At 41.9% G+C, this 54,801-nt stretch carries 67 protein-coding genes and 4 tRNA genes (1 of these 71 only partly in view); 20 read left to right on the forward strand and 51 right to left on the reverse strand.

What is annotated here, in order from left to right; genetic code table 11:
- Positions 1-401: 401 nt before the first annotated feature.
- From FTU22_RS02970 to FTU22_RS02980, 3 genes are read right to left on the reverse strand one after another with little or no spacing between them, the layout of a single operon-like run.
- Positions 402-1,478 (reverse strand): DUF6670 family protein, encoded by a 1,077-nt coding sequence (locus FTU22_RS02970; RefSeq protein ID WP_180092950.1) that lies wholly within the window; start codon positions 1,476-1,478, stop codon positions 402-404.
- Between the two features lie 36 nt (positions 1,479-1,514).
- Entirely contained in the window at positions 1,515-2,339 is an 825-nt protein-coding gene (pssA, locus tag FTU22_RS02975; RefSeq protein ID WP_078192422.1) for a CDP-diacylglycerol--serine O-phosphatidyltransferase, read from the reverse strand.
- Positions 2,340-2,380: 41 nt separating this feature from the next.
- Positions 2,381-3,238: a 23S rRNA (adenine(2030)-N(6))-methyltransferase RlmJ gene (locus FTU22_RS02980; RefSeq protein ID WP_078189232.1), complete on the reverse strand. Its 858-nt coding sequence runs from the start codon at positions 3,236-3,238 to the stop codon at positions 2,381-2,383.
- A 114-nt stretch (positions 3,239-3,352) separates the two neighbouring features.
- On the opposite strand from FTU22_RS02980, the gene FTU22_RS02985 reads away from it, so the two are divergent.
- Positions 3,353-3,955: a 2OG-Fe(II) oxygenase gene (locus FTU22_RS02985; protein WP_111885952.1), complete on the forward strand. Its 603-nt coding sequence runs from the start codon at positions 3,353-3,355 to the stop codon at positions 3,953-3,955.
- A 71-nt stretch (positions 3,956-4,026) separates the two neighbouring features.
- On the forward strand, positions 4,027-4,554 hold the full coding sequence (locus tag FTU22_RS02990; RefSeq protein ID WP_180035684.1) for a hypothetical protein: 528 nt from the start codon (positions 4,027-4,029) through the stop codon (positions 4,552-4,554).
- 49 nt (positions 4,555-4,603) lie between these two features.
- Here the strand turns inward: FTU22_RS02990 and FTU22_RS02995 are convergent, their stop codons facing one another.
- The 5 genes from FTU22_RS02995 to FTU22_RS03015 form a co-directional block, all read right to left on the reverse strand.
- Positions 4,604-4,861: a DUF2789 family protein gene (locus FTU22_RS02995; protein WP_078189234.1), complete on the reverse strand. Its 258-nt coding sequence runs from the start codon at positions 4,859-4,861 to the stop codon at positions 4,604-4,606.
- A gap of 105 nt (positions 4,862-4,966) precedes the next feature.
- Positions 4,967-5,227 carry a DUF2789 family protein gene (locus FTU22_RS03000; RefSeq protein ID WP_078192425.1) on the reverse strand — a complete coding sequence of 87 codons (261 nt, stop codon included), beginning with the start codon at positions 5,225-5,227 and terminating at the stop codon, positions 4,967-4,969.
- Positions 5,228-5,415: 188 nt separating this feature from the next.
- Positions 5,416-6,402, reverse strand: a complete 987-nt coding sequence (locus tag FTU22_RS03005; RefSeq protein ID WP_078192426.1) for a malate dehydrogenase — start codon at positions 6,400-6,402, stop codon at positions 5,416-5,418.
- 170 nt (positions 6,403-6,572) lie between these two features.
- Positions 6,573-7,229, reverse strand: a complete 657-nt coding sequence (locus FTU22_RS03010; protein ID WP_180092952.1) for a ribonuclease I — start codon at positions 7,227-7,229, stop codon at positions 6,573-6,575.
- A 49-nt stretch (positions 7,230-7,278) separates the two neighbouring features.
- Positions 7,279-9,255, reverse strand: coding sequence for a lytic transglycosylase domain-containing protein (locus FTU22_RS03015; protein WP_180092954.1), 1,977 nt, complete (start codon positions 9,253-9,255; stop codon positions 7,279-7,281).
- Positions 9,256-9,562: 307 nt separating this feature from the next.
- Here FTU22_RS03015 and miaB point away from each other — a divergent pair, with 307 nt between their 5' ends.
- From miaB to FTU22_RS03035, 4 genes are all read left to right on the forward strand, one after another.
- Positions 9,563-11,020, forward strand: coding sequence for a tRNA (N6-isopentenyl adenosine(37)-C2)-methylthiotransferase MiaB (gene miaB, locus FTU22_RS03020; protein WP_180092956.1), 1,458 nt, complete (start codon positions 9,563-9,565; stop codon positions 11,018-11,020).
- Positions 11,021-11,058: 38 nt separating this feature from the next.
- Positions 11,059-12,150 carry a PhoH family protein gene (locus tag FTU22_RS03025; protein WP_111885944.1) on the forward strand — a complete coding sequence of 364 codons (1,092 nt, stop codon included), beginning with the start codon at positions 11,059-11,061 and terminating at the stop codon, positions 12,148-12,150.
- 9 nt (positions 12,151-12,159) lie between these two features.
- On the forward strand, positions 12,160-12,642 hold the full coding sequence (gene ybeY, locus FTU22_RS03030) for an rRNA maturation RNase YbeY (RefSeq protein WP_078192431.1): 483 nt from the start codon (positions 12,160-12,162) through the stop codon (positions 12,640-12,642).
- Between the two features lie 63 nt (positions 12,643-12,705).
- Positions 12,706-12,996 (forward strand): antibiotic biosynthesis monooxygenase, encoded by a 291-nt coding sequence (locus FTU22_RS03035; RefSeq protein ID WP_180092958.1) that lies wholly within the window; start codon positions 12,706-12,708, stop codon positions 12,994-12,996.
- 3 nt (positions 12,997-12,999) lie between these two features.
- Here the strand turns inward: FTU22_RS03035 and FTU22_RS03040 are convergent, their stop codons facing one another.
- Positions 13,000-13,857 (reverse strand): energy transducer TonB, encoded by an 858-nt coding sequence (locus tag FTU22_RS03040; protein ID WP_218955001.1) that lies wholly within the window; start codon positions 13,855-13,857, stop codon positions 13,000-13,002.
- Between the two features lie 258 nt (positions 13,858-14,115).
- Between FTU22_RS03040 and FTU22_RS03045 the strand changes: the two genes are divergently transcribed.
- From FTU22_RS03045 to FTU22_RS03060, 4 genes are all read left to right on the forward strand, one after another.
- A complete protein-coding gene (locus tag FTU22_RS03045; protein WP_111885941.1) occupies positions 14,116-14,799 on the forward strand; it encodes a hypothetical protein in 684 nt (227 codons plus the stop codon).
- Positions 14,800-14,957: 158 nt separating this feature from the next.
- A complete protein-coding gene (locus tag FTU22_RS03050) occupies positions 14,958-15,671 on the forward strand; it encodes a DUF3108 domain-containing protein (protein WP_180010540.1) in 714 nt (237 codons plus the stop codon).
- A gap of 90 nt (positions 15,672-15,761) precedes the next feature.
- Positions 15,762-16,337 (forward strand): xanthine phosphoribosyltransferase, encoded by a 576-nt coding sequence (locus FTU22_RS03055; protein WP_078189246.1) that lies wholly within the window; start codon positions 15,762-15,764, stop codon positions 16,335-16,337.
- 269 nt (positions 16,338-16,606) lie between these two features.
- On the forward strand, positions 16,607-17,005 hold the full coding sequence (locus tag FTU22_RS03060) for a hypothetical protein (RefSeq protein WP_180093188.1): 399 nt from the start codon (positions 16,607-16,609) through the stop codon (positions 17,003-17,005).
- 611 nt (positions 17,006-17,616) lie between these two features.
- On the opposite strand, the gene wrbA is transcribed toward FTU22_RS03060, so the two are convergent.
- Positions 17,617-18,210, reverse strand: a complete 594-nt coding sequence (gene wrbA / locus FTU22_RS03065; RefSeq protein ID WP_180059183.1) for an NAD(P)H:quinone oxidoreductase — start codon at positions 18,208-18,210, stop codon at positions 17,617-17,619.
- A gap of 112 nt (positions 18,211-18,322) precedes the next feature.
- Between wrbA and FTU22_RS03070 the strand changes: the two genes are divergently transcribed.
- A complete protein-coding gene (locus tag FTU22_RS03070; protein ID WP_180092962.1) occupies positions 18,323-19,570 on the forward strand; it encodes a YihY family inner membrane protein in 1,248 nt (415 codons plus the stop codon).
- A 53-nt stretch (positions 19,571-19,623) separates the two neighbouring features.
- Here FTU22_RS03070 and FTU22_RS03075 read toward each other — a convergent pair whose 3' ends face one another.
- Positions 19,624-20,511, reverse strand: coding sequence for a DMT family transporter (locus tag FTU22_RS03075; protein WP_180059199.1), 888 nt, complete (start codon positions 20,509-20,511; stop codon positions 19,624-19,626).
- A gap of 145 nt (positions 20,512-20,656) precedes the next feature.
- On the opposite strand from FTU22_RS03075, the gene FTU22_RS03080 reads away from it, so the two are divergent.
- Both FTU22_RS03080 and FTU22_RS03085 read left to right on the forward strand, forming a co-directional pair.
- Positions 20,657-21,472: a helix-turn-helix domain-containing protein gene (locus tag FTU22_RS03080; protein WP_180092964.1), complete on the forward strand. Its 816-nt coding sequence runs from the start codon at positions 20,657-20,659 to the stop codon at positions 21,470-21,472.
- Between the two features lie 96 nt (positions 21,473-21,568).
- On the forward strand, positions 21,569-22,339 hold the full coding sequence (locus FTU22_RS03085; RefSeq protein WP_180055993.1) for a tetratricopeptide repeat protein: 771 nt from the start codon (positions 21,569-21,571) through the stop codon (positions 22,337-22,339).
- A 54-nt stretch (positions 22,340-22,393) separates the two neighbouring features.
- Here FTU22_RS03085 and FTU22_RS03090 read toward each other — a convergent pair whose 3' ends face one another.
- Together FTU22_RS03090 and FTU22_RS03095 are read right to left on the reverse strand one after the other, a co-directional pair.
- Entirely contained in the window at positions 22,394-23,035 is a 642-nt protein-coding gene (locus FTU22_RS03090) for a fumarylacetoacetate hydrolase family protein (RefSeq protein WP_180055992.1), read from the reverse strand.
- Between the two features lie 32 nt (positions 23,036-23,067).
- A complete protein-coding gene (locus FTU22_RS03095) occupies positions 23,068-23,565 on the reverse strand; it encodes a YcxB family protein (protein WP_111885932.1) in 498 nt (165 codons plus the stop codon).
- A gap of 184 nt (positions 23,566-23,749) precedes the next feature.
- Between FTU22_RS03095 and FTU22_RS03100 the strand changes: the two genes are divergently transcribed.
- Positions 23,750-25,033 (forward strand): SRPBCC family protein, encoded by a 1,284-nt coding sequence (locus tag FTU22_RS03100; RefSeq protein WP_373886239.1) that lies wholly within the window; start codon positions 23,750-23,752, stop codon positions 25,031-25,033.
- Positions 25,034-25,126: 93 nt separating this feature from the next.
- On the opposite strand, the gene FTU22_RS03105 is transcribed toward FTU22_RS03100, so the two are convergent.
- The 4 genes from FTU22_RS03105 to FTU22_RS03120 form a co-directional block, all read right to left on the reverse strand.
- A tRNA-Arg gene (locus FTU22_RS03105) sits at positions 25,127-25,203 on the reverse strand.
- 457 nt (positions 25,204-25,660) lie between these two features.
- Positions 25,661-25,737: transfer RNA gene (locus FTU22_RS03110), tRNA-Arg, on the reverse strand.
- Between the two features lie 49 nt (positions 25,738-25,786).
- A tRNA-Arg gene (locus tag FTU22_RS03115) sits at positions 25,787-25,863 on the reverse strand.
- A 15-nt stretch (positions 25,864-25,878) separates the two neighbouring features.
- A tRNA-Ser gene (locus tag FTU22_RS03120) sits at positions 25,879-25,968 on the reverse strand.
- Positions 25,969-26,234: 266 nt separating this feature from the next.
- On the opposite strand from FTU22_RS03120, the gene rnr reads away from it, so the two are divergent.
- The 5 genes from rnr (at position 26,235) to FTU22_RS03145 (ending at position 32,504) form a co-directional block, all read left to right on the forward strand.
- Complete coding sequence (gene rnr / locus FTU22_RS03125) at positions 26,235-28,655, forward strand: ribonuclease R (RefSeq protein WP_180093189.1); 2,421 nt, start codon at positions 26,235-26,237, stop codon at positions 28,653-28,655.
- 160 nt (positions 28,656-28,815) lie between these two features.
- The gene (locus FTU22_RS03130) at positions 28,816-30,855 is read left to right on the forward strand and encodes a M3 family metallopeptidase (RefSeq protein WP_180092966.1); all 2,040 of its coding nucleotides are present in this window, start codon (positions 28,816-28,818) and stop codon (positions 30,853-30,855) included.
- Between the two features lie 40 nt (positions 30,856-30,895).
- Complete coding sequence (locus FTU22_RS03135; protein ID WP_171256675.1) at positions 30,896-31,105, forward strand: YheV family putative zinc ribbon protein; 210 nt, start codon at positions 30,896-30,898, stop codon at positions 31,103-31,105.
- A gap of 16 nt (positions 31,106-31,121) precedes the next feature.
- Positions 31,122-31,559 (forward strand): hypothetical protein, encoded by a 438-nt coding sequence (locus FTU22_RS03140; RefSeq protein ID WP_180092968.1) that lies wholly within the window; start codon positions 31,122-31,124, stop codon positions 31,557-31,559.
- A 66-nt stretch (positions 31,560-31,625) separates the two neighbouring features.
- Positions 31,626-32,504, forward strand: a complete 879-nt coding sequence (locus tag FTU22_RS03145) for a DMT family transporter (protein ID WP_180092970.1) — start codon at positions 31,626-31,628, stop codon at positions 32,502-32,504.
- Positions 32,505-32,592: 88 nt separating this feature from the next.
- Here the strand turns inward: FTU22_RS03145 and FTU22_RS03150 are convergent, their stop codons facing one another.
- The 5 genes from FTU22_RS03150 to FTU22_RS03170 all read right to left on the reverse strand — a co-directional run bounded on the left by FTU22_RS03150 (position 32,593) and on the right by FTU22_RS03170 (position 37,838).
- The gene (locus tag FTU22_RS03150) at positions 32,593-34,794 is read right to left on the reverse strand and encodes a TRAP transporter large permease subunit (RefSeq protein WP_180092972.1); all 2,202 of its coding nucleotides are present in this window, start codon (positions 34,792-34,794) and stop codon (positions 32,593-32,595) included.
- A gap of 191 nt (positions 34,795-34,985) precedes the next feature.
- A complete protein-coding gene (gene rrtA, locus FTU22_RS03155) occupies positions 34,986-35,558 on the reverse strand; it encodes a rhombosortase (RefSeq protein WP_180092974.1) in 573 nt (190 codons plus the stop codon).
- 41 nt (positions 35,559-35,599) lie between these two features.
- Positions 35,600-36,682, reverse strand: a complete 1,083-nt coding sequence (locus tag FTU22_RS03160) for a hypothetical protein (RefSeq protein WP_180092976.1) — start codon at positions 36,680-36,682, stop codon at positions 35,600-35,602.
- 519 nt (positions 36,683-37,201) lie between these two features.
- Positions 37,202-37,588: a hypothetical protein gene (locus FTU22_RS03165; RefSeq protein WP_111885419.1), complete on the reverse strand. Its 387-nt coding sequence runs from the start codon at positions 37,586-37,588 to the stop codon at positions 37,202-37,204.
- Positions 37,581-37,838, reverse strand: coding sequence for a succinate dehydrogenase assembly factor 2 (locus FTU22_RS03170; RefSeq protein WP_078189264.1), 258 nt, complete (start codon positions 37,836-37,838; stop codon positions 37,581-37,583). The genes FTU22_RS03165 and FTU22_RS03170 overlap by 8 nt, the downstream gene beginning before the upstream one ends.
- A 181-nt stretch (positions 37,839-38,019) precedes the next feature.
- Here FTU22_RS03170 and FTU22_RS03175 point away from each other — a divergent pair, with 181 nt between their 5' ends.
- Positions 38,020-39,192 (forward strand): acyl-CoA dehydrogenase family protein, encoded by a 1,173-nt coding sequence (locus FTU22_RS03175; RefSeq protein ID WP_180092978.1) that lies wholly within the window; start codon positions 38,020-38,022, stop codon positions 39,190-39,192.
- A 44-nt stretch (positions 39,193-39,236) separates the two neighbouring features.
- On the opposite strand, the gene FTU22_RS03180 is transcribed toward FTU22_RS03175, so the two are convergent.
- The 29 genes from FTU22_RS03180 to rplC form a co-directional block, all read right to left on the reverse strand.
- A complete protein-coding gene (locus FTU22_RS03180) occupies positions 39,237-40,034 on the reverse strand; it encodes an alpha/beta fold hydrolase (RefSeq protein WP_373886238.1) in 798 nt (265 codons plus the stop codon).
- A gap of 133 nt (positions 40,035-40,167) precedes the next feature.
- Positions 40,168-41,658: an NAD(P)/FAD-dependent oxidoreductase gene (locus FTU22_RS03185; protein ID WP_180092980.1), complete on the reverse strand. Its 1,491-nt coding sequence runs from the start codon at positions 41,656-41,658 to the stop codon at positions 40,168-40,170.
- A 216-nt stretch (positions 41,659-41,874) separates the two neighbouring features.
- The gene (rplQ, locus tag FTU22_RS03190; protein WP_005012953.1) at positions 41,875-42,240 is read right to left on the reverse strand and encodes a 50S ribosomal protein L17; all 366 of its coding nucleotides are present in this window, start codon (positions 42,238-42,240) and stop codon (positions 41,875-41,877) included.
- A gap of 18 nt (positions 42,241-42,258) precedes the next feature.
- Entirely contained in the window at positions 42,259-43,266 is a 1,008-nt protein-coding gene (locus tag FTU22_RS03195; protein WP_004650465.1) for a DNA-directed RNA polymerase subunit alpha, read from the reverse strand.
- Between the two features lie 17 nt (positions 43,267-43,283).
- Positions 43,284-43,910 carry a 30S ribosomal protein S4 gene (gene rpsD, locus FTU22_RS03200; protein WP_078192454.1) on the reverse strand — a complete coding sequence of 209 codons (627 nt, stop codon included), beginning with the start codon at positions 43,908-43,910 and terminating at the stop codon, positions 43,284-43,286.
- 12 nt (positions 43,911-43,922) lie between these two features.
- On the reverse strand, positions 43,923-44,309 hold the full coding sequence (rpsK, locus tag FTU22_RS03205; RefSeq protein ID WP_001040166.1) for a 30S ribosomal protein S11: 387 nt from the start codon (positions 44,307-44,309) through the stop codon (positions 43,923-43,925).
- Positions 44,310-44,328: 19 nt separating this feature from the next.
- Entirely contained in the window at positions 44,329-44,685 is a 357-nt protein-coding gene (gene rpsM / locus FTU22_RS03210) for a 30S ribosomal protein S13 (protein ID WP_078189269.1), read from the reverse strand.
- Between the two features lie 107 nt (positions 44,686-44,792).
- Positions 44,793-44,909, reverse strand: coding sequence for a 50S ribosomal protein L36 (rpmJ, locus tag FTU22_RS03215; RefSeq protein ID WP_000867907.1), 117 nt, complete (start codon positions 44,907-44,909; stop codon positions 44,793-44,795).
- Between the two features lie 20 nt (positions 44,910-44,929).
- Positions 44,930-46,249 carry a preprotein translocase subunit SecY gene (secY, locus tag FTU22_RS03220; RefSeq protein ID WP_171263746.1) on the reverse strand — a complete coding sequence of 440 codons (1,320 nt, stop codon included), beginning with the start codon at positions 46,247-46,249 and terminating at the stop codon, positions 44,930-44,932.
- A 45-nt stretch (positions 46,250-46,294) separates the two neighbouring features.
- Complete coding sequence (gene rplO, locus FTU22_RS03225) at positions 46,295-46,735, reverse strand: 50S ribosomal protein L15 (protein WP_078189271.1); 441 nt, start codon at positions 46,733-46,735, stop codon at positions 46,295-46,297.
- A gap of 3 nt (positions 46,736-46,738) precedes the next feature.
- The gene (rpmD, locus tag FTU22_RS03230) at positions 46,739-46,915 is read right to left on the reverse strand and encodes a 50S ribosomal protein L30 (RefSeq protein ID WP_005012961.1); all 177 of its coding nucleotides are present in this window, start codon (positions 46,913-46,915) and stop codon (positions 46,739-46,741) included.
- A 6-nt stretch (positions 46,916-46,921) separates the two neighbouring features.
- Positions 46,922-47,419, reverse strand: a complete 498-nt coding sequence (rpsE, locus tag FTU22_RS03235) for a 30S ribosomal protein S5 (RefSeq protein ID WP_067762902.1) — start codon at positions 47,417-47,419, stop codon at positions 46,922-46,924.
- A 2-nt stretch (positions 47,420-47,421) separates the two neighbouring features.
- The gene (gene rplR, locus FTU22_RS03240) at positions 47,422-47,772 is read right to left on the reverse strand and encodes a 50S ribosomal protein L18 (RefSeq protein WP_067762903.1); all 351 of its coding nucleotides are present in this window, start codon (positions 47,770-47,772) and stop codon (positions 47,422-47,424) included.
- Positions 47,773-47,786: 14 nt separating this feature from the next.
- A complete protein-coding gene (gene rplF, locus FTU22_RS03245; RefSeq protein WP_180092982.1) occupies positions 47,787-48,320 on the reverse strand; it encodes a 50S ribosomal protein L6 in 534 nt (177 codons plus the stop codon).
- A gap of 13 nt (positions 48,321-48,333) precedes the next feature.
- Positions 48,334-48,729, reverse strand: a complete 396-nt coding sequence (gene rpsH, locus FTU22_RS03250) for a 30S ribosomal protein S8 (protein ID WP_078189273.1) — start codon at positions 48,727-48,729, stop codon at positions 48,334-48,336.
- Positions 48,730-48,741: 12 nt separating this feature from the next.
- A complete protein-coding gene (gene rpsN, locus FTU22_RS03255; protein WP_067762906.1) occupies positions 48,742-49,047 on the reverse strand; it encodes a 30S ribosomal protein S14 in 306 nt (101 codons plus the stop codon).
- A 9-nt stretch (positions 49,048-49,056) separates the two neighbouring features.
- On the reverse strand, positions 49,057-49,593 hold the full coding sequence (rplE, locus tag FTU22_RS03260) for a 50S ribosomal protein L5 (protein ID WP_067762907.1): 537 nt from the start codon (positions 49,591-49,593) through the stop codon (positions 49,057-49,059).
- A gap of 15 nt (positions 49,594-49,608) precedes the next feature.
- Positions 49,609-49,926 carry a 50S ribosomal protein L24 gene (gene rplX / locus FTU22_RS03265; protein ID WP_078189274.1) on the reverse strand — a complete coding sequence of 106 codons (318 nt, stop codon included), beginning with the start codon at positions 49,924-49,926 and terminating at the stop codon, positions 49,609-49,611.
- A 9-nt stretch (positions 49,927-49,935) separates the two neighbouring features.
- On the reverse strand, positions 49,936-50,304 hold the full coding sequence (rplN, locus tag FTU22_RS03270) for a 50S ribosomal protein L14 (protein WP_005012978.1): 369 nt from the start codon (positions 50,302-50,304) through the stop codon (positions 49,936-49,938).
- A gap of 89 nt (positions 50,305-50,393) precedes the next feature.
- The gene (gene rpsQ / locus FTU22_RS03275; RefSeq protein WP_078192456.1) at positions 50,394-50,651 is read right to left on the reverse strand and encodes a 30S ribosomal protein S17; all 258 of its coding nucleotides are present in this window, start codon (positions 50,649-50,651) and stop codon (positions 50,394-50,396) included.
- A complete protein-coding gene (gene rpmC / locus FTU22_RS03280; protein WP_005012982.1) occupies positions 50,648-50,845 on the reverse strand; it encodes a 50S ribosomal protein L29 in 198 nt (65 codons plus the stop codon). Before rpmC ends, rpsQ begins: the two co-directional genes overlap by 4 nt.
- Positions 50,845-51,258 (reverse strand): 50S ribosomal protein L16, encoded by a 414-nt coding sequence (gene rplP / locus FTU22_RS03285; protein WP_068909575.1) that lies wholly within the window; start codon positions 51,256-51,258, stop codon positions 50,845-50,847. The genes rpmC and rplP overlap by 1 nt, the downstream gene beginning before the upstream one ends.
- Before the next feature lie 3 nt (positions 51,259-51,261).
- Complete coding sequence (rpsC, locus tag FTU22_RS03290; protein WP_078189277.1) at positions 51,262-52,014, reverse strand: 30S ribosomal protein S3; 753 nt, start codon at positions 52,012-52,014, stop codon at positions 51,262-51,264.
- Position 52,015: 1 nt separating this feature from the next.
- Positions 52,016-52,345, reverse strand: coding sequence for a 50S ribosomal protein L22 (gene rplV / locus FTU22_RS03295; protein ID WP_035265103.1), 330 nt, complete (start codon positions 52,343-52,345; stop codon positions 52,016-52,018).
- A gap of 11 nt (positions 52,346-52,356) precedes the next feature.
- Positions 52,357-52,632, reverse strand: coding sequence for a 30S ribosomal protein S19 (rpsS, locus tag FTU22_RS03300; RefSeq protein WP_004281508.1), 276 nt, complete (start codon positions 52,630-52,632; stop codon positions 52,357-52,359).
- Between the two features lie 19 nt (positions 52,633-52,651).
- Positions 52,652-53,476, reverse strand: coding sequence for a 50S ribosomal protein L2 (rplB, locus tag FTU22_RS03305; RefSeq protein WP_078189278.1), 825 nt, complete (start codon positions 53,474-53,476; stop codon positions 52,652-52,654).
- Between the two features lie 11 nt (positions 53,477-53,487).
- A complete protein-coding gene (gene rplW, locus FTU22_RS03310) occupies positions 53,488-53,808 on the reverse strand; it encodes a 50S ribosomal protein L23 (protein WP_005012992.1) in 321 nt (106 codons plus the stop codon).
- Positions 53,805-54,407, reverse strand: coding sequence for a 50S ribosomal protein L4 (rplD, locus tag FTU22_RS03315; protein WP_078189279.1), 603 nt, complete (start codon positions 54,405-54,407; stop codon positions 53,805-53,807). The genes rplW and rplD overlap by 4 nt, the downstream gene beginning before the upstream one ends.
- An 11-nt stretch (positions 54,408-54,418) precedes the next feature.
- On the reverse strand, positions 54,419-54,801 hold the 3' portion of the coding sequence (gene rplC, locus FTU22_RS03320; RefSeq protein ID WP_078189280.1) for a 50S ribosomal protein L3. It continues 256 nt past the right edge of the window; the window shows 383 of its 639 coding nt (coding positions 257-639); its start codon lies beyond the right edge, outside the window; its stop codon occupies positions 54,419-54,421.

Here is a 54,801-nt window from a genome sequence, read left to right on the forward strand (position 1 = left end):
ATCAATTACTGACAAAAATTTGCTCAAATAAACTTCGAGTAATTTCTACCATCAATCAATGAAAATAATTTCGATCGATCAATCAGTAAAAATCCACACAAGTTGTTCTTCATAATCTCTTAATGATCTTCTTGTTGGTTCGTCACCAGCAAGCTAGGTCGGCTATATTACTCTTTATTTCTAAAGAGTCAACCGGTAATTCAAATTATTTTTAAACTTCCTTTCTAAAACCCAACTTAATCAATTCAACCAAGTCATTGTTTTATCAGAAGTTTTAATCTTCATCACCGCCGATGGATGTGCATTCTACAGCATTTCTGATCCAACGCAACACCCTTTTCCATTTATTTTTAATTTTTCATTACGTTTGTTTATTTATTCTACTAAATTGAGTTTTTTTACTATTTTTTGAGCATAAAAGGGACAATATTTCCATATTTGTCCGTTAATTTATCTTTTTCATTTTTTTCTTGCCATTTTAAAGCTCGACAATCGACATATTCACAGTAGCCACCTTCCCCACACTCGATTTCGTCGTTAATTTTAATTTGATAGTTAAAGCTTCCTGCATAGCCAGCGCCGAGTCCAAATTTAAAATCCCCACGGCTCTGCGCCTGTATATGTATTTTTAGTTTGTCATTTTGGTAAATCCATTCAAATTCACGTGGTAAATACATTTTTTGCAAATTGGGGGTTTTAACCACAGGATAAACGCGCATGACTTTAAAGAACACGCCTTGGTCTGCCATGAACACTTGCTTCTGATTTAAATCTCTTAGATATAAACGTGAGCTCAAAATATTGTTATAGCGATCTCGCGTTTGCATAAAGATGATTTGACGCTGTCGGCTGAGGTTGATTACCTGATGGGTATAAAATGCTAAAGGTAAATATGCGAACTTGCGTATTTGTGCATAGGATAATACCGCCAGCTGATTTACATCATACATCTGGCCCTGAAATTTGATTTGACCTTCACATTGGCACATCACCGACCAATATTCAGCAAGACCTAATCTCAACTTAATTAAACACGAAGAAATATCGGTAGTTTGTACGGACAAATCTAAACTGAGTTCAGTATCTTCTCGATGGATTTGAAATACCGCTCCATCCCAACCAATCTGCTCTTTATCTCTAAATTTAAAGACGGTATCACTCAGACTACAGTCGTCTTTGATGGAATATGATTGTAATTGCCCAACCATATGACCGCTCACACTGGTCAATACTGTGGCTGTATTGAGTTCGTCTTGTTGAATGGACACAGGATTTTGAAAAGCGGGAATCTGAGGCTGACCGAGCCAACTTATAAAGTTAAGATAATGTAAGGGCGCAGGAAGATTCGGTAGACAGAGTCCATAATGGACTGAAGGGTAAGGCGTATTCGGCGCATGTAGATTTATTTTTTTATGTTGCATATCTGGAGCTTGATTCAATCGTCTTGATTGATCCAAGAAATCTTGAAATATCTGCATATCAAGCTCCTTTTCATTTTTATTTCATGTTTTAACTCATGCTTCAGCCTTTTTTGCCATTAAGGTTGTGACAAAGCCAGACAATGCATAAATTACTGAAATAATTAAAATACCCATTGGAATATTATACGTTACAGCAGCTAAAATGAAGACTATGATTGGCAACACCGCAAATGGAACACGGCGACGATCCACAGTTTTAAATGAATAGTATTTTACATTTGAGATCATCAATAGACCCACTGCAATAATCACTACCGCATTAAAAATCTGAATACCTGTTTCGCGTAAGTCGAAGACCGCAGGGATATCCATACCTACCCATACCAATGAAATAATCATAACGGCTGCGAGTGGACTTGCAACACCAATAAAATAACGTTTATCGACAACCCCAATTTGTACGTTAAAACGTGCCAAACGGAAGGCTGCACATGCTGTGTAAACAAAGCATGCTGCCAGGCCAATACGGCCTAAGTCATTTAGACTCCAGCTATACATTAAAATGGCAGGTGCAACACCAAATGCTAGCAAGTCCGACAACGAGTCAAACTGTTCACCAAAAGGACTTTGTGCGCCGATAGCACGTGCGACACGTCCATCCAAACCATCAAATAATGCTGCAAGGAAAATGGCATAAATGGCTTGTTGAAACTCACCATTCATACTGGCAATTATTGAATAAAAGCCGGATAACAACGCTGCAGTTGTAATCAAGTTTGGCCACAGATAGATCCCACGACGTTTCACTTTATGCCCTTCATGGGTATGCTCCTCTTCTTCAACTTCAAATGTAATGCCATCAAATGCATTTTCATCCTTTGAAGAAATTTCCCGCTCAGGTTTATTTGTATTTGTCATTGTTCGATCCTAACTGTGACCTTTCTTTTTCAAGTTTAAAATTATTCGCCAACCAACCAACGTACGGCTGCATGACCACCATTTTCATTCATACGAAGATGTGGGAACAACCATTGTAATGCTTCGTCCGCATCTTCAGAGAATTTCCAAGGTGGGTTAATCACCAATAAACCACAACCATTCAAACCAACTGGAGTGTCATCAGGCCACACACAAATTTCGCAAACCAACTGACGACGAATACCAGTTTTGTACATTTTCTTTTCAAAACGTTCAATCATCGCGCGGTCTTTAATTGGATACCATACCGCAAAAACGCCTGTCGGCCATTTTTTATAAGCAGCTACCAACAATTCTACAAGCTGTGGAAAATCTTTACGTTCTAATTCGTAAGGTGGGTCAATCATGACCAAACCACGTTTTTCTTTTGGTGGAATTACACCCAGTAAACCTTCGTAAGCATCACGCTCATGCAAGCCTGCACGTTTATCAAAAATATTGTGGCGCAATTGTTGGAATACATCGCGCTGCATTTCAAAAATCGTTGCCTTATCAGTTTCACGCATGCCTTCAAGTGCGAACCACGGAGAACCTGGATAAGCGCCTTTACCAAAGTTTTCACGCATTTTTTCAACAACTTTTAAATATTGTTGAACACCTTCAGGCGCATTGCGTTTAATTGAATCATCGAGCTTAACTAAACGATGAATACCATTTAAAAACTCACCTGATTTCTGTGCTTCAGAGGTCGAAAGATCATATTTACCTGCACCACCATGTGTATCTACATAGCGATAAGGTTTATCTTTTGCATTCAGTCGACTTAATAACTGAAGCAGCAAAACGTGCTTCATCACGTCGGCAAAGTTGCCTGCATGGAAATGGTGACGGTAATTCATGTTTCTTTAATTCCTAATATCAACGGACATTTTAGCATGAAAAATAGTTTCATTCCGATGGTATTCTTGCTCTAGAATACGTCACCTTTTTTTCCACAACTTTATGGATCGTATATGGAAACAGCCTTTCTCCCAAAGTCATGGCCGGTTGATCAAATCCTCGATGATTTAGATCAACACGGTTTTAGCATTATTGATGACGCTTATCCTGCAGAATATATACATGCACTTGTTGAAGAATGTATGTCAAATTTAAATAAATTCAGGGATGCAGCCGTACAAAATGGAGTCATCAGTAAAATTAGAAGTGATCATATTTTATGGATTAACGACACATTAGATGTCGCACAAGAACACGTTCAAGCCTTAGAACATTTATCAGAACAATTTAATCGCGCATTTTTTTCTAACATTCACGAAGTCGAAGCACATTTTGCTTGTTATAACGCAGGTGAATTTTACGCATTGCATAAAGATAATCCTCAAGGCAAAAATGGACGTGTCATTTCAGCAGTTTATTATTTGCATGAATATTGGCAAGCCGACTGGGGCGGTGAATTGCGCTTACAAGATAAGAATGATGTTTGGCATATTTTAGAACCTAAACCAAATCGCATTGCGTTATTCCAAAGTGACCTATTACACGAGGTACTCGAAGCTAAACATCAACGTTTATCGATTACGGCTTGGCTACGTAATGACAACTCGATGTGGTAATTCGAGATTCCTCCTTTAAATCCCTTAAACTATCCTCATATATGAGTCATTCATAGATGAGGATGTACCCGATGCGTCAAAACAGTCATAAAATTATTCAGCGTATTGGCGAAACCGATCAATTATTTCTACAAGGCAACAGCCCTGAACTTGCTCTTGAGCGTGCAGACTTACGCCTGCAATTGGTTAATTTAAGTAAGAACCATCAAGAACAAGTGTATTTTCTGCAAGAAGCCATTGTTCTACTTGAGCAAAGCCGGATTGAATTTGAAGAAATGCCGATTGAGCTATACATCAATTTGTCTGTACATTTAGCCAAAGCTTATATGATATTTTTTGAAATTACCCAAGAGCAGCGCTATGCCCTGATTACCCAGCAGATTATGAAACCGATGTCCAAAGCTGAACATGGCGACATTTACTTCTACTTGGCCTATGCCTCTGCGGTAAAACAGGAACCTGCGTTAACCCGCCACTGGTTAAATAAATACTGCAAATCTCAAGAATTCAAACTGACCACATTACTTGAGCATCCTGCATTTAATCCATATCGCCAAGAAGATTGGTTTGCAGAGTTACGCCAAAGCAAACTGCACTAAATAAAAAACACCTCTGAGGAGGTGTTTTTTATTTGTGGAAAAATGAAATCTATGCCGGCTGCAGCTTATATGCATCCATATGCAACTGTTGATTCAGCTCATCAATCCATATAGCCCAATCATCATCTTGTACTAAATGACTGATTAGAAAATCACGCTGCGCTTTATTCCAAAACGGCGCATCATGTAAATTTTCACTTGCAGCAAGCTGATGCGTACGCACGTATAACTCGATCGCAGCTGGACTGCTAGCTAACCCCAATTGAGAAAACAATAAAGCTAAGGATGGTTTATTTTGATTGAGCATCTCGCCCTCCTTATCAACTAATCTGTCATTTATTATTTAATTAACTTATATGATGAAGCTAAAAAAACCTAGCGTTAAAACTAGGTTTGTTGTTTCAAATTGTATTTAGATTTTGCATGATCCGGAAAGCTTATGTTCTGTATGCAATTGTTCATTTAAAATATCCACCACTATGGCCCAGTCATCATCTTTTTTCCAATGACTGATAATGAAGTCACGCTGTGACTTCGTCCAAAATGGCGCTTCATGCAATGGAACATCCATGGTGATTTGATGCGTTTCGATAAATTGATCAATGCCTTCCGGACTTGCATCTAACCCCAATTGTTCAAAAAATAGTTCCAACGTCGGTTGTTGATCAAACATTGCCGTTCTCCTCAAGCCAAAAACATTTCTTCCACTTCATAGTTATCTGTTTAATTGACTTTGTCAGTTGCAACTACATCTCAACGTGTTATTTTTTGTTCAAAACTTAAGCTTGGTATTTTTCGCAGGCCATAAAAAAGCACCCCAAATGGAGTGCTTTTTTTTATAATTTAATTTAAAAAATTAAATTATTTAACCATGTCAGCAACTGCTGCACGTTCTTCTTCAAGCTCGTTTAGAGTGACGTTGATACGTTCACGGCTGAATTCGTCGATTTCAAGACCTTGAACGATTTTGTATTCGCCATTTTCACAAGTTACAGGGAAACCGAACATTACGCCTTCAGGAATACCATAAGAACCGTCAGAAGGAATACCCATAGTTACCCATTTGCCGTTTGTGCCAAGAGCCCAATCGCGCATATGGTCGATTGCAGCGTTTGCAGCAGAAGCAGCAGAAGAAAGACCACGCGCTTCGATGATCGCAGCACCACGTTTACCAACAGTTGGAAGGAATACGTCTTTGTTCCAAGCAGCATCGTTGATTTTGTCTTTTAAGCTTTCGCCGTTTACATTTGCAAAACGATAGTCAGCATACATTGTTGGAGAGTGGTTACCCCAAACTGTCATGTTTTCGATGTCAGAAACTGCAACACCCGCTTTTTGAGCAAGTTGAGTTAACGCACGGTTGTGGTCAAGACGTAACATTGCTGTGAAGTTTTTCGCTGGAAGATCTGGAGCAGATTTCATTGCGATGTAAGCGTTAGTGTTTGCAGGGTTACCTACAACAAGAACTTTAACGTCACGGCTAGCAACTTCGTTAAGTGCTTGGCCTTGACCGATGAAGATTTCACCGTTTACTTTAAGAAGGTCAGCACGTTCCATACCAGGACCACGTGGACGTGAACCTACAAGAAGAGCGTAGTCAGCATCTTTGAATGCAACTTTAGGATCATCAGTACCGATCATACCTTCTAAAAGAGGGAATGCGCAGTCATCAAGTTCCATCATTACGCCTTTAAGCGCTTGTTGAGCTTTCTCAACTGGAATTTCTAATAATTGAAGGATAACTGGTTGGTCTTTACCCAACATTTCACCGCTTGCGATACGGAATAATAAGCTATAACCGATTTGACCAGCTGCGCCAGTAACGGCAACACGAACTGCTTGCTTCATGTAATTATCTCCAATTGAGGAAGGTCATAATGATTAAATAGCTGTTCTATCTAATCTTAATAATCATAAACGGCAAAGATTGTACTCCAATCTTTTGACGCTTGCATGTAAAAGAGAATGCTTTTCAACAAAAGTATGATAGGAAATATAAATAAAATGCAGAAAAAAGCTTAGAAAGAACCTTTAATTATGAAAGTTGCAGGACAATTTCCGACAATAGTCGTAGGGCAACTTTTATACTGCCCATTGTTTTTATAGCAAATTTTAATCTCGGTCAGTAAACTGCCACCACGGGTTTGCATACAGTTAAATTCAATACTTTGGGATACCAATCCGCTGTTCATACGCAACATTTTATTACGCAAGACATTGGCATGAATGGATTGGGTTTCTTGGCTAGTCAATTCATCTGGAATTTTTAGCTTATCTGCATGATTAATAATGGTTCTGAAATACTGACTAGCATTCATTGGGATACAGCCGCCGGTAGTGTGCCAAAGCGCCACGCGAGCATTTTCATCAGGCATAATCCGTGCAACCACTTTGGCTTGCAACGGAGAAAGTTTAGCTGAACTATTGGTGGTGCAATCACGGGTAGAAGTTTCTGGATATAGGCCCGTGATATTGAGTGAATAGCCTTCCAGACATTTACGTTTTTTACTTTTTAAAGGATCATAGGCGCAAACAGCTGGCACCATTTGTACATCCATCACATAACCATTAACCACGGGTGCTGCCGAAAGCACAGACACACCAAAGCCTGCACCAATGCCGATGAGCAGTGATGTCAGTATTCGATAAACAGGTCTAATGTTCAAGTTCGGCATTCATTATTTACCCATATTGCGCCTCAAAACAGGCGCGTTGCTTCAATGCTTATTGCGCATTCCGTAATGGAATCATTTGCATTCGTTTTTCAATCGATTGCGGCCCCTGACCCAATAAAAGGCCGTAATGGGTTGCATTGGTCATCACATGTTTTACATAGTCTCGAGTTTCCGTTAATGGAATCGATTCCGTATATTGGTCCGCTGCAATCGCTTGATACTCAGGCTGCCAGCGTCGAGCACGATTTGGACCCGCATTGTAGCCTGCAGTCGCTAATACTGGACTATTACTCAATTGACGTTGAATCATTGATAAATAGAAAGTGCCATAACGGATATTGGTATTCATATCCGTTAATGCAGCGGGGTTATAACTCTCCCCCATCTGACGAGCCACCAATTTTGCGGTGTCTGGCATAATTTGCATTAAACCACCGGCACCGACATGTGAACGTGCGCTAGTAACAAACCGACTTTCTTGACGCATCAAGCCATAAGCCCATGCAGGGTCAATACCTGCATTACGACTATGACTCACCACGTAATTTTGATGCGGCATAGCATAACGTAAAGCATAATTGTGCTGTTTAGTGGTTCGATCTGCTGCATAAATCGCCCGATCATACCACCCCATATCGGTTGCACGTTTAGCTGCGGCAAGAATCATGCCATCATCATGCTTTAAGTAGGCCTGACGCACTGCCCAGTTCCATTCACGGTTAATATAGCTGTCAGATGCATTAATATTGCGCAATGCAAAGGCACGACGGAAGTGAATATCCTGACTGAGACGCTGCGCATCTTGTGACGAAGGCTGCACATTTGACGGAATATTGTTATAAGACTGACCAATTTTGTCACGTGCTAACAAATTATGGTAATCATCGCCAGCAGCGAGCTTGCGATAAATTTCTTTTGCCGCACGTTTAGATGAGGCATCGCCACGTTGTTCAGAGGCGCGTGCTAACCAATATTGCCAACGATCTTCTTGCTTTTGCGAAACGCTCATCGCATCAATTGCACGAATGACACTTTCCCATGCGCCAAAACGAATGGCTTGTCGCGCATAAATCTCGGCTTCTTCTGCACTAAAAGGCAGCCCATAACTCAAATCAAGATAATTTAGAACTTCACGGTTGAAATTGTTTTTCATTACCGTTGTACCACCGATATACCCAACACTTCGGTATAGGGCTTTTTGCACATCGGCTGGTGTGCCTTCTGCTGCACGTTTCACCGAAGAAATCGCGCCATTTAAGTCGCTATCGGCCAAGCGACCCATCGCATAAATCAGGTATGCATGATCTTCAGCTGTGGCTTTGGGTGCAGACCATAAATAATTCAGTGGATTGGCTTGAATGGTGTTGAGTTGTGACAAATTAATATTTACGCCAATGGTTTGCGCAGTCGCAATCGCTTGTCCTGACTGACCCGCTCTTAACTGTCCCCACATCCGTTGATGGCGGTCATCTTGAGTCATTAAAGGACTCGACAGCATCATACGGCCCAAGCCCGTACACGAGTCAGGTTGTGAGTTTGTGGTCAACCATACATCTTTAAATTCTGCGTAAACCAGAGGGTCGCCCGACTTTGCGCGGACTTGAGCCATGGCACATGTTTCAGCACGGTCAGCATTAGTCACATATTGCAAGACAGGCTGTGCTGTAGCGAAATCAGCTTGTTTGACTTTTTCTTCAACATAATCTGCGGCTAATTTTTCTGCCATTGCCGAATTTGGATAGCGCTGTGCAAAATTAATAATGGCACTTGCTGGCTGTGAAGCCAAATTGTTATTCAGTAACCAATATTCTGGATAATAGCCCAAAACGTCATTTTGCATGGATGATTGATATTGTTGTAATAAACTAATATTGCCTGCATTCGCAGCACGTAAAGCATCGTTAAACTGCTCATCTGCAGCTTGGGTAAACGCAGAAATTCCGGAGAGCCCGACACTCAAAGCAAGTAATTTAGCGTAATTTTTCTGTTTAAAATTATGTTTTAACATCCACTTGCCTTCTTTCATGTCATTCTGCTCAGTTACAGCACATCGAACTTTGTTTAGGAATTAGTTTAATAATTCTAAACTCTGCATTGTGTTCTGTTATGTAACCTTATGATTAGCCAATATTAATTTTCAAACATTTTTGCTTCATAAATCAATATGGCAGAGTTGTAATTTTAGGCTGTAAGTTTCTAGTGAATTACTGCTAAAATATTGCCCATTCTTAAAATCCCCTTTTTGACCTCCGCAGCTGCACAATTCAATTGATTGAATTGTCTGTCAGCCACGTATGGTTATTGATTTTCATAAAATTCCTTTAGGAGCCTACATGACGGTTCAAACCTTCATCCCGAATAGTGCCCAAGCTGCCCCAGATAACACTGTTACCCAGCCACAGCACACCCCAGCTCAAGATGGAGCAGTGAAAAAACTGTACATCGAAACGCAAGGGTGTCAGATGAATGAGTATGACAGTCAACGTATGGGCGACCTTTTAGGTGATTCTCACGGCTATGTGCTGACAAACGATCCAAAAGAAGCGGATATTCTCCTGATGAATACCTGCTCTATCCGTGAAAAAGCACAAGAAAAAGTATTTTCTGAGTTAGGCCGCTGGCGCAAGCTGAAAGAAAAAAATCCTGACTTGGTGATTGGTGTTGGTGGCTGTGTTGCCTCTCAGGAAGGTGACAACATTCAAAAACGCGCACCGTATGTAGATATGGTGTTTGGTCCACAAACTTTGCATCGTTTACCGCAAATGCTGGATCAACACACTGAACAAGTGGTCAAACCGAAAAAAGAAAAAATTCAGTTGGTGGATATTTCATTCCCTGATATTGAAAAATTCGACTTTTTGCCGGAACCGCGTATAGAAGGTTTTAAAGCCTTTGTTTCTATCATGGAAGGCTGTTCTAAATACTGTTCATTCTGCGTAGTTCCTTATACCCGTGGTGAAGAGGTTTCTCGCCCACTCGATGACGTATTGGCTGAAATTGCCACTTTAGCTGAAAAAGGCGTACGTGAAATTTCATTACTCGGCCAAAACGTGAATGGCTACCGTGGTGAAACTTTTGAAGGGGAAATCTGTACCTTTGCAGACTTATTACGTTTAGTTGCTGAGATTCCAGGGATTGGTCGTATTCGTTACACCACATCGCACCCGCTTGAATTTAATGATGACTTGATTCAATGCTACCGTGACTTACCGCAAATGGTTTCTCACTTGCATCTACCAGTTCAAAGTGGATCGAATGACGTTCTACAAGCCATGAAACGTAACCACACGATTGATGTATATATCGATAAAATTGCTAAATTACGTCAAGTTCGCCCTGATATGCATTTATCTAGCGACTTTATTATTGGCTTTCCGGGTGAGACTGACGAAAACTTCGAAGAAACTTATCAATTTATCCAAGATATGGACTTCGATCATTCATACAGTTTCATCTACTCAAAACGTCCGGGTACTCCTGCTTCAGAACTTGAAGACACGACCCCTGAAGATGTGAAAAAAGAACGTCTTGCCAAAGTTCAACAATGGATTAAACAGTCCAGTATCGATAAAACTGATGCCATGCTGGGCACCATTCAGCGTGTCTTGATTGAGTCTGTTTCAGACAAAGATCCGAACTTGCTGATTGGTACTGCAGACAATACACGTTTGGTTAGCTTTATCGGTGATCCTGCATGGGTTGGGCGTTTTGCAGAGATTGAAGTGACAGATATTAAAACTTTGAAGTTTGTTTACGGTGAACTCTTGAATCTTGAGCCTGACGTGGCGTAATGTAAGCTTAATCGTCAGACCAATTTAAAGGAATTCTCTTGACTGCAGCGATTCGACGTACTGTAACTTTTGCTGGTATTCCACTTGACCGTTTACAAAGCATGCTCGGTGCCTATAACGGTCATCTCAAACAAATTGAACAACGTTTAGATGTCAAAATTTCTCATCGTGCAGATGCTTTTTTTGTCGATGGGGAAATCGATGCGGTAGAGAGAGCCGAAAGTCTCCTTCACCGTCTTTATGAAGAGTCCGAAACCAATCCACAGATTAGTGCGGACATTTTACACATGATGATTCAAGGCAGTCAGACTGACCGCGAAATTCAGGAAGATTTTTCTGAAAATGAGCATACTGGTTTAGACAATGTTTATCTACAAACCCGTAAAGGTCGGATCAACCCACGTGGCGCCAATCAAAAACGCTATGTACAGCGTATTTTACAAAGCGATATTTCATTTGGTATCGGCCCAGCGGGTACAGGTAAAACTTATCTCGCGGTCGCCGCTGCTGTAGATATGCTAGAACGTAATGAAATTCAGCGTATTTTATTGGTTCGCCCTGCGGTTGAAGCCGGTGAAAAACTGGGGTTTTTACCCGGTGATTTGAGCCAAAAAATTGACCCTTACTTACGTCCGCTATACGACGCTTTGTATGAAATGCTCGGTTTTGAAAAAGTCGCTAAACTGATTGAACGTCAAGTGATTGAAGTTGCACCACTGGCCTACATGCGTGGTCGTACCTTAAATCATTCTTTTGTGATTTTAGATGAAGCACAGAACACGACCCCTGAACAGATGAAAATGTTCCTCACCCGTTTAGGCTTTGGTTCTCGAGCGGTGATCACGGGCGACATTACACAGGTCGATTTACCTCGTGGTCAACAATCTGGTTTGGCACATGCCTTACGTGTGATTGAAAAAATCAAAGAAATTCATATTACTCGCTTCCACTCTCGTGACGTGGTACGTCATCAATTGGTTCAAAAAATTGTTGAAGCCTATGAGGGATGGGACAGCGAACAACATCGCCTTACAGCTGAACAACGTGCAGAACGTAAAGCACGTCAGGAAGCCTTGGTGGCGGACAATGATGCTAAAGCTGATGGGCAGCATCAAGACGAAAACATTTAAGGATTCATTTTGAAACTTAATCTCTCCTTGCAGCAAAATTTTCAGTCACCTGAATTGGTGGTGAAACGTGCGCATATCAAAAAAGTCGTGGAAACGGCTTTACGTCATATCGATACACAAAGTGATTGTGAGATCGGTATTGCATGTGTGGACAATGACGAAAGCCACAAATTGAACTTGGAATATCGTGGTAAAGACAAACCGACTAATGTGTTGTCTTTTCCGAGCGATCTCCCGGATGAAATGGCAGCAGTTTTAGACTCATTTCCGATTGGCGACTTGGTGATTTGTATTCCTGTGGTTCTTCGTGAAGCACAAGAACAAAGCAAAGCACCCCTGACCCACTTTACGCATATGCTGGTACACGGTACGTTGCACCTCATGGGCTATGACCATGAAACCTCTGATGAAGATGCTGAAGAAATGGAAGCGTTGGAAATCGAGATTTTAGCCAAATTGGGTTTTGATAACCCTTATCTGGAAAGAGATTAAGAACCCAAAAAGCGAGCTACGGCTCGCTTTTTTTATCGTCATAAAAACCAAGGAAGGAAAGATATGCAATATGTCGTGATTTTTAAAGCACGCATTTGTACGCTTGATGAGCCGTATTTTTCGACTGCACAGCAGCTTAGAGACAAAGCTTTGACACACTTTAACTGTCAACATTTTGAAGCGCTGACAGAGGGTGAGCATGAAATCGCCCTTTCCTACTGGAATACATTAGAAGACATTCGAGCTTGGCAACAAGATGCACAACATCTGGTGGCGCAACAATTGGGGAAAAACCAATGGTATGCGAGTTTTAGCGTCGAAATCTGCGAAGTTTTGCGACGCTATCGCGACTGAATTTTAACGCACCTCAAATTCTGCTTCTGCAGGATCGAAGCGCCAAGTACGCACAATACGAAGTTCTGAGATGTCTTTCATTTTGGCATCAAACAAACCAAAAGGTGCCGCCTTACGCACAGAGGTTTTTGCTGCTTCATCCAATAAGCTTGAACCTGAACTTTCGATCAAACGAATGGCACGAATCCCGCCATTACTGTTCAAAATAACCATTAAGCGTACTTCACCGCGAAGCTGCTGCTGTTTTGCCGCTTCAGGATAATAACGGTTGCCATAAAACTCGACTTTTTCGCGAAATTTTTCCATGTAAGCAGCAGAAACATCTTGCTTGGCTTGAATACCATCAATGGTTTTAATTTTTTGCTGACGGCTAAAGTTTTGCTGACGTTGTAAATATTGAGCTTCGATACTCGCCACCATCGCAGCCTTGGCCTGAAACTGACTATTCAACTCCTCAACGGCTTTTTTACGACTGTTTTCTTCAGCTTGTTTTTGCCAACTCAAGGTTGTCATCAACACTTTGTCTTCAAAGCTCAGCTCTTTCTTTTGTTGCAGTTGTTCTAAAGCTTCACTTTTTTGCTCACCGGCTTTTTGTTCAATCATCGGTGCAGGCATGTCACTCGACATACGATGCGACTCACGGAATGTCCCCGAGCCCTGCTGATCGGCTTGTGCTAAAAAGTCTGCATGTTCAATTTTTTCCGTCGTAGGACGTAAAGAAACTGCAATTTCTTTGGTGTTATAATCCGCCTCTTGGGGCATGGAAAATTGCATGGTTAAAAAAGCCAAATGCAACACAGCAGCAAACGCCAATGCAGTTGCAAATATGGGATCTTTCCACCACTCTTTCATCAAGGGCATGAACGTTATTTTTTTCAGCATCACATTAAACCGACAATTTGCCGCATTCCCCAAACTGCTTAAAACAGTATAAAATAAAACTCGTATTCATTTTTTGATGAAAACGAGAAATCCATCAACACATAGATAATGCACAATTAAAATCATGAAAATGGTGCAATTTATTTTGCTAAACTGCAAGATCAAAACCTTGTGTTTTTATAGAAATCGACAAGATAAACATCGTTAAAAAACATAATTTGTCAGGATGCACTTCTTATGCAAACGCTAGTTTCCAATATCGCTAAACGTATACGCCAAGTGTACCAAAAAGCTGAAGGATTTATTGAAGATGAGCGTGAATTCCCAATGTCTCAAGTGTTTTTAAATGCGACATTTCAGCGCTTTGTGACCGATAATGTGAAAATGCTCAAAGACTTGCATGCTGACCTGCATGATGACTGGCTTCGACTGTATGCCACATTGGATTATAACGGGCTGATCATAACACTCTCTGTTGATTTAAAACTGGTACAGATGGAACTCAACAAACAAACGCAATTGATCGTATTTGAACAAATTAGTGATACACAAGTGATTGAAGCGAAGTATCCAAATGTTCTGTATAAGATGGGCGTGCGCATGGCGTTATGGTTCTATCAAAAAGTACTCAACCAAGATCCATTGGGTATGATTTTGGAAAAGCTCAATGTGATCAAAGTTAAAGATGATTTACTGTATTTAGACCTGAATCGCTGGCTCGGTAAAAGTCGATCAATTATCGACACACTGGGCAAAGTCCATGTCAACCATGCTGTTTTACGTGAGGCCGAATTGGTGGTGATTGGTAATGTTAATTTAACCGCATTGTTCACCAAGATGTCGCAAGAACGGATGGAAGACTGGGATGATTCAAATTTAAAAGACGATGAAGTCACGCCTATAAAGCAAAAGGAAAGCTAGACTTATCCTGTACTTAGACATCTTGAACTTATAAAAACGCTACACAATATATACATTAGGCACGGATTTGTGACGTGATTCTCCACAATCCAGCCGCATAATAAACATATCAGGTGGTTTAGCCCACCGCACTTCTATTGAATAGGAAAACCATACTTATGGCACATTCAGTTTTGAAAAATTTAGGTCTTGTTGCTGGGGTATCGACTACACTGCTTTTGACTGGTTTCTCAAGTCAGTCATTTGCCATGAGTCCATTCCAAGCAAGCTACCAGTTTAATTACAACGGCAAAAACTTGGGTTCTGCAACACGTACCCTAAAACAATCTGGGAATAACTGGACGTATGTTTTCGCAGCAAAAGCTGGTGCGATGGCCTCTGCAACTGAAACCAGTCGTTTTAGTTTAAATGGCAGCCAAATTCACTCGAACAGCTTTAGCCGCAGCAGCAAAATTTTGGTGCACAACAACACCATGAACATCAATTTTAATGCTGGCGCAAAAACCATTAATACCAAAAAAGATGATAAAGCACGTTCATTTGCGTGGAAATCAGGTGTGTTAGATGAACTCAATGCTGAATTGCAAATTCGTGAAGATTTAAAAAATGGTGGTTTGAAATCGAATTACTACATTGCCGATGCCAAAGAGGTTGAAGCTCGTAAGTTCGTGAAACAAGGCACTGAAAAAGTGAAAACCACTTATGGAACTTTTGACACCGTTAAAGTCGTGATGCGTCATGACAAACCAGGCCGTCAAACGACTTTCTGGTTAGCGCCAAAACTAGATTATCTACCTGTCAAAGTTTCCCACCAAGACAATAAAACCTCTTACGGTTTATTGTTAACGGGCTATAAAGGTGCAACAAATTAATTGATTTGATCAATTTCGCTTGCATTTTTCACGGTGCTTTTTAAAATACGCTTTTGCTTTAAAAAGCACCTGCCCCTCGAGGATTCTCCCGTGCACGCTCTGGAACAGAAAATCTTAGCTGAAGGTATCGTTCTCTCTGAAGAAGTTCTGAAAGTCGATTCTTTCCTGAACCACCAAATTGACCCTGTGATGATGCAGCAAATTGGTCAAGAATTTGCCCGTCTTTTTAAAGATGCTGGCATCACAAAAATCATTACGATTGAAGCATCAGGTATTGCACCTGCAGTAATGGCTGGTCTTGAACTTGGTGTTCCTGTGATTTTTGCACGTAAATATCAATCTTTAACCTTAAAAGATGATTTGTATCGCTCAAAAGTGTTTTCTTTCACCAAACAAACTGAAAGCACGATCGCGATTTCTAAAAAGCACATCAATGCTGAAGATAAAGTTTTAGTGATTGATGACTTTTTGGCCAATGGTCAAGCGGCTTTAGGTCTTGCAGATCTTATTCATCAAGCAAGTGCTGAAGTATTGGGTATCGGTATCGTGATTGAAAAATCATTCCAACCTGGTCGTGATATTTTGCTTGAAAAAGGCTATCGCGTTGAATCATTGGCACGTGTGAAATCACTGGCGAATGGTACAGTTGAATTTGTTCGTGACTAAGTTTGTGTTCAAAAGAAAAAAGAACACATCAGGTGTTCTTTTTTTTTGCTAAAAATTTGCCATTAAGGTGACATAAAGCGCACTTTTTAACGCCTTAGTTACAAGCAGACAAAACATCGGTGTGCAAAACTCGATAAAATTCAGGAAAATCGTTGCATTTGATCGAATGGGTCAACTACTCATCTGTCAAATTACATTATGCTGCACCATAAATTCGGCCACTTTATTTTTTAAGGCTATGGAAAGTTATGAATACAGAAGAGCAAAACATGGAAACGACAGTTAAATGTCCAAAATGTGGATCAACCCATATTGAAAAGCGTAACCATGAACAAAACTTACAAAAAATTGGTGGGGTCTTACTCAGTGGTGCAGGAACTGCTGCAGGGACTGTCGGTGGTGCGGCATCTGGCGCATCTATTGGTGCTGCGATTGGTGGCGTGACTGCTGGCCCACTTGGCGTGATTATGGGCGGAACCATCGGGACTTTTGTTGGTGCAATTAGCGTCGGTATCACAGGCGGTTTTCTCGGACACCGTTTTGGTAAAAAAGCCGGCGTGATCGTCGATCAAAATATTTTTCTCGACTACCAATGTTTAGATTGCAAACAGCGCTTTGAAATTGAGCAACAGCCTGAAGACGCTGCAAAGACTTCGGATCAAGACTAATTTGGATATAAAAAAAGAGCGCATCAGCGCTCTTTTTTTATAGGTTATTGTTTTTCTAATATGTATTTCTAGTCTATTGAAATGCTATTCGAAAACCATGGCGAATCAATTATTTTGAAACATCAGTTAAAGATTTTGAGTCCACTTTAACTTGATCTTGTTTCGCTAAAAATTCTTTTTCTTCGGCTTTTTCTCTTGCGGGAAATCCATACTGTATAAACTGGCATTGCCGTACACAAGGAAGATGCAGCCAATACGGAACACAGGAAAGTCATTAGAAAATTAACAATAGACATCACCCCCCCTAAGAAGAAATTTAAATACAAATCATGTAATCAAAAAATAAAAAATCGCGCCCAAAGACAGAGCAATATTCGACTCGAAACCATCACTGAGCAGGCTGTATTTAAAAACTTTCAATATATTGTTGATATCATTTATTTTTAATATTTCAGTAATGGTTCGACAGATTTATTTTTATATTTTGGGCGGTATACAACGACATAAATAAAAAGACGTCACACGTAAATAAAGCAAGAAAAGTGCAATATTTAAGCCTTTTCTTGCTCGTTCGCTACAAAGTTAGCGCAACTTCCTAGATCAAGTAAGTATCAAATCAACTTTTTGACCACTTCGCCTAGGCGTTTACCCTGCTCTTCACATAAGTTTCGCTCATCTTGACTCAATGACTGATCATGGCGCGGACCACTGACATGGCTTGCACCATAGGGCGTACCACCCGTTTTGGTATTCGATAATGCAGGATGGGCATTACTTAAACCCATAACCATCATTCCATGATGGAACAAAGGCGGCAGCATGGTCAGCAAAGTACTTTCCTGTCCGCCATGCATTGAACCTGAACTGGTAAACACACAGGCAGGTTTACCATGCAATGCGCCATTGAGCCAAAGCGCTGTGGTTTGATCCCAGAAATATTTCATTTCCGACGCCATATTGCCAAAACGTGTCGGTGAACCAAGGGCTAAACCTGAGCAATGCGCTAAGTCATCTAAGCTACAGTAAATATCGCCTTCGGCAGGAATACTGGGCTGCACGTCAGTCACCACAGCGGATAAATTTGGAACGGTTCGTATTTTTACCGCCATTCCAGACGCTTCAATTCCATTGGCAATCAAATGTGCCATCTCACGTGTTGAACCATATTTGCTGTAATACAGCACTAGTACATAAGCTTGCGTCATTTTTATAAATTCAATGAAAAAAGAAAACTATACGGTATTTTTCCTATTTTTTGGTTAAGCTAAGTGATGAAAATTGCATAAACATGACTAAAATAACTCGAGACTTGAACGAATGATCGAAGCATTTTTAAAAAAACTTCCCTTTTACGACAAGAAATGGTTTCAGTTTGTTTTATTTATCATTCGACGTTTTGAAGCCGATCGCTGCCGTGAACAAGCAGGATCATTAACCTATACCACCTTGTTTGCAGTGGTACCCATGTTGACCGTATTCTTGGTCATCATCTCCTCAATTAAAGCTTTAGAACCTGCTCGTCAACAGCTTCAACAATTGATTTATAGTAATTTCCTACCGAAAACGACGATTGCTTTCGATAAAGCTCTAAATGCCTTCACCGATAAATCCAGTAACCTGACTGTTATTGGTGTACTGTTTTTATTCATTACCACAGTTATGATGCTGACCAGCATTGAGACAGTATTTAACCGAATTTGGCGGGTGCGTGAGACACGTGGCGGCATTATTGGCTTTATGCGCTATTGGACTATTATCTCATTAGGCCCAATCTTACTGGGTAGCGCATTTGTTGTGTCATCTACCTTGGCCTCTATGAATGTCCTCAGCAATAATTTTGCCGGCTATGAACTGGATGGGGCTTTTCTGCTGTGGATCTTGTCTTTTTCATTGACCATTTTAGGTTTTTTCATTCTGTATTGGACGATTCCCAACCGCAGTGTGCCGATTAAGGCGGCGCTGATCGCGGGTGTCTTTAGTGCGGTGGTCTTTGAACTGCTCAAAAACCTCTTTGGCTTTGTCATGTCAAATTTCACCAGTTATCAAATCGTTTATGGTGCATTTGCTGCGGTGCCAATTTTCCTGCTTTGGATATTCCTTTCATGGAATATCGTGCTGATTGGGGTAGAAATTAGTTATGCACTGACCGCTTTCAATTCGGGCAACGACCAAAAACGTCATCCTGTTATTATGTTGATGGATTTGCTTGAATTATTTTATAAAAAGCAAAAACTCGGTCAGAGCGTGACAGAAACAGAAGCACTTGAGGTTTTAGGGCGTGACGAAATCGGCCGCCTGCCAAGCTATATTTTATTGTTTGAAGAGCAACACCTGATTAAACGTACAGATGATGATCATTATGTTTTAGTTCGTAATTTAACCCAAGTGGACTTTTGGAGTTTTTACAGTAAGCTGCCCTATCCGCTCCCTAAACGGCAAGATTTAGGTCGCGTCGATCCAGATGATTTTTGGATGGAAAAAATTGGGCCGCAATTGGTCGAATCGGATGATTATCTTGCGGCCAAACTCTCGATTCCACTTGCGACTATTTTTGAAGAAAAATAAGCGTAAATAAAAAAAGGAGAGCCGTAGCTCTCCTTTTTTATTTATACATGATCTTAGGTCGCTGTGCGCTGACGTCCCATCAATTTAGCTAACCATCGATGCAAGGTTACCGTCATCACCCCGACCATTACTAAGGCCGTCCCCAAGATAAAGTTCAGTTCAATCGTTTCGTTTAAGATCAATACAACAAAGACCAGACCAAAGATTGGGGTAAGGAATGAAAATACGCCCAGACCATTGGCCAGATATTTACTTAACAGCCAAAACCACAACATGAGGCTGAAAAATGAAATAATGAGCACATGAAAAATCATGCTGCTGATGGACAATACGGTCCAATGTACAGTCATTTGTCCTGTCAGCCACGCCACAGGTAATAAAAACACACAACCACCAACTAACTGATAAAACAAGGTCTGAGTCGGAGGTGCATCAGAGAGTTTGGTGAGTCTTAATGAAATGGTGGTCAAGGCCCACATCACCCCAGCAAGTAATGCCATCGCATCACCCAACGGGGCTTGAGTGTTGACTGTAGTACTACTTTCACGTCCCATAAACGACAGTACTATTCCTGAAAAGGCAATAAAAATACCGACCCATTGGATCGCTGTAAGCTTTTCTTCAGGCAACTTCCAATGTAAACCTAGTGCCACGAATATCGGTGCGGTATAGAGCAAGACAACAGTATGTGATGCAGAGGTATAGCGCAGGGATTCTGCCACTAAAATAAATTCAGCTGAAAATAAAAACGCCAACCAGATACCCGGTAGCAAGTATTCGCGTGTATATAAATGTGTTCCCGGCTTGAGACGAATCAGTGGAAAGACCAACAGCGCAGCCAAACCCGACCGAATGGCAATTTGCATGATCGGCGCAATATCAACCGCGGCCAATTTCAAAATGACCTGTTGAATCCCTAAAATCATGCACAAAATAATCATCAGACCAGAAGCTTTTGCATCTAGCGCCTTACGCTGTTCCTTACTATTTACTCGGCAATACGACAAGCAACACTATAGAACTGTCAGAAATAAAATATATACTTCAAAATAGACAAGTGATCTTCTTATTCAGGCAAAATTTCTCATGCGTCATAAAGCTCGTGTAGATCATACGCAGTTGCAACAACTTCCCACCAACGATGAAATTCAAGCAGCGCTGTGGATCAGTTTTCGTGACGATCCTGCACTGTCTGTTTATCCCGTTCATGGGCATGCTTGGGGCGAGTTTGTCTATGCCTTTAATGGCGTAATGGAAGTGAACATCAATCAGATAGACTATATTACTCCACCGCCTTATGGCATTTGGCTTCCTCCACATTTAGAACACAGTGGTTTAAATCGTACTGCGGTTTCACATGGAACCTTATATGTACATGAATCGCTATGTACTCACTTACCGAAACAACCGGGGATTTTACTCAGCTCGCCCTTAGTCACTGCGATCTTCAGCCATTTGCGTCTGTTGCACCAACAAGCCGACCTCTTGGAAAATACCGCCGAATATCAACGCTTACTCCATGTGATCTTAGATCAACTACATCAAGCCAAATTGGTCAGTAGCTATTTACCGCATTCGGAACACCCTGCCCTCAAACAACTGCTTGATTATTTACATCAACATACTGCAGATCAGAGCGCGCTTGAGCAATTGGCACAGCGGATAAACATGACGGAACGTACTCTGGCACGTTATTGTCAAAAAGAACTTGGGATGTCGCTGCATGAATGGCGACAACGCCTCAAAGTCATGAAAGCCATGTCGATGCTCAACGCAGGTCAAACCGTCGAAAATATTGCTTTAGAACTTGGTTATGCCAATGCCTCGGCGTTTATAAATATGTTTAAAAAATGGATGCTTTGCACCCCAGATCAGTTTAGAAAATCTGCCTTAAAGCCCTAAATTTGTTTAAATTTAGCTATAAGGGTCTCTATAAAGTGATTCAACAATCCGCTAAGATCAAAAAATCTACGAAAAATGATAATAATTCCATTTCAAATGAATAAAAAAACCATTTTAGCGCTGTGTTTATCTGCCGTATTTTTAATGGCTTGTAGTTCCAAAGAACAGCGTGAATTTAAATCCGCGCTCAAAATAGCTCAAAGTGGTGATGCGACCGCACAAATGAAAGTGGGTGATTTATACCTCAGTGGAACGGGCACAGAACAAAATATCGAACAAAGTGTACATTGGTACAAAGCTGCTGCGGATCAAGGCACTACGGACGCATTCGCATGGTTGATGACCCAAGCTTATCAAGGTAACCCGCATGCAGATCAAGTGATTAGAAAGATGCAGCAAGATGGCAATATTTTCCTTGCACACTGGGTGCTAGACCTTGCAAAAAAGACTCATGATCCTGCTGCTGAATATACCGTTGGTTGGATGTACGACACTGGAAAAGGCTTAATTCAAGATAAGCACCAAGCGCAAATTTGGTATGAAAAAGCAGCCAAACAAAAGAATGTCGAAGCGATCAAAGTCTTGGGAAATCAACACTATTTTTCTGAACATCCTTCGTCAACACCCGACAAAGCAGCTGAATATTTAAGCTATGCCGCAGAACAAGGGCAAGATGCTGACGCGGCGATGAAAATGGCACATTATTATCATTATGACATTCGTGATGGTGAAAAAGCGCGACAATGGTATGCCAAAGCAGGTGCATTGGGAGACACCGACTCAAAGTATATGGCCGAGACCTATGAAGCATGGAAAGAGACAGGCCCTTTACAACCCAATGAACCACCGCCAAGCAGTCATGAATAGGTCAATCAAAAAAGGCTGCATTAAGCAGCCTTTTATTTATATTTAGCCCACAGATTATTTGACAAAGGTTGTCCAGATATAATCCTGATTTTTTCCTTTCAGCGTCATTTTCAACTGCTCACCTGACTGTAGTGCCGCGACACCTGCAGGCGTACCTGTCATGACCACATCACCCGCTTCAAGACTAAACACTTGGCTAATATCTGCCAACAAAGTACCCACATCAAAAATCAGCAATGCAGTATCACCGTTCTGACGCAGTTCATCATTGACATGCAAGGTGTAATGCACATTTTTCCAATCTTGAACCACCTCTTGGACATCGACCCAATCCGCAAGGATACAAGAACCATCATAAGCTTTGGCACGTTCCCACGGCTGACCTTTTTTCTTTAAGTCATCTTGTAGATCACGCAAAGTCAGATCTAGGCCCAAAGTCAAAGCTCCAACTGCTTCTAAGGCTTTGAGAGGATCAGTTTCAGCCGATAAAGGACGATCAATACGTAAACTTAATTCGCATTCATAGTGACAACTGCCCCATGCAGGATTCCATGAGATGCCTTGGTCTAATGCGGTTAATGCACTTGGCGGCTTCATAAAAAGTACAGGACGGTCAGGAATTGCATTGCCTAATTCTTTGGCATGATCTGCATAACTACGACCGACGCAAACAATTTTAGATGGACGTGACTGCATACTACTCCCTCTTTTGTTATGAATAGATTGTCTTAGTGCTGAAAAGTATTGGTAAAAATCGCTTGGTCCGCAGTATTTTTAAATGCACTTTTCGGCACAATAATCACGGTTTTATTTTTCAGTTCAAGCATATAGGTCAATTTGCCTTCAGCAAAATTTGCCACTTCAGCATAATGAAAGACATTCTTACGACCATTGGCATGAATTTCTGCATAGTCTTGAAATAAATCAATACCTTGTTCACTTTTGCCTAATTGGTATTTTACAAACTGGCGTTTAAACATCATCGGTAAAAACCAATAACGCATGATGCCTTGAAGGAGTAAAAAGAAAGCACCCAGACCAACATAGTAGGCACCGACACCATTTACACCTAAGTAAAAACCCCAGATGATAATCCCAAGGCTAATGGCTGGCGTTAAAAAACGCGTAAATTGCTTTTTGCCAAAAGTTGCTAGTGCAAAACCATCCTGTGATTCTTCTAGATTTAAAAAATAGCGCAGCGATAATGCAGGTAGATTTTCAGACATAAGCGTATGAATATTTAAAAATGAATTGCGCTAAATACTACACCACAATTCAAACTTGCTTCATGCTTTTTAATGGTCGGTTGTAACACTTCACTACTTCCCTTCCATCTAGAAATACGTTAAAAACAGCAACAAATAAAAGATTGCATACGCAGGATGTGACATGCAGATAACAAAAATAATTATGGTGCTGATGTTTTTGACTGGACTGAGCATATCGACCAGTTGGGCCAAATTCGTTCAATGGCAACCCCAGATCCCCAGTAGTTTGGACTTGTTTAATGGCAATGCCAAAGCCTTGGCAAATCTTGCCGGTGATCACATCGTGATTTTTGCACATCCTTCACAGCAAATTAGTCTACCCACGATGAAAGCAGGTAAAAAAGTCATTGGTAAATTTCAAAGTGCCGCCGTGGTTGTCCCAACCAACAGCAAAAATGTGGCGAGATTACTCAGTAATTATCCAAACTACGCCGGCTTATTTCCCACGCTAAAATCTGCTGAGGTTTTGCAACAGCAAGGTTCAACCAGCCAAGTTGAATACCGCATCCATATCCCGACACCTATTCCGGTTTTAAACTTTAAAGAAACCGTGGTGATGCAGCACCAAATTGATCACAACAGCATTAATAGTTTGGTTCTACAAGCACCGGTGCCCTTTGGTGCAGGGAAAATTGAATGGTTTGAGATCGATGCACAACACACCTTGATTAGTGTGACCCAATGGGGCGATTTAAATCAGCCCAAAGGTTTTTTGTTTAGCAAAATATTAAATGCCTTACCCGATGCCAAATTAGGGATTCCTGCGGGAACCAATGGTTTTTTACTCGAATCATTACAGCGCCGATTTAAAGCCTTTAGTAGTGAAACTCTCGCTGCAAATCAATTGCCTGAACTCAAATTAAATGCCTCTCAACTCGACAAAGTCACCCAATTAAGTCAAAGCTCGAAAGAACCTGTGTCCTTTATTTTGGCAGCGCAGCGCGTTCCCTTTGGGCAAAATTATGAATTGATGCGCTTTAGCACCAGTTTTCAATATTATGCACAAGAGCCTTCGAGCTTACAGCGCTGGATTAATGTGTCTTCGTTCAAGCACTTATTTCCAAGACAAGTTAAACATATGCAAGTGCAGAAAATTAATCCGCACCTCATGGATGCCGACTATAAAATTTCGGTGGGTTTAGGTGTGATCAATATTCCATTTGATTTTAAAATGCGTTTTAACTATCCCGACTTACTGCAAAATCAATATACCGCAACCGGTGGAGACCTAAAGTTTGTCCGAGGTGCAATGCATATTCGCCCCTTACAACAAGGTTCGTTATTACAATTGACCAGTGCGATGAAGATTGATGACAAAGCGCCTTTTTTACTTCGTGCTATGCGCAGTATGCCGTATCACGACATGCTGCCGGCTTTAGGCGGCAATACAGTCTTTGCACTCAAAGTTAAACAGAAGTTAAATTAGAACCTTAATTGATAAGCTGAATTTATTGGTTTTAGCTATATTTCAGACACAAAAAAACCGCAACATGTGCGGTTTTTTCAATCTTGATCAAGTTGGTGCGCTCAGAGAGATTCGAACTCCCGACCCCTTAGTTCGTAGCCAAGTGCTCTATCCAGCTGAGCTATGAGCGCGACGTCTTGATGAGGCTCATTATACGTGATTTTTATTTTTTGTTAAGAGCTTTTTCATATAAATTTAACCAAACGCACAGCAAATAAACAATTACCCTTTAAACACGCTAAAAATCAGCCAGATTTACTTTTTTAATGGCTTTTTCATCACAAGTTTGGAATTTAAACTTAGCAATACTCATGTATAAATGCTCAAGATAGATAACAAATCTATCGCCATCATTGAATCGCGGCTTTAACTCACTCAATTCTTTTTTAAACTTAGATTTAAAAAAATTGCATCACTATGAATATCTGAAAAAAGGGTTATCTATAGAAGATAAGCAAAATTGAAATTTACTGATGGGTAGTTTTATGAAATAGAACGCTTAATAGAATCCAAAAAAAAGACGGCAATATCAAAGCGATAAATCACAAGCACAAAAAAACCGCAACATGTGCGGTAATTTTTTCAAGTTGGTGCGCTCAGAGAGATTCGAACTCCCGACCCCTTAGTTCGTAGCCAAGTGCTCTATCCAGCTGAGCTATGAGCGCATTACTTGTGTGCCAATTTAGGCGATACGTTACTGTTCGGTTTACTTATTGGTGCGCTCAGAGAGATTCGAACTCCCGACCCCTTAGTTCGTAGCCAAGTGCTCTATCCAGCTGAGCTATGAGCGCGACATAAGTAAATCGTGGCGGTGAGAGAGGGATTCGAACCCTCGATACAGTTGCCCGTATGCATCCTTAGCAGGGATGTGGTTTCAGCCACTCACCCATCTCACCGTAACGTGCCGCCATAATACAAAGATCATGATACGACTGCAAGCACAGTCGTTATATTTTTTTCATTTTTTTACTCAATTAGATATTTTTTAAACGATTTTCAAAAAATTAGTGCAAAATTAGTTCAGCACACACTGCTGTCCCCTACATTTCAGCTTTAAACATTATAAAATATCGGCATAAAACACTTTATTGCAATCAATTGCGTGCAGTATCTGCTTGCATGACTTATGCTAATCCTAATCTTCTGATTTGAAGCCAAATACATTATGAAAAACTGGGTCGACCCTGAAGCAAAAGCTGAAGCCGAACGTTATGACAATCCAATTCCAAGCCGTACTCTGATTCAAGAGACGATTGAACAACTGAAAACTGCAATGTCGCATGCCGATCTTGTAGAACATTTTGAAATTGCCGATCAAAAAAGTATTGATGCACTGAGTCATCGTCTGATTGCGATGGTTCGAGATGGTCAGTTGATGAAAGACGGATTTAAGTTCCAGCTTGCAGCTGAGCAACCGACTCATGAAGCAACGGTTTATATCAACTCAAAAGGTTTAGGCACAGCCAATATTAGTGGTGAAGATGACCTCTTACTTCCTGAACGTGAGTTGCGTCAAGTGTTTAATGGTGACCGTGTTAAAGTCCGCCAAACGTCGATAGACCGTAAAGGCAAAGCATGGGGCTTTATTACTGAAGTTCTACAGCATCGTGTCAAAGAAATTATCGGTAAAGTGTCTGAATATGAAGGTGAATATTTTATTCAGCCGGCAAATCCCAATGCACACCAACCGATTACGTTAGAAAGAGAATTAATCGAGCATGCCAAAGTCAAACTCGGCGACTCTGTGCGTATTGCGATTGACAGCTACCCAACCAAAGAGGAATTTGCGACAGGTCATATTGTTCAGTCGATGGCTGATAAAGCAGACACTGAAATTATTATTCCACAAACCATTTTAGAATTTGGTTTACCTTACGAATTCCCTGAAGCGGTACAACAAGAAGCCGACAGCTTTAAAGAGCCATCAGAACAAGACCGTGAAGGTCGTGTCGACTTACGTGATTTAGCGCTTGTCACCATTGATGGTGAAGATGCCCGCGACTTCGATGATGCCGTGTATGCGGAAAAACGTCCGGGTGGTGGTTATCGTGTTGTGGTGGCAATTGCCGATGTCAGCCATTATGTACGTCCGGGTAAACCGCTGGATGACGAAGCTCAAGAGCGCGGTACATCGGTGTACTTCCCTCATTTTGTATTGCCGATGTTGCCTGAGGCGCTGTCGAATGGTTTATGTTCTTTGAACCCACACGTAGACCGTTTATGTATGGTCTGTGATTTAAACTTATCTCGCGCGGGTCGTGTCACTAAGTTTGAGCTCTATCCGGGTGTAATGCATTCAAAAGCTCGTTTGACCTATACTCAAGTGGCCGAATATTTTGAAGGTAATAGTCAAGCCATTCCTGAAGACCGTGATGTACGTAAATCGGTCAATACCTTATTCCAATTGTATCAAGTGTTGAAAGGCTTACGTGCTGAACGCCACGCGATGGAATTTGAAACCGTTGAAACTTATATGACCTTTGATGAGCTAGGCGGTATTAACGAAATCCTACCGCGTAGCCGTAATGATGCACACAAACTGATTGAAGAATGTATGTTGCTGGCAAACGTCGCAGCGGCAGAATATGCATTAAAAAATGAAATTCCAATGCTGTACCGTGTGCATGAGCCACCTGAGTTTTCACGCATTCAAAAGGTTCGTGATTTTGTGAAGTTATTGGGGCTACCATTCCCTGAACAGCCGACTCAAGCTGACTATCAAGCCGTGATTGATGCCACCAAAGACCGTATTGATGCTCCAAGTATTCATGCCGTTTTACTCCGTTCAATGATGCAAGCTTATTATGGCGCGAACAATGCAGGTCACTTTGGTTTGGCCTACGAAGCGTATACACATTTCACATCTCCAATCCGTCGTTATCCAGACTTGTTACTTCACCGTGCCATCAAAGCACAATTAAAGAAAAAACCTTACCCAATTTCTGGCGCTTCGCTGGATGATGCTGGTGAACACTTCTCTGCGACTGAGCGCCGTGCAGATGAAGCATCACGTTCTGTCACTACATGGTTGAAGTGCCATTACATGCAGCGACATTTGGGTGAAGAGTTTGTCGGCACTATCAGTGCGACTGCTGAATTTGGCCTGTTTGTAACGCTCAAAGACTTATATGTTGATGGCATGATCCACGTCAGCCAATTGGGCGATGACTTCTTTGTCTATGACCAACCGAGTCAGAGCTTAATTGGTCAATCTCGTGGTCAAGTTTTCAGTCTAGGCGATGAAGTGAAAATTAAAGTCGCTGGTGTAAACCTAGAAGAGCGCAAAATTGACTTTGAATTGATTCAACAATTGAGCCATGCAGGTCGCGCTATTCGCGCACGTGCCCCTCGTGTTGCAAAACCTACAGCCAAAGAAGAAGTCTTTTCAGAACGTAAAACCAACGCTGCTGAAGATAGAGAACAGCCCATACGACGCAAAAAATCGAAATCTAAGCCCAGTTCATTCGGTAAAAAGCCTGCTAAAAAATCTGCAAGCAAATCTGAAGCGAAGGCTAAAGATAAAGTGAAGAAAAAATCAAAACCGAAAAAGAAAAAATCCAATGCAAAATCATCTGCGGATTAAGGTTTAAATCAAGAGCGCTTCGGCGCTCTTTTTGATTCTTCAGGTCAGTGAAGACTTCTCGACCTCTGCAGAAGATGAATAATTCCTGATTTAGTCTTGATTTAACCCGCAACAAACCCTACATCTATAAATAACTCAGGATTTATATGAAGTAGAAAATATGACTTTAGAAAAGGCAACTTTGCCCGTTCCTCAATTTGATCAAATTACCTTAGATCAACTCAAAGAAAAAATTCAAAATGCGATTCAACACGGTCAACAATTTCTAAATGAACTGACAGTTGTTCCAGATTCGGTACAAAAACAACTGAATACTTTAGAACAGGTCGATGATCTTGAAAATAATATGAGTGAAGCTTGGGGCGTGCTGTCGCATCTGAACGCCGTGATGAATAATGCTGAAACTCGAGAGCTCTACCAATCTTTATTACCCAGCCTGAGTGAGTACTATACGCAGCTAGGTCAACATACAGTGTTGTATCAAACGTATCAGCATGTACATGACAACAGTGTATTCGACACGCTTCCTGCAGCACAGCAAAGCGCGATTAAACTTGCGTTACGAGATTTTAAACTTTCAGGCGTAGCCTTAGAAGGTGAAGCGAAAAAACGCTATGCAGAAATATCTGCACGACTTTCACAGTTATCATCAGACTTTTCCAATCACGTATTGGATGCCACCCAAGCCTACTTCAAACCTTTAACTGAAGCGCAGCTCAAAGGACTACCTCAAGGCAGTATTGAACTTCTGAAACAATATGGTCAGCAACGCGAACTCGAACAGGCTGTAGCCACACTCGACTTCCCGTCTTATATTGCCATTATGACCTATGCAGAAGACCGCGAAGTGCGTGAAGCACTCTATAAAGCCTATACCACACGTGCTTCTGATCAGGCAGACTCTGCTGAATTTGATAATACAGCGGTCATGGAAGAAATCTTGAAACTACGTCAGGAAATGGCTAGCCTGCTTGGTTTTAACAATTACGCTGAATTGTCCTTGGCAAGCAAAATGGCACCCGATGTGGCAACTGTAGATCAGTTCCTGATTGAACTGGCAGAACATGCGCGTGCGCCAGCAGAGAAAGAAATCGCTGAACTGAAAGCCATTGCAGCGCAAGACGGTATCACTGAGTTGCAACCGTGGGATGCCACTTTCTATTCAGAAAAACTCAAAGTTCAACAGTTTAATTTGTCACAAGAAGACCTGAAGCCCTACTTCCCTGCACCTAAAATTATTCAAGGCTTGTTCAGCATTGTAAATCGTCTCTATGGCATCAATGTGATCGAGCGTGAAGCGCCTGTTTGGCATCCCGATGCACGTTACTTTGAACTTGAAGATCAAGGCAGCGTGATTGGCGGTTTTTACTTTGACCTGTATGCACGAAGCGGTAAACGTGGCGGCGCATGGATGAGCGGCTTCCGTTCACGCATGCAAACTGAAAATGGTCTGCAAAAACCAATTTGCTACATGGTCTGCAACTTTACCCCATCTGTCGGTGAGCAAGCTGCTTTACTTACCCATGATGAAGTAACGACGCTGTTCCACGAATTTGGTCATGGCTTACATCACATGCTCACTGAAGTCGATAATATTGCTGTGGCTGGTACACATGGCGTGGCGTGGGATGCAGTAGAGCTACCAAGTCAATTCATGGAATTTTGGACTTGGGATCAAGAAAGTTTAGATTTGCTCAGTGAACATATCGAATCAAAACAAACATTACCAGCCGATCTGCTAAAAGCATTACAAGATGCGCGTTTCTTCCAGTCTGGGATGCAAACATTACGTCAAATTGAATTTGCCATGTTTGACCTAAATATCCATAAGGCCAACCCTGCTTTGGACGCTACAGGCATCCAAAAAACCTTAGATGAGATTCGTCAAAAATATGCAGTTGCACCCACCACTTCGTACAACCGTTTCCAACATGGTTTCAGTCATATCTTCGCAGGTGGTTACGCTGCTGGCTATTATTCATACAAATGGGCAGAGGTTTTGGCAAGTGATGCCTTCGACCGATTCGAAAATGAAGGAATTTTTAATACTTCGACTGGCAAGTCGTTTAGACAATTTATTCTAGCAGTTGGCGGAAAAGATACGGCACTTGACGCATTTATCAATTTCCGCGGACGCGAGCCAAAAATAGATGCTTTGCTGCGTCATCAAGGTTGGACGAACGCATCTAAAAACGCTTAAACTAGGGACCTTAGTTAGATTCAAGGTAAGTATGATGACCATTAAACGACGCTTCATTGCAGGTGCAAAATGTCCAAAATGCCAAGCGATGGACCGGGTTGTCATGCTGACCTCTGGCGAAGACGAATGGATCGAATGCATTGATTGTGGTTACAGTGAAAATCGACCGACTCATGTCGATCAACCTGAACAACCCGCCGTGCCAGACGATATCGGTGTGATCCAATTTAAGCCACGTCAGCCTAAATAAAAATTAAGGTCAAGCAATGACAGAAGATCAAAGACATAATCCAAAATTGTTAGTTGGAATCATTGGGGGCTTAACGTTATTGATTGCTATCTTTTTTGCATATCAATGGTTAAGCAGCAGTACAGCAGATAAATCTGCGCTTCAAGAAGAAATGGTCGCTGCACCGGCTAAACCGCCTGTTGCAACCCCTGTCCAATCTGAAACTGAAGCATCAGTCCCTGTCGCAGAGACTGAAACCCTTAAATTGGTCGAAGAAGACATTTTAGATGCAGCTGTGCCTGAAAATGCCTCTTTAGCCAAAGAGGAAATTGCCAAATTAGATGACATTCAACAACAATTGAATGATCAGGAGCAAAGCTTAAAACAGCAACATTCAGATGCAGATGAGCTGATTAAACTGAAAGAAGAACAAATTAAATTACTCGAAGCCCAGTTAGCACAACAAGCAAAATAACCGACTTCTGCTACACCATGCATACTTATAGGCTAGAATATCATCAGATTTTCTAGCCTTTTTGTTATGTCCACTACTACAACGCCACAAAATATCCCCAAAGCAATTGGCTTTCTCATGCTGTCAGCACTGCTTTTTTCCATCATGGGGGTTTGTATACGCTACGCATCCCACACAGTAGATAATGCCACCATCGTTTTTTTTCGCAATGCGGTTGGCTTATTGATCTTTTTACCCCTGATTTTGCAAAAAGGCAGCACATTTTTTAGAACTGAAAAACTGTGGATGCATACATGGCGTTCAATCGTAGGCTTGGTGGCAATGTATGGCTTTTTTTATGCCATTGCCCACTTAAAACTCTCCAATGCCATGGTCTTCACCTATTCCTCGCCGATCTTCATCCCCTTAATTGCATGGTTATTTTTAAAAGAAAAAATGACCCTGAGTATGCTCATTGCCGCAGTCATTGGTTTAATCGGCGTGCTCTTCGTCGCAAAGCCCGATGCAGGAATGTTTAATCAGTTATCACTGATCGGACTAACCGCAAGCTTCTTGGCAGCCATGGCATTTGTCACTGTCCGTGCCCTTACAGCAACCGAGCCGCCTGAACGCATCGTGTTTTATTTCTGCTTTTTTGGCACGCTCATTTCCATGATCCCGATGTTCTGGCTCTGGCGTCCCTATAGTTTAAAAGAGTTAGCTTTTCTGATTACAGCGGGGCTTTTGGCCAATATCAGTCAAATTTTTATGTCCAATGCCTATAAGCTTGCACCCGCAGGTCAAATTGGTCCCGTCAACTATATAGCGATTATTTTTGCCGGTATTTGGGGCTTTACACTGTGGCAAGAATTGCCAGATATTTACAGCCTATTCGGCTTTGCTTTTATATTTTTAGCGATTTTGCTTTGTAGTCCGATCCTACAAAATAAGTTTAAAAAGTCATAATAGTCTCATTCATTTACCATCAAATGCGAAGTATCTTACTCAATAAAAAAAGCACCCGAAGGTGCTTTTTTAATGGCTTACCACTAACTTATTGGTACCAACCAAACAGTTTCAGAATATAAGGAGCATAAGTCACGATCACCAAAGCTGGGAACAATACAAGGATCGGTAAAATCCAACGTTCATAGCGATAATAGAAATTGGTGTATTGGGCTTTTGCTTCTGCATCTGCTGCCCGTACCTCTTCATCCCCGACGGAGAGTCGTGTCAATAAGTGATTCAGCGCTACAGGTGGCGAAACATAACCGAGCTCAAAGGCAACCAAAACGATCATCCAGAAGTGAATCGGATGAATACCATTTTCATAAGCTACTGGTGCAATCGTTGCTGCAACCAAAATCACTGCCCCGAATGGATCTGTCGTCATACCAATAATCGCCAACAACAATGCGATAAAGGCCAATGAAATATAGATATTGCCCAAATGCGTTGGTAATAATTCAACGATTTCTGTCCGTTCAATCAAACCGCCGACACTTGCCGACAAGGCCATTAAGATAATTAATGCGCCAATGTGTCCAACCGTTTCTGAAGAAGCAAACCAAATTGAACTACCGAAACCACGACGGTTAGCCCCATGTCCACCATGTTCACGCATGAACTCAGAACTTTGCTCATGTTGTAAGCTGAGTTGTTCATGTGCATCTACAGTTTGCGAAGTAAAACGATCTGCAAACCAACGGTCAAACATAATGTAAACAATCAGAATGATCGGTAGAACCACAGGCGCGGTGAACTCATCCATTTGTGTATCTAAACCGTACTTGTAGAAAGCAATGACAAGCAGTGTCAGTACGATATACGGAATCACAGGAATGAACGCTTTCAGCATGCCCGGAATAGCCACTTTCGGCGATGCCACACGGAAACGTGTTTCTGCCAAGAACAGTGAAATACCCAAGAACAAGAATGCCGTGAGCCAGAACACATAGATACCGTGATCAAATAGCTCATCTGAGGTGACATGGCGGCTATCAAGCATCGAAATCAAGATAATCAATAGACATGGACGAATGACCACACCTAAGGAACCTGACATTGCAGATACAGCGAGTGCGAACTGACGACGAGAGCCAGAGTTCCACACTTCTTTATAAATAATTGCACCGGCTGCCACAACGAAGATCCCTGAAGCGCCGGTATAAGCGGTTGGAATCGCCGCAGCAATCAGAATTAACCACGTCAAAGTCTCAGGTGCTAAGTTCCATGGACGTAAAATCCCCAAGAACAAATCCATTACGCGCGTTTGGGTCAATAACATTCCGGCCCAAATAAACAGTGCAAGGTTCAGGAAAATCCCAGAGAACTCGACCAATTGCCCAAGGTAAATCCCCTGACCCATTGGATAGTCCATAAAGAAGGTAAACGCCACACCCGTAATAATCGCCATAAAGGCATATAACGGTACACTCAATAGCGCAAAACCAATATTCCCCGGCCCCGGCTCTTTCGCAGCAGGTGGTTTAAAGAACTGATAAATACTGATGAGGGTGACAATACCAAACAGGCCTAGCCACAACCAATATACCGCCAAGGTTTCTGTGGTCGATTTCACCCCAGAATTCAGGACTGAATTAAATTGGCTATACACCGAGAAGGTTAATAGGCCATTACCAATCGCCATGAATAAAGCATAAACTTTATAATCCAAGCGTGTAGTTGGCGCACGTAGACCAATATGATGGAACTTCACTGAAGCTGTAATAGCAGATACCAAAACCATCAGTAAAAGAATCAATACACGGTTTTCAGAACCAAATTTAAAGATGCCAAAGAATGTTGTTTCAATCGCACGATAAGTACGAATACTTGGATGCTCATCTAAATAAGCTTTTGCTTTGTCATAAAATTGGAATTTTTCTTCACATTGCTGTACACCTGCCATGACTGATGCACGTACATCGGATTCAGATGCTGTACCAAAAATGTCAGCAAATTCGTCAGCCGCATTGGCTTTCATTTGCGTTTGCACCATTTTATCTACATCTGGGTGGCGGTCACAATCTGGCTTGGTCGGTTCTGCACGTAAAAATGAATACTGCATCCCAATGCTTTCATTACCATACAAACGCTCACCAGTACGCAGAAGCTGACCATGAATCATCTCCCCTGTCCCGATAATCAATGTAAGCAGAAGCAAGATCAACACGACTAGAGTCGAAATCCATTCTGTCCAGACATACCTTAACAGCCCGACGATGCCGGATCTGTTTTGTGCATCATTTTGCATGAGTCTTCCTATTTTTTATTTTGGAGCCTAGCGGGGCCAAGCATCCTTTTCCTTATCGGCTCGAGAAGTTCCTTTCCCTGACCTAACTGTTTTATTATTACGTTTAAATTTGCATCAATATTCAAAACATTAAAATGACAATATGTATTTTCTTTTCGGTTTTTTTTGTCAACCCAATCACCTAAAGTGCGCTAGCGATCCCAGAAATAATTACCAATAAGATAAAACACGGCGATGACAATGCCCCAAATCACCCCCAATAAATGAGCTTCGACTAAAACGGGGCTTCCTATTAATTCAGCCGTTCCGGTGTTCCCCACGGTATTTTCCCACACCAATTTTGCCAAAATCAGCAAGAGAACAAAGGCTGCAAAATTTCGCTCCCGCTTATACATTAAATGTACGCAAGCGACTGCAACATAAGCGCCATGCAAGACACCAGATAATCCTGCATAGGCTTCAATATCGGGGAGGAAAAAATAGAAACTTAGACTGATTAAAGGAGATAAAATCAATAAAATGGCAACAAAATGCCACGTCGAAACTCTTGGAAAAATAAACGGTAAGCAGATAAAGGCCAATATATTTAAAGCAAAATGAATCCAACCGACGTGAACCCAATGCGCGGTCCATAAGCGCCAAAAGTCATGAAATAAGTCATCTTGCCAGTAGATAAAATAGTCCTTAAATACCTGTAGCGAGGCACAGATCGAAACGAATACGGCAAGAAAGACAATTTTCGGAATTAAAAATTGTGTTTTCATTTTCGCTCCTCCTGTACCTCACATTTGGACTACATGCTTTATTAATTTGTTGCAGCGCCACTCGTTTCTGTAGCACTACTGGTTTCAGCATCGCCACTAAACAAATCATCGAGTTCTGAACTATTGGCACTTTCATCCCAGAAATGTTCCATACCATCATCGCTGGTACGAACGCCTGTATGTTCAGTCCAATAACGATCTGAAATCCCTTTCACCATGCTTTCAGCCATACTATCGATGAGCTTAAATTGTGGATTAACAGGTTTTTCATCGCTACGCGCTTGTGCAAAGGTACGTAAGGCATCACGGATTTTCGCATCATCGCCACTGGCTTGTGCAGCAACTGCATATAACGCATGTGACAGTCTTACGCCTTTTTGCTCACCAATTTGCGCCGATTGTTTTAAGGTTTGGTATGGATCAGGTTTTCCATCTCCTGCACCCGGCAATAACGTCCAGATCACAGCGCGGGTTGCATTTGGTGCGCCCCAGAATTTTTCATTATTCAGACACACCATACCGCGTTCAACAATCGCAGCAATGTCTTTAGGAACGTTTACCGCCCCACCTGAGTTAATATCATTGGTCATGGCCTGTAAGCCACTTAACATTCCCAACATATACACTGTTTGGTCAATGTCGCTGTTCATTTTTGGACAGCCTTCACCTAGACTTTTCTTATACTTCTTTTCAAAACGATCTTGAAATAATTGATAGCCGGTATATTGACGCTGTGCCGCAAGTGCCGCCCAACGCTTTTGCTCAACACGGGCATCCTGTGCTTCGGTCACTTGGTTGGCTTTAGATGCACGTAAATAACGTAACTCTGCATCCAAGGCTTTTTGTTCTGCACAAATCCCTGCTGCTGAATACATCAACACTGCCACACGTGTTGGGTCTGCGCCCATATCTTTGGTGGCCATAATAGCTGGAGTTAATGAATTACCTGAATTACACACCATTTCAGCATCTTCCATGGCTAAAATGGGTGGCACAATATGTTTTTCGGTAAAACCGAGTGCAACATTAGCACCGGTTTTTACAACCTGCGAACAACCCGCGAATAATGTACTTGTTATTGCTACAACTGCCACACCCTGGCATATTTTTTGGACGCTCGACATTTTCCTGTCCTCTATAATTGTGTTTATGTCCATCACGACAAACATATCAGAAGCAAAAAATGAATAAAAGAGTATTTGCTCTAATTTGAACGACACACTGTGCCATGAATCACGCTGAATGCAATTGACTGATTTTTTACAAAGACTAAATTTTAGGCAAAAAAAAGTAGCATAGCGACGGTTCGGCACATGCTACTTATTAACTGTGAAAGCGTTTGACTGCTTATTTTTGAGTTAACTGTTCCTTCAGCACTGTTCCTAGTCGTCCTATAACAATTGCTAACACAATCGCTATTACCAGAAACATCCAAGTTGGCATCATCATGATGATTTCCTTTAACGGCTGTTGGTAAGGCTAATATATAGGCAGAGAATCACCGCACAGCTTAAAATTGTCTGACAATTTAAATATTTTGCCAATAAAATCCAATCCTGTCAGACAAGATTATTTTACCTACAAGATAAGATAATGAAATATTTGTATTTTATTGAATTTTAAAAAATAAGGCTGTCTAACAATTAGATCATTTTGGCCAATACTTTGAGTGATTTCCACTGTTTCAATGACAATTGATCGCGCCAAATAATCACCGGTTTTGCACGCGCATGCATAAAATACACCACGATATACATTTGATGATCCAAAATATGGCTAATTTGAACGCGTTGCACCGGGCGGTTCAGTCGTTGCAAAGACCAATCAGTTCCATCCAAATATTCTAGACTGGTGACGTGTAAATGCTTACGGAAAAACAGAACATAAACCACTAGCCCGATGAGAAAAAATATCCCCCAAAGCATGGGCGTTAGTAACTGATAAAGCAGCGTCATCAATACCGCAAAAATAAAAAACTGAAACGCATGCGATAAAAAACTGCGTTTCAGTTTGAATTGCCGATTATCCATGAACGTAATGTTTTAATTTTTGAATAAACGTTTTTAATTCAGGACGTGGCGGTTCACTAACTTCCATAAACCAATCCAACAAATCTGGATCTTCTGCAGCAACGAGTTCTGCAAACATGTCTTTTTCAGCTGCATCGGCTTGTAAATAGTAATTTTTGACGTAGGGATCAAAATAAACATCAATCTCTTTTAAACCACGACGTGCACGGTAGATCACTTTACGCTCTTCTAAGCTGATTTCATCAGTCATTGTCTTCCCCAATCTTTGAACCCGTCTAGTGTAACTCATCCACCCCATTGAAGTGGAGTGTTTTCACAGATTGACCGAATGCTTCATCGCATTTCCTGCTTTTGAATGTTCTGCACATTGCAGTCACTCGCTGCATCTTATAAGTTGAGACAAAGCCATAAAAATGAATAGGATATTCAAAATGCAATCTGGAGCGATTCGCCCACTCAACAACATGCTGCCACGTCAATTATTTAATGCAGAACATGATGCATTTCGTGAAACAGTACGAAAATTTTATGAAAAAGAAGTTGTGCCCAATATCGAAAAGTATGAAAAACAACAACATGTTGACCGTGACTTATGGAATAAAGCGGGTGCCATGGGCTTGCTTTGCCCGACCATGCCCGAAGCTTATGGCGGCTATGGTGTAGACCGACTCTATAGCATGATTCTGATTGAAGAGCAGGCCTATGCCATGGACTCGTCAACCGGATTTTCACTGCACTCCGACATTGTGGCCAATTACATTCATAACTTTGGCAATGAAGAACAAAAGTTGCATTGGCTGCCGAAAATGGCATCTGGCGAAACCGTGACTGCCATTGCAATGACCGAACCGGGCACAGGTTCAGACCTACAAGCCGTACGCACAACCGCTACAGAAGATGGTGATGACTATATTATTAATGGGTCAAAAATCTTTATCACCAATGGCTATTTATGTGACATGGCAATTGTGGTCTGCAAGACAGGTAATAGTGAAAAAGGTTCAGCCAATTTATCGCTAATTATCGTCGAAGCAGATCGCGTCGGTTTTAGTAAAGGCAAACCTTTAAACAAAATTGGCATGAAAGGTCAGGATACCTGTGAACTGTTTTTTGATAATGTCCGCGTCCCTAAAAGCAACTTACTCGGCATGCAAGGTATGGGCTTTATGATGCTGATGAAGGAATTGGCTTGGGAGCGCATGTTGGTTGCGATTATTTGCCAAGCAGGTGCAGAAGCAGTCTTTGCGCACACTGTTCAATACACCAAAGAACGTAAGGCATTTGGCAAGACCGTATCAAGTTTCCAAAACACCCGTTTTAAATTGGCAGAACTACGTACTGAAATCGATTTTTGTCGAGCTTATCTAGATCGCTGTATGGAACTACAACTTGAGGAACAGCTCGGTATTGACGCTGCAGCCGCTGCTAAATACAAAATTTCAGAAATGTTTTCCAAAGTCGTGGATGAATGTCTGCAGTTGTATGGTGGCTATGGCTATATGCTTGAATATCCAATTGCTCGCGCTTATATCGACAATCGTGCCAACCGTATCTATGCCGGAACCAATGAAATTATGAAAGAGCTCATTTCCCGATCTTTATAACAACAAAGCCCATCATCAGATGGGCTTTTTACATTCTTTCGATATCAACTTAAATCATTCACAAAATCACAGATCAGTGCAGTGACCAAAGCAGGTTGCTCTTTGTGCGGCATGTGATGAAGCCCTTCCAAAATCTCTAGCTCGGTATCGCCTTGTATACCCGAAAAAAGTTTCTGAGCTTGTGCTGTCGTCCCATATTCATCCAGTTCTCCATGTATGACCAAGCTTGGACACTGTACTTTTCCAACATAATGCTCGAGGTTCCATTGACGAAAACTCGGTGAGAGCCAAGTTTCCGTCCAAGCATCCAAAACCCATTGGGCTTTATCCCCATGATATTTAGCCAAGCGTTCAAGCTGTCCCTGCTGCGCAAACCCTGTTTTAGCTTCACGTATACCCGATAATGTGAGTTCTTCTACTTCATACTGTGCTGATATGGTAATCAGACCTCGACATTGTTCAGTATATTCACTGGCAATGACCACAGACATTCCTCCGCCAACACTATGCCCCATCACGATAAACTGTTGAATAGAATAATGTTGAAGTAACGCCTTAAAGCCCTGCTGTGCTTCGGTATAGACAAAATCAGTACTTAATGCATCAGGGTTCGCTGATGATTTCCCGAAGCCCAAGCGATCATACGCTATTACCGTTCTGCCAGACTCAGCAGCCAATTGCGCAGGAAAATCACGCCATAAATCCACACTCCCCAGTGAATCATGCATCAATATAATCGGGGCCAAAGTTGCATCTTTATCTGCTGTTTCAGGCTGCCAAGCTTTGGTATATAGCTCATAAGCATTTAATTTTATAAATTCTGAATGTTCTTGATTCTTCACATTAACCCTGTGTGTTTTTCCTTGTTTTCAACATCATATATTTTTCAACAAATAAAGCGCATCAAATAAAACCCTAAAGTCACACATCTAAAGCAAAAAAAGGAGCATGATGCTCCTTTTTTATGTAACTGACTTAAGAAACTAATCTGGGTTTAGCCGCCACTTGATCAGACTTTTTTTCAAATTTCAGCACTCCATCTTCAAATGAAGCATGCTTTAATTCTTTACGATCTGCCAAATAGTTATTGCTGACTTTCCACGGTGCATGTTTACCCTGTTTTGGCATCACATCTGCTGCACGTGCAATATAGCCTGAAGTCAAACTTCCCATTACGGTATCTTCTAACAACTCGGTCGCATCGCCTTGTGGAATCACTTGGTTATAACCATTTTGATCCATATAGTTAATCAATTTACAGATGTATTCAGAAGCAATATCGACTTTTAAAGTCCATGAAGCATTAATATAGCCAATAATCATCGCCATATTGGGTACATCACTGACCATAACACCACGGTACAACATATGTTTTGAGGTATTCAGTGGCTGTCCATCGATTGTGGCACTAATGCCGCCTAAAATTTGAATGTTGAGACCTGTAGCTGAAATCACCACATCTGCATCAAGATGTTTACCTGATTTCAATTGAATGCCATTTTCAGTAAAACTTTCAATTTGATCGGTTTCAACAGATGCACGGCCTTCGCGTAAAATTTTAAACAAATCACCATCTGGCACCACACAAAGGCGCTGATCCCAAGGATTGTAATCTGGGGTAAAGTGCTTCATATCCACTTTACCTTTCAACTGCAACTCAATTGATTTTAATAAAAATTTACGGAGTAATTTAGGTTGCTTTTGTGCAACAGCATAAACAGCCCGCTGTACACCGATATTCCGTGCACGGGTAAGTTTATAAGCAACATCTTCAGGTAATACTTTACGCATCTTGTCATAAATGATGTCAATAGAAGGTACTGAGGCAATATAAGTTGGAGAACGCTGTAGCATGGTCACATGCCCTGCACCGCCTTTTGCCATAGCTGGTACCAAGGTAATCGCTGTTGCTCCACTGCCAATAATCACCACTTTTTTGCCTGCATAATTAAAATTTTCAGGCCAATGTTGTGGATGAATGAAGGTACCTTTGAACTTTTCCTGCCCTTTAAACTCAGGTTGGAACCCTTGGTCATAATTATAATAACCTGTACAGCCAAAGACGAAATTTGCAACCCAAGTTTGTTGTTTCTTCTTCGCATCTTCAATAACAACAGACCATTTACGAGTCAGTGAGTCGTAATTTGCACTCACAACACGATGTTGAAAATGAATTTTTTCTTTGATCTTATATTCATCAATCACTTCAGAAAGGTAGCCTTTAATCGAAGGCCCGTCTGCAAGCACACTAGATTTTTTCCACGGCTTAAAATTAAAGCCAAAAGTTGACATGTCCGAATCAGAACGAATACCCGGATATTTAAAAAGGTCCCATGTTCCACCGAAACTTTCACGACGTTCAATAATTTCAAATGAACGATTTGGACAATTTTTTGAAAGATGCGCAGCCAAACCTACACCAGAGATCCCTGCACCTACAATGAGAATATCAACTTGTTTTTCCATGTTGTTCTTTTAACCTATCTTAGATTTATATTTATTAAATCACATTTTTGACAATGCACAATGTCAAGTTTAAGCAAAAGGCGATTTATTTTTATCTTTTAAGGACAAATTGAATAATTGTCTAACAACATACAGCCAACACAAAACTGCAGGCATTAAAAAAGGTCGGTTAAAAACCGACCTTTTTTAGAACAACGTACGCTGCTCTTCACGAAATTAGTTAACTTCGCGATCTACTAGCTCAACGTAAGCCATCGGTGCAGCATCACCTGCACGGAAGCCCGCTTTAAGAACACGTAGATAACCGCCGTTACGTTCTTTGTAACGAGGGCCAAGAACGGTAAATAATTTACCAACAGTTGCAGCTGAACGAGTACGAGCAAACGCTAAACGGCGGTTTGCTACAGAATCGACTTTAGCTAAAGTGATTAAAGGCTCAGCAACACGACGCAATTCTTTTGCTTTAGGAACAGTAGTTTTAATTAACTCGTGTTCGAACAAAGAATTAGCCATGTTTTGGAACATCGCTTTACGATGACTGCTTGTACGGCCTAATTTCACACCACTATTACGATGACGCATGGTGATAGTCCTACTTAATTAACGGCTACGATAAGCAAAGCGATCGTCCATGCGGAGGCTAGCCGGTGGCCAGTTCTCTAAACGCATGCCCAATTGCAAGCCTTTCGATGCCAGAACATCTTTAATCTCAGTCAACGATTTTTTACCTAAGTTAGGAGTTTTAAGCAACTCAACTTCAGTACGTTGAACAAGATCGCCAATGTAGTAAATATTTTCTGCTTTCAAACAGTTAGCAGAACGAACAGTAAGCTCTAGATCATCTACTGGACGAAGCAAAATCGGATCAACTTCTTCACGAGGCTCTTGAGCAACTGGTGCTTGATCTTTCTGAAGATCAACAAAAATTGCAATTTGTTGTTGCAAGATTGTTGCCGCTTTGCGGATTGCTTCTTCAGGATCCACAGTACCGTTGGTTTCAAGATCAATGATCAATTTATCAAGGTCAGTACGTTGTTCTACACGAGCGTTTTCCACTGTGTAAGACACACGTTTGATTGGGCTGTAAGAAGCATCTAATTGCAAACGACCCACTGGACGAGTTTCGCCCTCAGGGAAGCGTGAATCAGAAGTCTCATAACCACGACCTTGAGAAACTTTCAGGCGCATTTTTAATGAGCCAGAAGCACTTAAAGTACCGATCAAATGTTCAGGGTTAACCACTTCAACATTGTGTGGTAAACGAAGGTCAGCGGCTGTAACGTCGCCAGGACCTTGTTTTTCCAATGTCAGATAAGCTTCATTTTGATCGAACAGCTTAATAGACAATCCTTTTAGGTTCAGCAAGAGCTCGACGATGTCCTGCTGCAAGCCTTCCAAAGTACTGTACTCGTGCTCGACACCTTCAATCTCTACTTCAACCACGGCTGCGCCAGGTAAAGAAGACAAAAGGATACGACGTAAAGCATTACCAAGAGTATGACCAAAGCCACGCTCTAATGGTTCTAGAATAACTTTTGCCGAGGTCCCGCTTGCCGCTTCGACCTTAATCGCTTGCGGAGTTAGAAACTCATTTGCAGTACGCGTCATTATTGCTACCTCAAGGATTATTTAGAATACAATTCTACAATCAAGCTTTCGTTGATTTCAGCAGGTAAATCAGAGCGATCTGGTGCAGCTTTGAATGTACCTTCCAATTTAGAATGATCAATTTCAATCCAAGATGGAATGCCACGTTGAGTCGCTAACTCAACTGCGTTTTTAATACGCAATTGTTGTTTAGCACCTTCGTGAACCGCAACAACGTCACCAGCTTTAACTTGGATAGACGCGATGTTAACACGACGACCATTTAAAGTGATTGAACGGTGAGATACAAGCTGACGAGCTTCTGCACGTGTAGAACCAAAACCCATGCGATAAACAACGTTATCTAGACGGCTTTCAAGAAGTTTCAACAAGTTTTCACCTGTTGCGCCTTTAACACGAGCAGCTTCTTTGTAGTAGTTACTAAATTGACGCTCTAAAACACCGTACATACGACGTACTTTTTGTTTTTCACGTAATTGTAGTGAGTACTCAGATTGTTTGCCGCCACGAGCGCCACCATGTTGGCCAGGTGCTTTAGCAGCTTTTTTTGTTTTGACGTCAAATGGTTTAACGCCAGATTTTAATTGCAGGTCTGTCCCTTCGCGGCGAGAGAGTTTGCATTTTGGACCAATATAACGAGCCATGAATGTTTCTCCTTACACGCGACGTTTTTTAGGTGGACGGCAACCGTTGTGCGGGATTGGCGTCACATCGGTAATGCTGTTAATTTTATAACCCACTGCACCTAAAGCACGAACCGCAGATTCACGACCTGGACCAGGACCTTTTACAAGGACATCCAAGTTTTTCAAACCGTAATCTAAAGCAGCTTTACCAGCAACTTCAGCAGCTACCTGAGCAGCAAACGGAGTTGATTTACGTGATCCACGGAAGCCTTGTCCACCAGAGGTAGCCCAAGCCAGTGCATTACCTTGACGATCGGTAATAGTCACAATGGTGTTATTAAAAGAAGCGTGAATGTGTGCAACACCTTCAGAGACGGTACGAGTGACCTTCTTGCGTGTGCGAGTATCTTTAGCCATCTTTTAGCTTCCAGAAATCTTATTTCTTAATAGGTTTGCGCGGACCTTTACGGGTACGTGCGTTAGTTTTGGTGCGTTGACCACGGACAGGCAAGCTGCGACGATGACGAAGACCGCGGTAGCAGCCTAAATCCATTAAACGTTTAATGTTCATGGAAATTTCGCGACGTAAATCACCTTCGGTAGGAACCTTAGTAACTTCTGCACGAATCGCATCAAGCTGAGCGTCATCTAATTCACGAATTTTAGTTGTTGGTGCAATACCAGCAGCAGCTAAGATAGCTTTTGCAGTGTGGCGACCAATACCAAAAATGTACGTTAGAGAGATAACAGCATGCTTGTTATCCGGAATGTTTACACCGGCAATACGAGCCATTCAATTTTCTCCAAAAAGGCAGTTAAGATAATCAACCGCCCGACAAAATCTTTGAGGGGCGGATAATAACCTAATTAGCCTACTGAAATCAACAGGTCTTGATCAGATTAACCTTGACGCTGCTTATGACGAGGTTCTGCGCTGCAAATTACGCGAATAACCCCATTACGACGGATAACTTTACAGCTACCACAAATTTTCTTTACAGAAGCTTGAACTTTCATAATGAAACCTCTAAGTGCGCTTATCCTTTCGGATGAGCAGTCGTTTTACGCATTAACGATTGATTGTCATATTGATGCGATGTGAGATGAGCTTGAAGCTGAGCCATAAAGTCCATCACCACCACCACTACGATCAGTAAAGACGTACCACCTAAGCTAAATGGAATTCCAAATGAACTTTGTAGAATCATCGGCATTAAACAGATGATTGTGATATAAACCGCGCCAATAAAAGTCAAACGATTCAAAATATGATCTAAATAGCGTGCAGTTTGCTCACCAGGACGAATACCCGGCACATAAGCACCACTACGTTTTAAATTCTCTGACACTTCTTTCGGGCTAAATACTAGCGCAGTATAGAAGTAACAGAAGAAGATAATTAATGCACCAAATAGCACCAAATACATCGGTTGACCCGGCGACAATACGAGTGCCAAATCTTGTAGGCCACGTTTAATCACGCCAGCATTTGGATCTGCACTGCCTACCCATTGCCCTAAGCTCGCTGGGAACAATAGCAATGAACTAGCAAAAATTGCAGGAATCACACCCGCCATATTAATTTTTAATGGCAAATGTGTTTGCTGGGCAGTAAATACACGACGACCTTGTTGTTTTTGAGCATAGTTTACCGGAATACGACGCTGCGCCTTCTCAATAAACACAATTGCTGCTAACACTGCAACAGACAGCAATGCAAAAATTGCAAGACCAATTAAACTTGATTGGCCATTATCTACTGAGGTTAAAGATTGCAGAACCAAGTTCGGCAAACCAGCAACAATACCAGCGAAGATGATCATGGAAATACCATTCCCTACTCCACGCTCTGTAATTTGCTCACCTAACCACATCAGGAACATTGTACCTGCAACTAAAGAAGTTACAGCAGGAACGTAAAAAGCAAGTCCACTAGTCAAAGTAATATTTTGACTAATCAGACCTGCACACATCCCAACAGCTTGCACAAGTGCAAGAAACAATGTGCCTTGTCGCGTATATTGATTGATCTTACGCTTACCTTGTTCGCCTTCTTTCTTTAAAGCTTCCAGCGAAGGAACAACCGTAGACATTAACTGCACAATAATCGATGCAGAGATATACGGCATAATCCCAAGAGCAAGAATTGACATACGCTCTAATGCACCACCTGAGAACATGTTAAACAAACCAAGGATCGTACCTTGGTTTGCATTAAACAGATTCTCTAGTGCGGCATTGTTAATGCCCGGTACTGGAATATGTGCTCCCAGTCGAAAAACCAACAACGCCCCGATGAGGAACATCATACGGCGGATAATTTCACGATATTTCACATGAAAAGGCTGGCCTTTCATCATGTTAACATGACCTGTCGAACTAGGAGTCATAGACACTGGGGATTACTCCTCGACTTTACCGCCAGCAGCTTCAACAGCAGCTTTAGCGCCTTTAGTCAATGCAACACCTTGAACAGTGAACGCACGAGTAATTTCACCAGAAAGTACGATACGTGCACGTAACATATCTTTACGCACAACGTTAGCAGCTTTTAAAGTTTCAAGAGACACGATGTCGCCTTCAACTTTAGCGAGTTCTGATAAACGTACTTCAGCAGTTTTCAAAGCCATTTGGCTAGTGAAACCGAATTTAGGTAAACGACGATATAACGCAGTTTGACCACCTTCGAAACCAGGACGTGTACCACCGCTCTTACGTGAGTTTTGACCTTTGACACCACGGCCACCAGTCTTACCAACGCCAGAACCGATACCACGGCCTAAACGTAGGTTGTCACGCTTAGCACCTTCTGCAGGTGCAATTGTATTTAAACGCAGAGTCATGGCTTATTCCTCTACACTAACCATATAGTAAACTTGGTTGATCATACCACGGTTAGAAGGCGTATCTTGCACTTCAACTGTATGACCAATACGACGCAGACCTAAACCTTTAAGGCTAAGCTTGTGATTTTTCAAGCGATGCGATGAAGATTTAGTCTGGGTAACTTTAATCGTTTTCATGATTGATTACCCTTGAATTTGTGCTACTGATAAACCACGTTTCGCAGCAACTTTCTCAGGAGAAGTCATATCACGCAAACCGTTAAAAGTTGCGTTTACTACGTTAGCAGCGTTAGTAGAACCATAACACTTAGTTAATACGTTACGTACACCTACAGCTTCTAAAACTGCACGCATAGCGCCACCAGCAATTACACCAGTACCTTCAGAAGCAGGTTGCATGTAAACGCGGCTTGCACCGTGACGAGCATTGATAGGGTGCTGAACAGTACCGTCAACAAGGTCAACAGTAATCATGTTGCGACGAGCAGCTTCAAGTGCTTTAGAAATAGCAGCTGGAACTTCACGTGCTTTACCACGACCAAAACCTACGCGACCATTACCATCACCCACAACAGTTAATGCTGTGAAAGAGAAGATACGACCACCCTTAACAACTTTGGCTACACGATCAACGGCAACCAGCTTTTCAACAAGACCTTCGTTTTGTTCAACTTTAGCCATGATTAGAACTCCAAGCCGTTTTCACGAGCAGCATCAGCCAAGGCTTTGATACGACCATGATATTTGAAACCAGAACGGTCAAATGCAACTTTAGTTACACCAGCCGCTTTAGCACGTTCTGCAATTAAAGCACCAACTTTCTGAGCCGATTCAACGTTACCAGTAGTACCAGCACGTAGAGTAGCGTCTAAAGTAGAAGCTTGCGCTAATACTTTGCCACCATCTGCAGAGATAACTTGAGCATAGATGTGACGCGGAGTGCGGTTTACACACAAACGAGTCGCACCCAATGCACGGATGTGCAAGCGTGTGCTTTTCGCACGACGCAAACGGGATTGTTTCTTTTCGTTCATAAGAACCTCGCGCCTTATTTCTTCTTAGCTTCTTTACGAAGTACAACTTCGTCAGAATAACGAACACCTTTACCTTTATAAGGCTCTGGCGGACGGTAACCACGGATTTCTGCAGCAACTTGACCTAATTTAGCTTTATCAGCTGATTTAAGTACAATTTCAGTTGCAGTAGGAGTTTCTGCAGTTACACCTTCAGGAAGGTTGTAGTCGATCGGGTGAGAGAAACCAAGGTTAAGGTTAACAATGTTACCTTTAACCGCAGCTTTATAACCAACACCGATAAGCTGTAACTTACGTTCGAAACCTTCGTTAACACCTTTTACAAGGTTGTTAAGCACAGCGCGAGCAGTACCAGCCTGCATCCAAGCATCTTTAGATTCAGCTTTAGGAGCAATAACTAGAGTACCGTCTTCCTGTTTTAGCTCGACCAGCGCATGCAGGTTGAAAGACAATGTACCTTTGCTGCCTTTCACTTCGACCTGCCGGCCGTTCTGAGTAACTGCAACACCGTTAGGTACAGTTACTGGGGCTTTAGCCACACGAGACATGAGGAATCACCTATTAAGAAACAAAAGCAATAACTTCACCACCGATACCTGCAGCACGTGCAGCGCGATCAGTCATGATGCCTTTGCTTGTAGAAACAATTGCAATACCTAAACCTTGCTTAACGCTAGGAAGTGCATCTTTACCGCGATATTGACGTAGACCAGGACGGCTTACGCGTTTCACAGTATCGATAACTGGTTTGCCTTCGAAATATTTTAAAGTAATCGTTAAAGTCGCTTTGCCTTCATTGTCAGCAACAGCTACATCAGCGATATAACCTTCTTGTTGAAGTACGTTAGCAATCGCAACTTTCAACTTTGAGTTTGGCATAGAAACAGTTTGTTTCTTTGCCATTTGTGCGTTACGAACACGTGTTAGCATGTCGGCAACGGTATCTTGCATACTCATTTATAGTGCTCCTTACCAGCTTGCCTTAACAACGCCCGGTACATCACCTTGCATTACTGTTTCACGTAATTTGTTACGGCTTAAACCGAACTTACGGAAGTAACCATGAGGACGACCAGTTAAACCACAACGGTTACGTAGACGTACTGGAGACGCATTACGTGGTAATGCTTGAAATTTCATCATCGCTTCGAAACGTTCTTCGTCTGATGCATTTACGTTTGCGATAATTGCTTTTAATTCAGCACGTTTCGCAGCGTATTTAGCAACAGTAGCTTCGCGTTTCAATTCGCGATTAATCATACCTTTCTTAGCCATATCGACCTCTTATTTGAACGGGAAGCCGAATGCACGCATAAGCGCACGGCCTTCGTCATCGGTGCGAGCAGTCGTAGTGATGGTAATGTCCATACCACGAATACGATCAATCTTATCAAAATCGATTTCAGGGAACATGATTTGTTCCTTAAGACCCATTGAGTAGTTACCACGACCATCAAATGATTTCGCAGAGAAACCACGGAAGTCACGGATACGAGGGATCGCGATAGAGATCAAACGGTCTAAGAATTCGTACATACGTTCGCCACGTAAAGTAACTTTACAGCCGATCGGCCAACCATCACGGATTTTGAAACCAGCGATAGATTTACGAGCTAAAGTAAGTACTGGTTTTTGACCAGCAATTGCTTGCATATCAGAAAGAGCGCCATCTAACAATTTCTTGTCAGCTGATGCAGCACCAACACCCATGTTGATGGTAATTTTTGTAATGCGAGGGATATCCATCACATTCTTAACGCCCAATGTTTCTTTTAATTGAGCCTTAAGTTCGTCGTTGTAACGCGTTTTAAGTCTGGCCATTGCCTAGTCAACCTATTACTTCGCTACCGCCACTGATTCACCATTAGATTTGAATACGCGAGTTTTCACGCCTTCAATCACTTGGTAACCAACACGGTCAGCCTTTTGGGTTGTAGCATTAAAAATTGCCACGTTAGAGATATGAAGCTCAGCTTCTTGAGTTACGATGCCGCCTTCAGCGCCAGTAGCTCGGTTAGGCTTTTGATGCTTCGTTACCAAGTTAAGGCCTTCAACCTTAACACGGTCATTTGAAACAGACAAAACAGTACCTTGTTTGCCTTTTTCTTTACCTGCGATCACAATTACTTGATCGCCCTTTTTAATCTTAGCCATGAGTGCCTCTTATAGAACTTCAGGAGCCAATGAAATAATTTTCATGAACTGTTCAGTACGAAGTTCACGAGTCACTGGTCCGAAAATACGAGTTGCAATCGGCGCTTTGTTGTTGTTCAAAATAACAGCTGCGTTATCGTCGAAACGAATAACTGAACCATCTGCACGACGGATGCCGAATTTTGTACGAACAACTACAGCATTCATCACGTCACCTTTTTTAACACGTGCGCGTGGAATAGCTTCTTTTACAGTAACTTTAATAATGTCGCCAACAGAAGCATAACGACGATGTGAACCACCAAGTACTTTAATACATTGTACGCGGCGAGCACCACTGTTGTCTGCTACGTCGAGCATACTTTCGGTTTGAATCATTGCCCTACTCCAAAACCGAGCATCACCGGTCGCAATTTCGAAAGGCTCAAAGAGTACTCGAAATTGACCGATGATGCAAGAACGTTTAATTACTCAGCAGCAGCTTCAACAACTTCAACTAAAGTCCAAGACTTAGTTTTAGACATTGGGCGGCTTTCTTTGATGCTTACTACGTCGCCAACTTTAGCAACATTGTTTTCATCATGAGCGTGTAATTTAGTTGAACGGCGGATTAATTTGCCATACAACGGGTGTTGAACGCGGCGTTCGATAAGAACAACGATAGACTTGTCCATCTTGTCGCTAACTACTTTACCGGTTAACGTGCGAACTGTTTGTTCACTCATTGTCCGTTCCCCTGTTTTTCGGTAAGGAGGGTCTTAATACGAGCAATTGTCTTACGAGTAAGCGCAACTTCGTGCGATTTACCCAATTGACCAGTTGCTTTCGCCATACGAAGACGGAATTGGTTAAGCTGTTGCTCATCAAGCAAAGCTGTCAACTCTTCTACCGACTTTTCACGTAGATCATTAGTTTTCATTACATTACCGTCCGAGTCACGATAGTGGTTTTAAACGGAAGTTTTGCAGCAGCAAGCGTAAACGCTTCGCGAGCAAGTTCTTCGTTAACACCATCAATTTCGTACAAGACTTTACCTGGTTTGATTTGGCAAACCCAGTATTCCACAGAACCTTTACCTTTACCCATACGAACTTCTAATGGTTTTTCAGTAATTGGTTTGTCTGGGAAAACACGGATAAAGATCTTACCACCACGTTTAATACGACGGCTGATTGTACGACGCGCTGCTTCAATTTGACGTGCTGTCATTTGACCACGTTCAACTGATTTAAGCGCAATAGTACCAAAAGATACTGAGCTACCGCGATGTGCTAGACCAGTGTTACGGCCTTTTTGCACTTTACGGAATTTAGTACGTTTAGGTTGTAACATGGATTATTCTCCTTTTTCAGCAGAACGATCATTGCGACGACCACGACGCTCTTGACCTTCACCACGACCACGGCCACGTTTAGCTGGACGTTCTTCAGCTGGAGCTGGGTTCATGACTTGTTTCATGCCGCCCAAGATCTCACCACGGAAGATCCATACTTTAACGCCGATCGTACCGTAAGTAGTCTCAGCACGCATAGTAGCATAGTCGATGTCAGCACGAAGAGTATGAAGAGGTACACGACCTTCACGATACCATTCAGTACGAGCAATCTCAGCACCACCTAGACGGCCTGAAACTTCAACTTTGATACCTTTAGCACCAGCACGCATAGAGTTTTGAACCGCACGCTTCATAGCACGACGGAACATTACACGTTTTTCTAATTGAGAAGCGATTGCCTCAGCAACTAAACGAGCGTCTAAATCTGGGCGATCGATTTCGTTGATACTTACTTGCGCAGGAACACCCATAATGGCTGTTAATTCGCGTTGTAATTTCTCAATGTCTTCGCCTTTTTTACCGATCACGATACCAGGACGTGCAGTGCTAATAGTTACTTTAGCTGCGCCTGTAGGGCGTTCGATAAGAATATTGCTCACCATCGCATTCTTAAGTTTTTTAGTTAAAAACTCACGAACTTGAAGATCTTTTAGCAAATATTCAGCATATTGTTTCGGATTCGCATACCAGTTAGCGTTATGACGTTTCACAACACCTAGGCGGATACCGATTGGATGAACCTTCTGACCCATATCAAACCCCTACCTTAACGGTAATGTGACAAGTACGCTTAGTAATACGATCTGCACGGCCTTTAGCACGTGGCAAAATACGTTTCAGGCTCATGCCTTCATCAACGTAGATCGTAGAAACTTTAAGGTCGTCTACATCTAAACTGTTATTGTGTTCAGCGTTTGCAATCGCAGATTCCAATGCTTTTTTAACTAAAACTGCAGCTTTTTTGTTGCTGAAGTTTAAGATATTTAAAGCATGCGCAACAGATTTGCCGCGAATTAGGTCTGCAACCAAACGTGCTTTTTGTGCCGAGATAGCGGCACCGCGTAATTTAGCAGTTACTTCCATCATAGCACCTATTAACGTTTAGACTTCTTGTCAACACCGTGACCACGATAGGTACGAGTTGGCGCGAATTCACCTAATTTATGACCAACCATATGCTCAGATACAATCACTGGAACATGGTTACGGCCATTGTGTACAGAAATTGTTAGACCAACAAAATCCGGTAAGATCATCGAACGACGCGACCAAGTTTTGATCGGCTTACGGTTATTAGCCGCGATAGCCGCTTCAACCTTAGCGAACAAGTGCGCATCGACGAATGGGCCTTTTTTCAGAGAACGAGGCATTGTCAGATTCCTTTACTTGTTACTTAACGCGACGGTCGCGAATGATCATCTTAGTCGTACGCTTGTTGGTACGTGTTTTGTACCCTTTAGCTTTTTGACCCCATGGACTTACAGGTTGAATACCTTTGTTACGTCCTTCACCACCACCATGTGGATGGTCTACTGGGTTCATCGCCATACCACGTACGGTAGGACGAACGCCACGCCAGCGTGATGCACCTGCTTTACCAAGTGAACGAAGGTTGCTTTCTGAGTTAGAAACTTCACCTAACACAGCACGGCATTCAACGTGTACTTTACGCATTTCGCCTGAACGAAGACGAATGATAGCGTAAGAACCGTCACGACCCAACAATTGAGCAGATGTACCAGCAGAACGTACTAATTGTGCGCCTTTACCGATTTTAAGCTCGATGTTGTGAAGAGTAGAACCGATAGGCATGTTGCGAAGTGGTAAGCAGTTACCTGGACGGATTGGAGCATCGTTACCAGATTGAACTTGATCACCAGCGCGAAGGCCTTTAGGTGCAATAATATAGCGACGTTCACCGTCAGCATATTTCAATAAAGCAATATGAGCTGTACGGTTTGGATCGTATTCAATACGCTCAACTACAGCAGGGATGCTGTCTTTGTTACGTTTGAAGTCTACGATACGGTAGTGCTGTTTATGACCACCACCAACGTGACGAGTTGTAATGTGACCGTTGTTATTACGACCGCCAGTACGTTTTTTAGCTTCAACCAACGGAGCATATGGCGCGCCTTTGTGAAGGTGGTTATGAACCACTTTCTCTACAAAGCGACGTCCTGGAGACGTTGGCTTACATTTTTGAATCGGCATAATTTTCGTCCTTATTCCGCTGCGTTTTCAGCGGTATCGCCCAAGTCAGCCATTTCAACATCTTGGCCAGCTTTCAGGGTGACGTATGCTTTTTTAACATCAGAACGACGTCCTAATGTTTTACCAAAGCGTTTAGTCTTACCTTTAGTGATCGTTGTGTTAACTTTAACAACTTGAACACCAAATAGTTGCTCAACAGCTTTTTTGATTTCAAGTTTGTTTGCATCTAGTGCAACTTTGAACACTTGAACACCAGCAGTTTCGCCTAAAACTTGTGCTTTTTCTGAGAATACAGGTCCTTGTAGGACTTGATAGATACGTTCGTTGTTCATCCGAGTTCTACCTCAATTTTCTTAGCAGCAGCAACAGACATAACAACTTTATCGAACGCGATCAAGCTAACAGGATCGATTGCAGCAGCATCAACCACATCAACGTGTGGAATGTTGCGAGCAGCAAGATACAAGTTCTCATCAACAGCATCTGTAACGATTAATGCACGAGGTGCATTCAAGTCGTTAAGTTTTGCAAGCAATTCTTTAGTTTTTGGAGCTGCAACAGCAATCTCTTCAACTAAAACAAGGCGATCTTGACGAACAAGCTCAGCCAGGATGCATTGCATAGCACCGCGATACATTTTACGGTTTACTTTTTGAGACCAGTCTTGTGGACGAGCAGCAAAAGTTTTACCACCGCCAACCCAGATTGGGCTACGAATAGAACCAGCACGAGCGCGGCCAGTACCTTTTTGACGGAAAGGTTTTTTACCACCGCCAGAAACGTCAGCACGTGATTTTTGCGCTTTAGAACCTTGACGACCACCAGCTAAGTAAGCTGTAACAACTTGGTGTACAAGAGCTTCGTTAAAATCACGACCAAACGCAACTTCAGATAACTCAACAGCAGAGCCGGAAACAGTATTTAAATTCACGTTATTTCCCCTCAGGCCTTGATAGTAGGACGAACAGTAACGTCGCCACCAGTAGCACCAGGAACCGCGCCTTTAACAACTAGAACTGAACGTTCTGCGTCGATAGCAACGATTTCAAGACCCTGTGTAGTTACACGTTCAGCACCTAAGTGACCAGGCATTTTTTTGCCTTTGAACACGCGACCAGGAGTCTGGTTTTGACCTGTAGAACCGATAACACGGTGAGATACAGAGTTACCATGTGTAGCGTCTTGAGTACGGAAGTTCCAACGTTTAACACCACCTTGGAAACCTTTACCTTTAGATGTACCAGTAACGTCAACAATTTGACCCACTGTGAACACATCCACACCGATAGTTCCGCCAACTTCACGACCTTCAAGATCAGCTTCTG

Source organism: Acinetobacter sp. YH12076, from assembly GCF_013419525.1.
GTDB classification, from domain to species: Bacteria; Pseudomonadota; Gammaproteobacteria; order Pseudomonadales; family Moraxellaceae; genus Acinetobacter; species Acinetobacter amyesii.

What these genes read in the sequence shown, in the direction of transcription:
- FTU22_RS02970 (WP_180092950.1), bottom strand. Translation starts at nt 1,478, where the DNA reads ATGCAGATATTTCAAGATTTCTTGGATCAATCAAGACGATTGAATCAA.
- pssA (WP_078192422.1), bottom strand. Translation starts at nt 2,339, where the DNA reads ATGACAAATACAAATAAACCTGAGCGGGAAATTTCTTCAAAGGATGAA.
- FTU22_RS02980 (WP_078189232.1), bottom strand. Translation starts at nt 3,238, where the DNA reads ATGAATTACCGTCACCATTTCCATGCAGGCAACTTTGCCGACGTGATG.
- FTU22_RS02985 (WP_111885952.1), top strand. Translation starts at nt 3,353, where the DNA reads ATGGAAACAGCCTTTCTCCCAAAGTCATGGCCGGTTGATCAAATCCTC.
- FTU22_RS02990 (WP_180035684.1), top strand. Translation starts at nt 4,027, where the DNA reads ATGCGTCAAAACAGTCATAAAATTATTCAGCGTATTGGCGAAACCGAT.
- FTU22_RS02995 (WP_078189234.1), bottom strand. Translation starts at nt 4,861, where the DNA reads ATGCTCAATCAAAATAAACCATCCTTAGCTTTATTGTTTTCTCAATTG.
- FTU22_RS03000 (WP_078192425.1), bottom strand. Translation starts at nt 5,227, where the DNA reads ATGTTTGATCAACAACCGACGTTGGAACTATTTTTTGAACAATTGGGG.
- FTU22_RS03005 (WP_078192426.1), bottom strand. Translation starts at nt 6,402, where the DNA reads ATGAAGCAAGCAGTTCGTGTTGCCGTTACTGGCGCAGCTGGTCAAATC.
- FTU22_RS03010 (WP_180092952.1), bottom strand. Translation starts at nt 7,229, where the DNA reads ATGCCGAACTTGAACATTAGACCTGTTTATCGAATACTGACATCACTG.
- FTU22_RS03015 (WP_180092954.1), bottom strand. Translation starts at nt 9,255, where the DNA reads ATGAAAGAAGGCAAGTGGATGTTAAAACATAATTTTAAACAGAAAAAT.
- miaB (WP_180092956.1), top strand. Translation starts at nt 9,563, where the DNA reads ATGACGGTTCAAACCTTCATCCCGAATAGTGCCCAAGCTGCCCCAGAT.
- FTU22_RS03035 (WP_180092958.1), top strand. Translation starts at nt 12,706, where the DNA reads ATGCAATATGTCGTGATTTTTAAAGCACGCATTTGTACGCTTGATGAG.
- FTU22_RS03040 (WP_218955001.1), bottom strand. Translation starts at nt 13,857, where the DNA reads ATGCCCTTGATGAAAGAGTGGTGGAAAGATCCCATATTTGCAACTGCA.
- FTU22_RS03045 (WP_111885941.1), top strand. Translation starts at nt 14,116, where the DNA reads ATGCAAACGCTAGTTTCCAATATCGCTAAACGTATACGCCAAGTGTAC.
- FTU22_RS03050 (WP_180010540.1), top strand. Translation starts at nt 14,958, where the DNA reads ATGGCACATTCAGTTTTGAAAAATTTAGGTCTTGTTGCTGGGGTATCG.
- FTU22_RS03060 (WP_180093188.1), top strand. Translation starts at nt 16,607, where the DNA reads ATGGAAACGACAGTTAAATGTCCAAAATGTGGATCAACCCATATTGAA.
- wrbA (WP_180059183.1), bottom strand. Translation starts at nt 18,210, where the DNA reads ATGACGCAAGCTTATGTACTAGTGCTGTATTACAGCAAATATGGTTCA.
- FTU22_RS03070 (WP_180092962.1), top strand. Translation starts at nt 18,323, where the DNA reads ATGATCGAAGCATTTTTAAAAAAACTTCCCTTTTACGACAAGAAATGG.
- FTU22_RS03075 (WP_180059199.1), bottom strand. Translation starts at nt 20,511, where the DNA reads ATGATTATTTTGTGCATGATTTTAGGGATTCAACAGGTCATTTTGAAA.
- FTU22_RS03080 (WP_180092964.1), top strand. Translation starts at nt 20,657, where the DNA reads ATGCGTCATAAAGCTCGTGTAGATCATACGCAGTTGCAACAACTTCCC.
- FTU22_RS03085 (WP_180055993.1), top strand. Translation starts at nt 21,569, where the DNA reads ATGAATAAAAAAACCATTTTAGCGCTGTGTTTATCTGCCGTATTTTTA.
- FTU22_RS03090 (WP_180055992.1), bottom strand. Translation starts at nt 23,035, where the DNA reads ATGCAGTCACGTCCATCTAAAATTGTTTGCGTCGGTCGTAGTTATGCA.
- FTU22_RS03095 (WP_111885932.1), bottom strand. Translation starts at nt 23,565, where the DNA reads ATGTCTGAAAATCTACCTGCATTATCGCTGCGCTATTTTTTAAATCTA.
- FTU22_RS03100 (WP_373886239.1), top strand. Translation starts at nt 23,750, where the DNA reads ATGGTGCTGATGTTTTTGACTGGACTGAGCATATCGACCAGTTGGGCC.
- FTU22_RS03130 (WP_180092966.1), top strand. Translation starts at nt 28,816, where the DNA reads ATGACTTTAGAAAAGGCAACTTTGCCCGTTCCTCAATTTGATCAAATT.
- FTU22_RS03140 (WP_180092968.1), top strand. Translation starts at nt 31,122, where the DNA reads ATGACAGAAGATCAAAGACATAATCCAAAATTGTTAGTTGGAATCATT.
- FTU22_RS03145 (WP_180092970.1), top strand. Translation starts at nt 31,626, where the DNA reads ATGTCCACTACTACAACGCCACAAAATATCCCCAAAGCAATTGGCTTT.
- FTU22_RS03150 (WP_180092972.1), bottom strand. Translation starts at nt 34,794, where the DNA reads ATGCAAAATGATGCACAAAACAGATCCGGCATCGTCGGGCTGTTAAGG.
- rrtA (WP_180092974.1), bottom strand. Translation starts at nt 35,558, where the DNA reads ATGAAAACACAATTTTTAATTCCGAAAATTGTCTTTCTTGCCGTATTC.
- FTU22_RS03160 (WP_180092976.1), bottom strand. Translation starts at nt 36,682, where the DNA reads ATGTCGAGCGTCCAAAAAATATGCCAGGGTGTGGCAGTTGTAGCAATA.
- FTU22_RS03165 (WP_111885419.1), bottom strand. Translation starts at nt 37,588, where the DNA reads ATGGATAATCGGCAATTCAAACTGAAACGCAGTTTTTTATCGCATGCG.
- FTU22_RS03170 (WP_078189264.1), bottom strand. Translation starts at nt 37,838, where the DNA reads ATGACTGATGAAATCAGCTTAGAAGAGCGTAAAGTGATCTACCGTGCA.
- FTU22_RS03175 (WP_180092978.1), top strand. Translation starts at nt 38,020, where the DNA reads ATGCAATCTGGAGCGATTCGCCCACTCAACAACATGCTGCCACGTCAA.
- FTU22_RS03185 (WP_180092980.1), bottom strand. Translation starts at nt 41,658, where the DNA reads ATGGAAAAACAAGTTGATATTCTCATTGTAGGTGCAGGGATCTCTGGT.
- rplQ (WP_005012953.1), bottom strand. Translation starts at nt 42,240, where the DNA reads ATGCGTCATCGTAATAGTGGTGTGAAATTAGGCCGTACAAGCAGTCAT.
- FTU22_RS03195 (WP_004650465.1), bottom strand. Translation starts at nt 43,266, where the DNA reads ATGACGCGTACTGCAAATGAGTTTCTAACTCCGCAAGCGATTAAGGTC.
- rpsD (WP_078192454.1), bottom strand. Translation starts at nt 43,910, where the DNA reads ATGGCTCGTTATATTGGTCCAAAATGCAAACTCTCTCGCCGCGAAGGG.
- rpsK (WP_001040166.1), bottom strand. Translation starts at nt 44,309, where the DNA reads ATGGCTAAAGATACTCGCACACGCAAGAAGGTCACTCGTACCGTCTCT.
- rpsM (WP_078189269.1), bottom strand. Translation starts at nt 44,685, where the DNA reads ATGGCTCGTATTGCCGGTGTAAACATTCCGGATAACAAGCATGCTGTT.
- rpmJ (WP_000867907.1), bottom strand. Translation starts at nt 44,909, where the DNA reads ATGAAAGTTCAAGCTTCTGTAAAGAAAATTTGTGGTAGCTGTAAAGTT.
- secY (WP_171263746.1), bottom strand. Translation starts at nt 46,249, where the DNA reads ATGAAAGGCCAGCCTTTTCATGTGAAATATCGTGAAATTATCCGCCGT.
- rplO (WP_078189271.1), bottom strand. Translation starts at nt 46,735, where the DNA reads ATGACTCTGCGTTTAAATACAATTGCACCTGCAGAAGGTGCTAAGCGT.
- rpmD (WP_005012961.1), bottom strand. Translation starts at nt 46,915, where the DNA reads ATGAAAACGATTAAAGTTACCCAGACTAAATCTTCATCGCATCGCTTG.
- rpsE (WP_067762902.1), bottom strand. Translation starts at nt 47,419, where the DNA reads ATGGCTAAAGTTGAACAAAACGAAGGTCTTGTTGAAAAGCTGGTTGCC.
- rplR (WP_067762903.1), bottom strand. Translation starts at nt 47,772, where the DNA reads ATGAACGAAAAGAAACAATCCCGTTTGCGTCGTGCGAAAAGCACACGC.
- rplF (WP_180092982.1), bottom strand. Translation starts at nt 48,320, where the DNA reads ATGTCTCGTGTGGCTAAAGCCCCAGTAACTGTACCTAACGGTGTTGCA.
- rpsH (WP_078189273.1), bottom strand. Translation starts at nt 48,729, where the DNA reads ATGAGTATGCAAGATACCGTTGCCGACATGCTAACACGTGTTCGTAAC.
- rpsN (WP_067762906.1), bottom strand. Translation starts at nt 49,047, where the DNA reads ATGGCTAAGAAAGGTATGATTAATCGCGAATTGAAACGCGAAGCTACT.
- rplE (WP_067762907.1), bottom strand. Translation starts at nt 49,593, where the DNA reads ATGGCCAGACTTAAAACGCGTTACAACGACGAACTTAAGGCTCAATTA.
- rplX (WP_078189274.1), bottom strand. Translation starts at nt 49,926, where the DNA reads ATGGCTAAGATTAAAAAGGGCGATCAAGTAATTGTGATCGCAGGTAAA.
- rplN (WP_005012978.1), bottom strand. Translation starts at nt 50,304, where the DNA reads ATGATTCAAACCGAAAGTATGCTCGACGTAGCAGACAACAGTGGTGCT.
- rpsQ (WP_078192456.1), bottom strand. Translation starts at nt 50,651, where the DNA reads ATGAGTGAACAAACAGTTCGCACGTTAACCGGTAAAGTAGTTAGCGAC.
- rpmC (WP_005012982.1), bottom strand. Translation starts at nt 50,845, where the DNA reads ATGAAAACTAATGATCTACGTGAAAAGTCGGTAGAAGAGTTGACAGCT.
- rplP (WP_068909575.1), bottom strand. Translation starts at nt 51,258, where the DNA reads ATGTTACAACCTAAACGTACTAAATTCCGTAAAGTGCAAAAAGGCCGT.
- rpsC (WP_078189277.1), bottom strand. Translation starts at nt 52,014, where the DNA reads ATGGGTCAGAAGGTTCATCCAATCGGTATCCGCCTAGGTGTTGTGAAA.
- rplV (WP_035265103.1), bottom strand. Translation starts at nt 52,345, where the DNA reads ATGGAAGTAACTGCTAAATTACGCGGTGCCGCTATCTCGGCACAAAAA.
- rpsS (WP_004281508.1), bottom strand. Translation starts at nt 52,632, where the DNA reads ATGCCTCGTTCTCTGAAAAAAGGCCCATTCGTCGATGCGCACTTGTTC.
- rplB (WP_078189278.1), bottom strand. Translation starts at nt 53,476, where the DNA reads ATGCCGATTCAAAAATGTAAGCCAACGTCTCCAGGACGTCGCTTTGTA.
- rplW (WP_005012992.1), bottom strand. Translation starts at nt 53,808, where the DNA reads ATGAACAACGAACGTATCTATCAAGTCCTACAAGGACCTGTATTCTCA.